General features: G+C 68.7%; 50 protein-coding genes (2 of these 50 running past the window's edge). 22 read left to right on the plus strand and 28 right to left on the minus strand.

Annotated elements, in window-relative coordinates:
* From xsc to FHX60_RS10500, 3 genes are all read left to right on the plus strand, one after another.
* A protein-coding gene (gene xsc / locus FHX60_RS10490) for a sulfoacetaldehyde acetyltransferase (protein WP_092311180.1) crosses the window boundary here: on the plus strand, positions 1 to 50 show its 3' portion. It extends 1,717 nt beyond the left edge of the window; only the last 50 of its 1,767 coding nucleotides appear in the window; its start codon lies off the left edge, out of view; the stop codon is at positions 48 to 50.
* A 224-nt stretch (positions 51 to 274) separates the two neighbouring features.
* Positions 275 to 1,309: a phosphate acetyltransferase gene (pta, locus tag FHX60_RS10495; protein WP_183283299.1), complete on the plus strand. Its 1,035-nt coding sequence runs from the start codon at positions 275 to 277 to the stop codon at positions 1,307 to 1,309.
* A complete protein-coding gene (locus FHX60_RS10500) occupies positions 1,306 to 2,076 on the plus strand; it encodes a sulfite exporter TauE/SafE family protein (protein WP_183283300.1) in 771 nt (256 codons plus the stop codon). The genes pta and FHX60_RS10500 overlap by 4 nt, the downstream gene beginning before the upstream one ends.
* A gap of 34 nt (positions 2,077 to 2,110) precedes the next feature.
* On the opposite strand, the gene FHX60_RS10505 is transcribed toward FHX60_RS10500, so the two are convergent.
* The 11 genes from FHX60_RS10505 to FHX60_RS10555 form a co-directional block, all read right to left on the minus strand.
* Positions 2,111 to 2,380 (minus strand): hypothetical protein, encoded by a 270-nt coding sequence (locus FHX60_RS10505; protein WP_183283301.1) that lies wholly within the window; start codon positions 2,378 to 2,380, stop codon positions 2,111 to 2,113.
* A gap of 473 nt (positions 2,381 to 2,853) precedes the next feature.
* The gene (locus FHX60_RS10510) at positions 2,854 to 4,158 is read right to left on the minus strand and encodes an MFS transporter (protein ID WP_092310127.1); all 1,305 of its coding nucleotides are present in this window, start codon (positions 4,156 to 4,158) and stop codon (positions 2,854 to 2,856) included.
* A gap of 44 nt (positions 4,159 to 4,202) precedes the next feature.
* The gene (locus FHX60_RS10515; RefSeq protein WP_183283302.1) at positions 4,203 to 5,693 is read right to left on the minus strand and encodes an amidase; all 1,491 of its coding nucleotides are present in this window, start codon (positions 5,691 to 5,693) and stop codon (positions 4,203 to 4,205) included.
* A 259-nt stretch (positions 5,694 to 5,952) separates the two neighbouring features.
* Positions 5,953 to 6,129, minus strand: coding sequence for a hypothetical protein (locus FHX60_RS10520; protein WP_165835205.1), 177 nt, complete (start codon positions 6,127 to 6,129; stop codon positions 5,953 to 5,955).
* A gap of 165 nt (positions 6,130 to 6,294) precedes the next feature.
* Positions 6,295 to 7,005, minus strand: a complete 711-nt coding sequence (locus FHX60_RS10525) for a GntR family transcriptional regulator (RefSeq protein ID WP_183283303.1) — start codon at positions 7,003 to 7,005, stop codon at positions 6,295 to 6,297.
* A gap of 70 nt (positions 7,006 to 7,075) precedes the next feature.
* A complete protein-coding gene (locus tag FHX60_RS10530) occupies positions 7,076 to 8,077 on the minus strand; it encodes a 2Fe-2S iron-sulfur cluster-binding protein (protein ID WP_183283304.1) in 1,002 nt (333 codons plus the stop codon).
* A 22-nt stretch (positions 8,078 to 8,099) separates the two neighbouring features.
* Positions 8,100 to 8,579 (minus strand): GlcG/HbpS family heme-binding protein, encoded by a 480-nt coding sequence (locus tag FHX60_RS10535; protein ID WP_092310140.1) that lies wholly within the window; start codon positions 8,577 to 8,579, stop codon positions 8,100 to 8,102.
* Positions 8,580 to 8,607: 28 nt separating this feature from the next.
* Positions 8,608 to 10,053, minus strand: a complete 1,446-nt coding sequence (locus FHX60_RS10540) for an aldehyde dehydrogenase family protein (protein WP_183283305.1) — start codon at positions 10,051 to 10,053, stop codon at positions 8,608 to 8,610.
* A gap of 25 nt (positions 10,054 to 10,078) precedes the next feature.
* Positions 10,079 to 10,810: an iron-containing redox enzyme family protein gene (locus tag FHX60_RS10545; protein WP_183283306.1), complete on the minus strand. Its 732-nt coding sequence runs from the start codon at positions 10,808 to 10,810 to the stop codon at positions 10,079 to 10,081.
* 172 nt (positions 10,811 to 10,982) lie between these two features.
* Positions 10,983 to 11,915 carry an ornithine cyclodeaminase family protein gene (locus FHX60_RS10550; protein ID WP_183283307.1) on the minus strand — a complete coding sequence of 311 codons (933 nt, stop codon included), beginning with the start codon at positions 11,913 to 11,915 and terminating at the stop codon, positions 10,983 to 10,985.
* A gap of 58 nt (positions 11,916 to 11,973) precedes the next feature.
* Entirely contained in the window at positions 11,974 to 12,729 is a 756-nt protein-coding gene (locus tag FHX60_RS10555; protein ID WP_244981248.1) for a sulfite exporter TauE/SafE family protein, read from the minus strand.
* A 328-nt stretch (positions 12,730 to 13,057) separates the two neighbouring features.
* Between FHX60_RS10555 and FHX60_RS10560 the strand changes: the two genes are divergently transcribed.
* From FHX60_RS10560 to FHX60_RS10575, 4 genes are all read left to right on the plus strand, one after another.
* Complete coding sequence (locus FHX60_RS10560; RefSeq protein WP_092310154.1) at positions 13,058 to 14,596, plus strand: hypothetical protein; 1,539 nt, start codon at positions 13,058 to 13,060, stop codon at positions 14,594 to 14,596.
* Positions 14,597 to 14,658: 62 nt separating this feature from the next.
* Complete coding sequence (locus FHX60_RS10565; RefSeq protein ID WP_112775570.1) at positions 14,659 to 14,994, plus strand: 2Fe-2S iron-sulfur cluster-binding protein; 336 nt, start codon at positions 14,659 to 14,661, stop codon at positions 14,992 to 14,994.
* A 1-nt stretch (position 14,995) separates the two neighbouring features.
* Positions 14,996 to 15,313 (plus strand): ferredoxin, encoded by a 318-nt coding sequence (locus FHX60_RS10570; RefSeq protein WP_112775571.1) that lies wholly within the window; start codon positions 14,996 to 14,998, stop codon positions 15,311 to 15,313.
* Between the two features lie 34 nt (positions 15,314 to 15,347).
* Positions 15,348 to 15,677 carry a 2Fe-2S iron-sulfur cluster-binding protein gene (locus FHX60_RS10575; RefSeq protein WP_116602645.1) on the plus strand — a complete coding sequence of 110 codons (330 nt, stop codon included), beginning with the start codon at positions 15,348 to 15,350 and terminating at the stop codon, positions 15,675 to 15,677.
* A gap of 13 nt (positions 15,678 to 15,690) precedes the next feature.
* Here FHX60_RS10575 and FHX60_RS10580 read toward each other — a convergent pair whose 3' ends face one another.
* The 3 genes from FHX60_RS10580 to FHX60_RS10590 all read right to left on the minus strand — a co-directional run bounded on the left by FHX60_RS10580 (position 15,691) and on the right by FHX60_RS10590 (position 19,343).
* Complete coding sequence (locus tag FHX60_RS10580; protein ID WP_183283308.1) at positions 15,691 to 17,412, minus strand: cobaltochelatase CobT-related protein; 1,722 nt, start codon at positions 17,410 to 17,412, stop codon at positions 15,691 to 15,693.
* On the minus strand, positions 17,409 to 18,428 hold the full coding sequence (locus tag FHX60_RS10585; RefSeq protein WP_183283448.1) for an AAA family ATPase: 1,020 nt from the start codon (positions 18,426 to 18,428) through the stop codon (positions 17,409 to 17,411). The genes FHX60_RS10580 and FHX60_RS10585 overlap by 4 nt, the downstream gene beginning before the upstream one ends.
* A 66-nt stretch (positions 18,429 to 18,494) precedes the next feature.
* Entirely contained in the window at positions 18,495 to 19,343 is an 849-nt protein-coding gene (locus FHX60_RS10590) for an IclR family transcriptional regulator (RefSeq protein ID WP_112775717.1), read from the minus strand.
* Between the two features lie 334 nt (positions 19,344 to 19,677).
* Here FHX60_RS10590 and FHX60_RS10595 point away from each other — a divergent pair, with 334 nt between their 5' ends.
* From FHX60_RS10595 to pdeM, 8 genes are all read left to right on the plus strand, one after another.
* Complete coding sequence (locus FHX60_RS10595; protein ID WP_183283309.1) at positions 19,678 to 21,114, plus strand: amino acid permease; 1,437 nt, start codon at positions 19,678 to 19,680, stop codon at positions 21,112 to 21,114.
* A 115-nt stretch (positions 21,115 to 21,229) separates the two neighbouring features.
* Complete coding sequence (pdxR, locus tag FHX60_RS10600; protein ID WP_112775575.1) at positions 21,230 to 22,792, plus strand: MocR-like pyridoxine biosynthesis transcription factor PdxR; 1,563 nt, start codon at positions 21,230 to 21,232, stop codon at positions 22,790 to 22,792.
* Between the two features lie 139 nt (positions 22,793 to 22,931).
* On the plus strand, positions 22,932 to 23,333 hold the full coding sequence (locus tag FHX60_RS10605) for a nuclear transport factor 2 family protein (protein ID WP_018008487.1): 402 nt from the start codon (positions 22,932 to 22,934) through the stop codon (positions 23,331 to 23,333).
* Between the two features lie 16 nt (positions 23,334 to 23,349).
* Entirely contained in the window at positions 23,350 to 24,795 is a 1,446-nt protein-coding gene (locus tag FHX60_RS10610) for an NAD(P)/FAD-dependent oxidoreductase (RefSeq protein ID WP_183283310.1), read from the plus strand.
* A gap of 322 nt (positions 24,796 to 25,117) precedes the next feature.
* The gene (locus FHX60_RS10615; RefSeq protein ID WP_183283311.1) at positions 25,118 to 26,224 is read left to right on the plus strand and encodes a ligase-associated DNA damage response exonuclease; all 1,107 of its coding nucleotides are present in this window, start codon (positions 25,118 to 25,120) and stop codon (positions 26,222 to 26,224) included.
* Complete coding sequence (locus tag FHX60_RS10620; RefSeq protein WP_183283312.1) at positions 26,221 to 27,894, plus strand: ATP-dependent DNA ligase; 1,674 nt, start codon at positions 26,221 to 26,223, stop codon at positions 27,892 to 27,894. Before FHX60_RS10615 ends, FHX60_RS10620 begins: the two co-directional genes overlap by 4 nt.
* Positions 27,891 to 30,596, plus strand: coding sequence for a ligase-associated DNA damage response DEXH box helicase (locus FHX60_RS10625; protein WP_221209953.1), 2,706 nt, complete (start codon positions 27,891 to 27,893; stop codon positions 30,594 to 30,596). Before FHX60_RS10620 ends, FHX60_RS10625 begins: the two co-directional genes overlap by 4 nt.
* Complete coding sequence (gene pdeM, locus FHX60_RS10630) at positions 30,593 to 31,300, plus strand: ligase-associated DNA damage response endonuclease PdeM (protein ID WP_183283313.1); 708 nt, start codon at positions 30,593 to 30,595, stop codon at positions 31,298 to 31,300. The genes FHX60_RS10625 and pdeM overlap by 4 nt, the downstream gene beginning before the upstream one ends.
* Here pdeM and FHX60_RS10635 read toward each other — a convergent pair.
* The gene (locus FHX60_RS10635) at positions 31,285 to 32,058 is read right to left on the minus strand and encodes an SDR family NAD(P)-dependent oxidoreductase (protein WP_183283314.1); all 774 of its coding nucleotides are present in this window, start codon (positions 32,056 to 32,058) and stop codon (positions 31,285 to 31,287) included. The genes pdeM and FHX60_RS10635 overlap by 16 nt on opposite strands.
* 730 nt (positions 32,059 to 32,788) lie before the next feature.
* Between FHX60_RS10635 and FHX60_RS10640 the strand changes: the two genes are divergently transcribed.
* The 3 genes from FHX60_RS10640 (at position 32,789) to fusA (ending at position 37,068) form a co-directional block, all read left to right on the plus strand.
* Positions 32,789 to 33,718 (plus strand): LysR family transcriptional regulator, encoded by a 930-nt coding sequence (locus tag FHX60_RS10640; protein ID WP_112775580.1) that lies wholly within the window; start codon positions 32,789 to 32,791, stop codon positions 33,716 to 33,718.
* A 198-nt stretch (positions 33,719 to 33,916) separates the two neighbouring features.
* Positions 33,917 to 34,807, plus strand: coding sequence for an oxidoreductase (locus FHX60_RS10645; RefSeq protein ID WP_183283315.1), 891 nt, complete (start codon positions 33,917 to 33,919; stop codon positions 34,805 to 34,807).
* Between the two features lie 197 nt (positions 34,808 to 35,004).
* Positions 35,005 to 37,068: an elongation factor G gene (fusA, locus tag FHX60_RS10650; RefSeq protein WP_112775582.1), complete on the plus strand. Its 2,064-nt coding sequence runs from the start codon at positions 35,005 to 35,007 to the stop codon at positions 37,066 to 37,068.
* 13 nt (positions 37,069 to 37,081) lie between these two features.
* Here fusA and FHX60_RS10655 read toward each other — a convergent pair whose 3' ends face one another.
* The 9 genes from FHX60_RS10655 to paaA form a co-directional block, all read right to left on the minus strand.
* Positions 37,082 to 38,746: a cation acetate symporter gene (locus FHX60_RS10655; protein WP_112775583.1), complete on the minus strand. Its 1,665-nt coding sequence runs from the start codon at positions 38,744 to 38,746 to the stop codon at positions 37,082 to 37,084.
* The gene (locus tag FHX60_RS10660) at positions 38,743 to 39,051 is read right to left on the minus strand and encodes a DUF485 domain-containing protein (protein WP_112775584.1); all 309 of its coding nucleotides are present in this window, start codon (positions 39,049 to 39,051) and stop codon (positions 38,743 to 38,745) included. Before FHX60_RS10660 ends, FHX60_RS10655 begins: the two co-directional genes overlap by 4 nt.
* 154 nt (positions 39,052 to 39,205) lie before the next feature.
* Entirely contained in the window at positions 39,206 to 40,555 is a 1,350-nt protein-coding gene (paaK, locus tag FHX60_RS10665) for a phenylacetate--CoA ligase PaaK (protein WP_183283316.1), read from the minus strand.
* Positions 40,556 to 40,624: 69 nt separating this feature from the next.
* The gene (gene paaN / locus FHX60_RS10670; RefSeq protein WP_112775586.1) at positions 40,625 to 42,289 is read right to left on the minus strand and encodes a phenylacetic acid degradation protein PaaN; all 1,665 of its coding nucleotides are present in this window, start codon (positions 42,287 to 42,289) and stop codon (positions 40,625 to 40,627) included.
* A 55-nt stretch (positions 42,290 to 42,344) separates the two neighbouring features.
* Positions 42,345 to 43,421 carry a 1,2-phenylacetyl-CoA epoxidase subunit PaaE gene (paaE, locus tag FHX60_RS10675; protein WP_112775587.1) on the minus strand — a complete coding sequence of 359 codons (1,077 nt, stop codon included), beginning with the start codon at positions 43,419 to 43,421 and terminating at the stop codon, positions 42,345 to 42,347.
* Positions 43,422 to 43,438: 17 nt separating this feature from the next.
* Positions 43,439 to 43,963, minus strand: coding sequence for a 1,2-phenylacetyl-CoA epoxidase subunit PaaD (gene paaD, locus FHX60_RS10680; RefSeq protein WP_112775719.1), 525 nt, complete (start codon positions 43,961 to 43,963; stop codon positions 43,439 to 43,441).
* A 5-nt stretch (positions 43,964 to 43,968) separates the two neighbouring features.
* A complete protein-coding gene (paaC, locus tag FHX60_RS10685; RefSeq protein ID WP_183283317.1) occupies positions 43,969 to 44,733 on the minus strand; it encodes a 1,2-phenylacetyl-CoA epoxidase subunit PaaC in 765 nt (254 codons plus the stop codon).
* 13 nt (positions 44,734 to 44,746) lie between these two features.
* Positions 44,747 to 45,028, minus strand: a complete 282-nt coding sequence (gene paaB / locus FHX60_RS10690) for a 1,2-phenylacetyl-CoA epoxidase subunit PaaB (protein WP_029044895.1) — start codon at positions 45,026 to 45,028, stop codon at positions 44,747 to 44,749.
* A 58-nt stretch (positions 45,029 to 45,086) separates the two neighbouring features.
* Complete coding sequence (paaA, locus tag FHX60_RS10695; RefSeq protein ID WP_183283318.1) at positions 45,087 to 46,085, minus strand: 1,2-phenylacetyl-CoA epoxidase subunit PaaA; 999 nt, start codon at positions 46,083 to 46,085, stop codon at positions 45,087 to 45,089.
* A gap of 129 nt (positions 46,086 to 46,214) precedes the next feature.
* Between paaA and paaX the strand changes: the two genes are divergently transcribed.
* Complete coding sequence (gene paaX, locus FHX60_RS10700; RefSeq protein WP_112775590.1) at positions 46,215 to 47,138, plus strand: phenylacetic acid degradation operon negative regulatory protein PaaX; 924 nt, start codon at positions 46,215 to 46,217, stop codon at positions 47,136 to 47,138.
* A 96-nt stretch (positions 47,139 to 47,234) separates the two neighbouring features.
* Here paaX and boxA read toward each other — a convergent pair whose 3' ends face one another.
* From boxA to FHX60_RS10720, 4 genes are all read right to left on the minus strand, one after another.
* Entirely contained in the window at positions 47,235 to 48,515 is a 1,281-nt protein-coding gene (boxA, locus tag FHX60_RS10705) for a benzoyl-CoA 2,3-epoxidase subunit BoxA (protein WP_183283319.1), read from the minus strand.
* A 128-nt stretch (positions 48,516 to 48,643) separates the two neighbouring features.
* Complete coding sequence (boxB, locus tag FHX60_RS10710) at positions 48,644 to 50,071, minus strand: benzoyl-CoA 2,3-epoxidase subunit BoxB (RefSeq protein WP_112775592.1); 1,428 nt, start codon at positions 50,069 to 50,071, stop codon at positions 48,644 to 48,646.
* A gap of 44 nt (positions 50,072 to 50,115) precedes the next feature.
* A complete protein-coding gene (gene boxC, locus FHX60_RS10715; RefSeq protein ID WP_183283320.1) occupies positions 50,116 to 51,774 on the minus strand; it encodes a 2,3-epoxybenzoyl-CoA dihydrolase in 1,659 nt (552 codons plus the stop codon).
* Positions 51,775 to 51,934: 160 nt separating this feature from the next.
* Positions 51,935 to 52,897, minus strand: coding sequence for a helix-turn-helix transcriptional regulator (locus FHX60_RS10720; RefSeq protein WP_183283321.1), 963 nt, complete (start codon positions 52,895 to 52,897; stop codon positions 51,935 to 51,937).
* An 89-nt stretch (positions 52,898 to 52,986) separates the two neighbouring features.
* Here FHX60_RS10720 and FHX60_RS10725 point away from each other — a divergent pair, with 89 nt between their 5' ends.
* The 3 genes from FHX60_RS10725 to FHX60_RS10735 form a co-directional block, all read left to right on the plus strand.
* On the plus strand, positions 52,987 to 53,451 hold the full coding sequence (locus FHX60_RS10725) for a DUF4863 family protein (RefSeq protein ID WP_183283322.1): 465 nt from the start codon (positions 52,987 to 52,989) through the stop codon (positions 53,449 to 53,451).
* A 9-nt stretch (positions 53,452 to 53,460) separates the two neighbouring features.
* Positions 53,461 to 55,008: a 3,4-dehydroadipyl-CoA semialdehyde dehydrogenase gene (locus FHX60_RS10730; RefSeq protein WP_183283323.1), complete on the plus strand. Its 1,548-nt coding sequence runs from the start codon at positions 53,461 to 53,463 to the stop codon at positions 55,006 to 55,008.
* A 97-nt stretch (positions 55,009 to 55,105) separates the two neighbouring features.
* Positions 55,106 to 56,450, plus strand: the 5' portion of a protein-coding gene (locus FHX60_RS10735) for a benzoate-CoA ligase family protein (RefSeq protein WP_183283324.1). It continues 260 nt past the right edge of the window; the window shows 1,345 of its 1,605 coding nt (coding positions 1–1,345); the start codon lies at positions 55,106 to 55,108; its stop codon lies beyond the right edge, outside the window.

Genomic DNA, 56,450 nt, shown 5'->3' on the forward strand with positions numbered 1-56,450 from the left:
CGCTGGCCAAGCCGGTGCGTTACCTGGACAAGTACAAGGATTACGTCTGATCCTGAGCTTGCACAGGCGCATCGCTTGCGATGGGCGTACTCCCTCTCCCGCTTGCGGGAGAGGGTTGGGGAGAGGGCCGCAGTCTCCACGAAGCCGTAGCGCTTCAGCATAGCCAGCGCCTGCCCTCTCCCCCGGCCCCTCTCCCGCAAGCGGGAGAGGGGAGAACACCAAGGGCATAGCGACGAACGCTGGCCCTTTTTTCAGTTTTACCGAGCCAACCACCATGAAACCCATCCTCCGCATCATCGACCGCGCCCGCGCCGCCCCCCGCCGCATCGTGCTGTGCGAGGCCGAAGACCCGCGCATCCTGCTGGCCTCGCAACGCGCCACACAGGAAGGCATCGCGCGCATCGTGCTGGTTGGCAACCCGCGCCAGATCAACGCCGCCGCGGCCATCCACGGCATCGCGCTCGATGGCATGACGCTGGTCGACCCCGCCACCTCCGCGCTGGCGCCCGCCTTCGCGCAGCAGCTCTTTGCCCTGCGCCAGAAAAAGGGCATGACGCTCGACGAAGCCAAACGCGCCGTACTGGATCCGCTGTGCTTCGCCAACCTGATGGTGCGCCTGGGCCATGCCGATGGTTCGGTCGCTGGCGCGGCCCACACCACCGCCGACGTGGTGCGCAACGCGATCCAGCTGATCGGACTGGCGCCGGGCTTCCGGCTGGTGTCGAGCTTCTTCCTGATGATGCTGTGCGAGCCGTTCCACACGCTCAAGGGCGGGCTGATCTTCTCCGACTGCGGACTGGTGGTCGACCCGGATGCCGAGGCCCTGGCCGATATCGCCATGGCCGCCGCCGACAGCGCGCGCGCCCTGCTGAACGACGAGCCGCGCGTGGCGATGCTGTCGTTCTCGACCAGCGGCAGCGCCCATCACGCCGCGGTGGACAAGGTCGTGGCCGCGACCGAGCGCGTGCGCGCGCAGCGCCCCGGCCTGGCCATCGACGGCGACGTGCAGCTCGATGCCGCCATCGTCGCCGAGATCGCGGCGCGCAAGGTCGCGCATTCGCAGGTCAACGGCCACGCCAACGTGCTGGTGTTCCCCAGCCTCGAAGCCGGCAATATCGGCTACAAGCTGGCCGAGCGCGTGGGCGGCGCCAAGGCCATCGGCCCGATGCTGCAGGGCCTGAACAAGCCGGCCAACGATCTCTCGCGCGGCTGCAGCGCCGACGACGTGTTCCATGTCATCGCCGTCACCGTGGTCCAGGCGCAAGCCACCGCGGCGCAGGCCCCCAAAGGCGAGCAGGCGGCGGCATGAAGGCAGAACTGTTGTTGCCGCTGCTGGGCATGCAGGCCTTGCTCGGTGCCGGCACCTATTTCCAGACGGTGACCGGCTTTGGCCTCGGCATGATCGTGATGGGCGCCACCAGCGGGCTAGGTCTGGCGCCGGTTGCCACCGTCGCCGCCGTGGTCAGCCTGGTGACGCTGGCCAACAGCGCCTGCGCACTGCCCGGCAAGTTCCAGCACATCGACTGGCGCGCCGTGGGCGCGGCGGCGATCGGCATCCTTCCTTCGGTACTGGTCGGCGTGCTGGTGCTGGAATACCTGAGCAGCACCGCCGCCACGCTACTACAACTGCTGCTTGGCGCGGTGATCCTGTACGGCGGCCTCAGCGCCGCCTTCAAACCCGAGCCGCTGCCGCAACGCTCCGGCGACGGCAGCTTCTTCATGAGCGGCGTCTTCGGCGGCTTGCTGAGCGGCATGTTCGGCGTTTCCGGCCCGCCGCTGATCTTCCAGTTCTACCGGCAGCCGATGAAGCCGGTGGAGATCCGCTGCGCGCTGATCCTGGTGTTCACCGTGACCTCGTCCGTGCGCACGCTGTTCTCGGCCTGGCAAGGGCAACTCGATGCCACGATCTGGCTGCAGGCCGCTCTCGGGGTGCCGGTGGTAGTGATTGCCACACTGCTGGGCCGGCGCTTTCCGCCGCCGTTCTCGCCCACCACGACGCGGCGTGTCGCGTTCGGGGTGCTGATCGGGATCGGGGTCAGTTTGATGCTGCCGGCGCTGACTTCGTGGGCGCGCTGAGGAAAGCCGCCCTCGCCTCCGCCCTCGCCTTCGGTCAGGACAGCTTGGACCCCAGCATTGACAAGAATTCCGCCCGGAACGCGTACATGCGCGGATAGACCCGCTTCGGGTCCAGGCTGTCGCCGTGCACTGGCTGGCGGTCGCCAAACGCCATATGCTCGAGCAGCCGGCTAAAGACGTTGTCGTCGCCAAGCACCACAACAAGTTGCCTCGTCACGGCGTAATCGGCCGGTAGCGACCAGCTGCCGTCGCAGCGCTTCGTGCTCGGCCCAGTCGGCAATGCAGATCCCAATGTCGATGTCATATGTGCGCCGCGCCGGCCGGTTGCCGAAGACATTCTCGAGGATCACTTGCCTGGCGGTCGCACCACCAACGAAGTAGGAGATGCCAAGCTGTCGCGCGACGGCGTCCAGGTCGCCCGGGAAGGCCTTGCTTTCGGCGTCGATCGGCCGCGCCGCCGGAAGTTCATGGATCCGGCGCCCAACGCGACACGCGTTCATGGGCGACCGGTTCGACGCTGCTGGAACGTCGCCTTTTGCAGGTCAGCTTGGTGCTGCTGCCGGCCATCTCGAAATGCGTGCGGTAAGCCATGCGGCCGCGCGCTTCAGCGCGCGGCCTCGGTCATGCCGCCATGAATGCGTGGCGCATCGGCATCTGCTCTGCATTGCGATGCCGCAGCACCCCGACCGTTCCCTCGCGACAGTAAGGCAGCGGGAACACCTCAGCGCGCGACCTGCAGCCGATCGGCCTTGCCGGCACCTTCAGCCAAGTGCTGGTTCAGGCCACCGTCCCCGCCGGCCGCGCCAGCGGCGCGGCGTCTTCCTTGCCGCCGCTGCCGCCCGCCTGCTCCAGGTCCATGCCGGTGGTTTCGGGCAGCAGCGCCGCGGCCACCACCACCATCGCATAGCCGATCCCCGCGACGATCGCGATCGCGGTCGGCAGCGAGGTGTGCCCCGAACTGAGCCATCCCACCGACAGCGGGAACAGCGAGCCGATCACGCGGCCCGCGTTGTACGAGACGCCATAACCGGTCGCGCGGATATCGTTGGGATAGGACTCGGCAATGGTTGCGCCGATGCCGGCAAACACGCCCTGCATCAGCACACCCAGCGGGAAGCCGAGGAACAGCATGGAGGTATTGGACACCGGGATCACCATGTAGACCAGCGCGGCGATGAACGCCCCCGCGGCGAAGACGATGTACGTCAGCCGGCGGCCCCAGCGGTCGGTGGCATAGGCGCCTGCCACGTAGCCGGCCAGCGAACCGATGATGGTGACGGTCAGGTAGGAACTGGTGCCGAACACCGACAGCCCGCGCTCGGTCTTGAGGAAGGTTGGCAGCCACGTGGCGATGGCGTAGTACGCCCCCAGCATGCCGCCGGACAGCAGGCTGCACAGCAGCGTCTTGGCCAGCAGCGGCCCGCGGAACAGCCGGCCCAGCCCCGCCAGCGCCGAGCCCTGGTTGCCGGCGGCGCGGCTCTTCAGGAAGATCTCGGGCTCTTCGAGGTTACGGCGCAGGTAGATCACGACCAGCGCCGGCAGGATGCCGAGGAAGAAGCAGACGCGCCATGCCGTCTCCGCCGGCAGCACGCTGAACGTGATCGCATACACGATCGCCGCCGCACCCCAGCCGAAGGAATAGCTGCTCGCGGTAAAGCCCGAGTATTTGCCGCGGTGCGCCGGGTTGCGGATCATCTCGGTCACCAGCACCATGCACAGCGACGACTCGCCGCCGAACCCCAGCCCCTGGATCATGCGGAATACCATCAGCTGCTCCGGCGACTGCGCCAGCCCGCACAGGAAGCAGGCGCCCGCGAACACGATGATGGTCCAGCGCAGCACGCGCACGCGGCCGTAGCGATCGGCCAGGATGCCGGCGCCGATAGCCCCGACCAGCGACGACACCAGCGTCCAGGTGACGATCGCCCCGGCCGTCGATTTGCTCATGCCCCACTGCCCCAGCAGCGTGGAGATGAGGAAGGAATAGATCATGAAGTCGAACACGTCGACGGCATGCCCCAGGAACGCGCCATAGAATCCCTTGCGCTCCATGCGCGACAAATCACGGAACCAATCGAACATGATCCCCTCCCCTGTGGTGTGTGATGTGTTGTGGTCGGTTGTGGTCAGTTGTAGTGCGCCGCGGACTGCGGCGGCGCTGGCGGCCGGTACGCATAGCCTGCTTCCTCCAGCAGGCAGGCAAAGCGCAAGGCGGTGAGATCCTGGTAGCGGCCGGCGACGATCTGCACCCCGACCGGCAGCCCGCCGGCACCGGGCCCGATCGGCGCCACGGCGGAGGGCAACCCGCACAGCCCGGAGTGGCCGGCCCAGAACAACTGGGTGGTCATCGGCTGCGGGCGGCCGTTGACGGTGAGCGTGCGTTGCCACGGCTCGCCGGCCTCGTCGAGCGCAAACGCCGTGGTGGCGGCGGCCGGGCACAGGAGTACGTCATAGCGCGTGAAGAAGCTGCGCCATGCGGCGGCAAAGCGTTCGCGCGCCACCTGCAGGCGCAGCCAGTCGCGGTGGCGCAGCGTCGCGCCGGTGTACTGCAGGGTCGCGTAGTCATGATCGCCGGCGGTGGCGGTGGCGCTGCGGGCCAGCGCATCGGCGAAGGCCGCGTCGTCCATGTGCACCGAGGTGGTGGCGCGCAGCAGCGTCACGTAGGCATGCCACAACTCGCCGGCGTCGAAGTCTGGCCGTTCATGCCAGCCGACATGGGCACCTTGCTCCGCCAGCCAGTGGCCCAGCTGCTCGATCTGCGCGGCGACCTCGCCATCCGCTTCGGCCTGGGCATGGGTGGGCAGCACGGCGATGCGGAAGTCGGCGAGCCGGCGGTGCGGGCATTCCGGCCACTGCAGGCGGTATGGCAGCGCGTCGTCACCGTCCGGGCCCGCGATCACGCGCAATACCGGTTCCAGGTCGCGCGCGCTGCGCGCCAGCGGGCCGGCGACATTGATGTCCTGCTCGCCGAAGCGCGCGTCACCGGTGCCGTGGCCGGCCAGCGGCACCAGCCCGTGGCTGGGCTTGAGCGAAAAAATGCCGCAGTAGTGCGCCGGATTGCGCAGCGAGGAGCCAATGTCGGAACCCACGTCGAAGAACGACAGGCCGGCGCAGACCGCCGCGGCGCTGCCGCCCGACGAGCCGCCCGGCGTGCGGGTCGGATCGTGCGGGTTGCGGGTGGTGCCGTAGATCGCGTTGTAGCTCTGCCAGTCGCGCAGGCCGAGCGGGACGTTGGTCTTGCCGAGCAAGATCGCGCCGGCGTCGCGCAGCCGCTGCACTACCACCGCGTCGCGCCCGGCAACTTGATTGCGCAGGGCCGGATTGCCGCAGGTGGTGGGCCAGCCCGCGACGTCGAACGACTCCTTGACCGAGAACGGCACGCCGTCGAGCATGCCGCGCGCGTGCCCGGCACGGCGGCGCTGGTCGCTGGCCCGCGCGGCCGCGCGGGCCGCATCGAAATCCGATAGCACCAGCGCATTGATGGTGCCGTGCCATTGCCGCTGCGCCGCCTCGCAGGCATTCACCAGATGCTCCGACGACACCGTGCCAGCGGCAAGCCGCTGTGCCACCTCCCATAGCGGCGGAAAGCCGCCAGTCGTCCAGTCCGGCAGGTTCACATCGGCTCCTTGTCGTGATCCGCGCTCGTGCGGCGCGGTGGGGGGCATGTCAGGGGCTCAGGCGTGCTTCGTCTTCGTTGGTATACTATATTCCGTATCGCGCGCAGTGCAAGGACAATGCGCGAGCGGACACCGCGCGGGCGGCGTGCGAAGGTTTTGGGATGACCGGAATAAATGGCCCGCAGGACGCGTGCCAGGGAGGAAGGCGGGAACAACCAAGGCGCGCGGCGGGGCTCCGCCGCGCGTCATTCAGCAAGGGTCAGCAGTGGCCGCGGCGAGGCGCACGGCCGCCCAGCGCAAGGAAGAAGCGGCCGATATCGCGCAGCCGCAGCGGCACCAGCGGGGTGGCATGGCGCACCGCATCGCGCGCGGCAAAGTGGCCGAGCAACTGCTGGCCGACGGGTTGCGAAAGGTAGCGTTGTTCGGACGACTGCATGGCAAATCTCGTGACCTTGAATGACTACAGTATACACTTAATTGGTGCAGTGCGTCATACCAGGACACGTCATGCCCTGCTCAAGGGCATCCATGCATGCAGGTCCGGGATACGGCCGCGCTGCCGGGCAACGACGGAGCGGCCGAGAGAAGGCAGCCGGAGCGCTCAGGCCGCCTGCGCCGCGCTGCCCTGCCCTTCCACCGGCAGCTCAGCCGCCTTGGCGGCACTGTAGACGTGGCGCGCGGCCAGCAGTGCCGCGAGGTCGGCGTCGCCGGCGATCACCGCCTGCAGGATCTGCGCGTGCTCGTCCCAGTTCTGGCGCGCGCGCACCACGTTGGCCGGGCCGAACAGCACCGCGGTGCGCTCGCGCAGCGAACGCATCATTTCCTGCAGCACGCTGTTGGCCGCGATGGTGCCGAGCACCTCGTGGAAGCGCGTATTGAGCGCCAGCAGCTCATCCGCGCGGCCCTGCGCCGCGGCCTCCATGCCCTGCCGCAACACGGTTTCCAGCTCCGCCACCAGCGCCGGGTCGCGCCGCTGCGCGGCGAGCTTGGCGTTAAGCCCCTCCAGCGTGGCGCGTACTTCGACCATCTCGCGCGCAATCACCGGCGACAGGCTGGCCACGGTCGCGCCGCGGCGCGGCTCGATCACCACCAGCCCTTCGCTGGCGAGCGCGCGCAGCGCCTCGCGCACCGGGATGCGCGATACGCCCAGCTCCGCCGAAAGCTTGTTCTCCACCAGCCGTTCGCCCGGGGCGTATTTGCCGTTCAGGATGCCTTCGCGCAGCTTGTCGGTGACAAGGGCGAACAGCGGCGAGTGGCTGGCACCGAGGCTCAGCGGCTCGGCGGGCGCGGCAGGAGGCGGAGTGAGGGACATGGGTCGGCAGAGGCGTAAGCGGAGAAGCTGGCGTCATTGTATACCAGCCGTTTATGCCTACCGCCATGTCTTAACAAGGGTGCTGGAACGTGAAGCTGTCGGCGTACAGGTGGCCGGGACTGGCCCCATGCGCGAGAAAGGCGGCACGCGCGTCACGGATCATGTCGGGCGAGCCGCACAGGTAGATCGCGTATTCGCTCAGGTCGCCCAGGTCGGCCAGCGCCGCGTCGTGAACGTAGCCGCGCCGGCCCTGCCAGTCCGCGCCGGCGCGCGACAGCACCGGCGCGTAGCGGAACTCGTAGAGCCGTTCGCCCCAGGCCGCGATCTCGCGGTCCAGGTACAGGTCCTGCGCCTGCCGCATGCCCCAGTACAACGACACCGGCGGGCAGTCGGGATCGTCCATCAGCGATTCCAGGATCGCCTTGATCGGTGCCAGGCCGGTGCCGGTGGCCACCATCAGCAGCGGCCGGTAGTCGCTCGCGCGGTAGAAGAAGGCGCCCAGCGGCAACTCCACCTCGATCGCATCGCCGGCGCGCATGCGCGGCAGGATGCCATCGGTAAAGGCGCCGCCGGGAATGCGCCGCACGTGCAGGTCGATGCGCCCGTCGCGCGGCACCGAAGCCATCGAGAAGCTGCGCGCGAGTCCTTCGCCGCTGAGCAGCTTCAGATACTGGCCGGGCCGGTAGTCCAGCGCACCCGCGCCAGGCACCTCCAGCTCGACGTGCATGACATCGGCCGACAGCTGGCGCACCGCCCGCACCACCGCGCGATGGCGCGCCGGTTCGGCGCAGGCCTCGTCGTCGCGCGCCGTGCTGATGACCAGGTCGGCCTGCGGCTTCGCCTGGCATGCCAGCGCGAAGCCGGCAGCGGCCTCGTCGGGGGCCAGGCCGAACGGTTCCTCGTCGTAGCGCACCTGCCCGTCGAGCAGGCGTATGCGGCAGGTGCCGCAGCCGCCCAGCTGGCAGTCGTGGCGCAAGGCAACGCCGGCGCGCTGCGCGGCCTGCAGCAGCGTCTCGCCGCGCTCGACAAAGAAGACCTGCTCCGTTTCGGCGACCTGGATGCGGTACGACATGGAACCTCCCCGGCAAGCGTGCTTATTTCTTGATGTCGGCCTGCACCAGCACGCGCAGGTCCTGCGCTGCCAGCAGTTCGGCCAGCGCCTGCAGCGCGGCCAGGCCGGCCTGCGTGTCCTGCTCGCCGTTGCCGCCGGACAGGCCGATGCCGCCGATCACTTCGTCGTTAACCACGATCGGGAAGCCGCCGACAAAGGCGGCGAACTTGCCCTCGAAGCTCCACTGGATGCCGAAGGCCTCGTTGCCGGGCAGCGCCGGCCCGTTCGGCGGCGTGGTGAACAGGTGCGTCGAGCGCTTGTGGCCCGCGGCGGTGAACGCCTTGTTCCACGCGATCTGCGGACCGGTGATGCGGGCGCCGTCCATGCGCTCGAGCGCGAGCGGATAGCCGCCCTCGTCGACCACGCAGATCGACTCCAGCACGCCGATCTCTTCCGAGCGCCGGATCGCGGCGGCAACCATATGGCGCGCTTCGCGCAGTTCCAGCTTGATGGCTTTCTTCATGACGATGACTCCTTGCTGCGGGACGGGCTCATGCGCCCCGGTAGACGGTCTTGACCTGCGTATAGAACTCCAGCCCGGTGCGGCCCGATTCGCGGAAGGTCGACGTGCTCGACCGCTTCAGCCCGCCGAACGGCGCGTTGACCAGGTTGCCGGTAGTGGTGCGGTTGATCTTGACCGTGCCCGCCTCGATGTCGTTGGCGAAGTGGTGGATGTAGCGCGGGTTGCTGGTGACGATGGCGGCGGCCAGGCCGTATTCGGTATCGTTGGCCCTGGCGATGGCGTCGGCATAGTCGGTGAACCCGAGGATGGCGATCACCGGGCCGAAGATCTCCTCGCGCGCGATCCGCATCCGCGGGGTCACGTCGGCGAACACGGTCGGCGCGACGTAGTAGCCCTTGTCGTAGTCGCCGCCGCTCAGCCGCGCACCGCCGCACAGCAGCGTCGCCTCGGCCTTGCCGATGTCGAGATAGCGCAGCACCGTCTCCAGCTGCCGGGCCGAGGCCAGCGGCCCCAGGTCCATGCCCGGCGTCATGCCGCTGCCGACCTTGAGCGTGGCGACCCTGGCCAGCAGCCGCTCCGTGTAGGCAGCCTTGACGGCCTCCGCCACCAGCACGCGGCTGGTGCCGGTGCACGCCTGCCCCGACAGCGAGAAGCCGCCCTTGATGGTCAGGTCGACCGCGCGGTCGAGGTCGGCATCCTCCATCACGATGAGCGGGTTCTTGCCGCCCAGTTCCATCTGCGTGCGCGTGGTCAGCGGCACCGCCCGGTGGATCTGCTCGCCCGCGCGCGACGAGCCGGTGAACGAGATCGCGCGCACCGCAGGCGCCTCGGTGATGGCGGCGCCGATCTCGCCGGCGCTGCCGGTGATGAAGTTGAGCACGCCCTTGGGCAGCCCGGCCTGCACCAGCGCCTCGGCCAGGCGATAGCCCGACAGCGGCGCCTCGGACGACGGCTTGAACACCACCGTGTTGCCGGTAATCAGCGCCGGCGCGATCTTGCGCGCGGGAATCGACACCGGGAAGTTCCACGGCGCGATCACCGTCACCACCCCGAGCGGCTCGCGCTGGCTGTAGACCAGTTGGTCGGGATCGTCGTTGGGATACACCTCGCCGGTGAAGGTCTGCCCTTCCACGGCATAAAAGCGCAGCGTCTGGGCCGAGCGCAGCACCTCGTCGCGCGCCAGCGCCAGCGCCTTGCCTTCCTCGCGCGTCAGTTCGGCCGCGATGCTGTCGGCATTGGCTTCGAGGTGGTCCGCGGCGCGGTTGAGCATGGCCGCGCGCTTGCCGACCGGCGTCTTCTTCCAGCCGGCAAAGGCCGCCGCCGCGGCCGCCACGGCCGCCTGCGCGTCCACGGCGGACGAGGCCTGGAAGCGGCCCACGATGTCGGCGGTGTCGGCCGGGTTGACGTTGTCGAAAGTCCGGCCCGACTGGCAGGCCGTCCATTCGCCGTCGATATGGTTGAGGAACACAGTCATCGTCGATCCCGTTGCGTGGCGCCGCTCAGGCCGCCAGGTCCAGTTCGGGCAGCGGCAGCTCCTGCTCGACGTAGTCGTGGTAGAGCGCGGTCGTGTACAGCAGGCGCATCTGCGCGCCGATCTCGCAGATCTTCAGGCAGCGCTGCTGCAGTTCCGGCGTATTGGCGCGCTCCAGCACGATCTGGTAGCCGCGCTCGCCGTGGATCTCGTCCGAGACGATATGCAGGTCGAAGAACTCGACCTCTTCGTCGGTGAACTGGTACTTGTCGCGCAGCGTCGGCGTCTGCTTGCGGTAGATCGACGGCACCTGCGATTCCAGCCCCACCACCAGGCCGGCCACGGCCACGATCGGGTCCTCGCGCATCGCCACCGCGTAGCACCAGCTCTGCAGGCCGCGCGTGGTAGGCGACATATTGTCCGGGTCGACCACGCGCTCGCGCGTGGTGCCGCAGGCTTCGGCAAAACGGATCAGCAGGTCGGTGTGGCGGTCGCCGCCGATCTCTTCCTCGTACATATTGGCCAGCAGGAAGTCCTTGGCTTCGGTATAGCGGTCCGGCGTGCGCGCATAGATGTAGCCAAGGTAATCCGCGAACGGTCCGACGTAGTGGTAGTGGTTCTCGGCCCAGCGCGCGAGATGGGCGCGGGTCAGCTTGCCGCTGGCCCAGGCCACGCTGAACGGCGCCTGGTTGGCGCTCTTGCCTTTGATCGCTTGTTCGAGGGCGGCACGGAATGCTTCGCGGTTCATCAGTTCGGCCATGACGGGCTCCTGGTTGTCGGTGTGGGGCGATGCGAGTGGGTGTGATGCCGGAAAAGCTTGCTTCGGTGCCGTCCCGACATGGTTGTATACTATATACAGTCAATCAACGACGACAAGGGCTCTGTTGACTCGTCACGTCGGTGTTTACCCGAGAGTGTGGGCGCCGCGAGCGTCAGTCGGCGCGGCGAACGGCCCCGCCCGCGATGCGCGACCATGCGTATCCCGCCAGGGCGACGTCTTCCAGCCCCACGCCGACCGACTTGTAGATCACGATGTCGTCATCGCGCCGCCGCGGCGACACCTTGCCGAGCACCACGTCGGCCAGTTCGACGATTTTTTCCGGCGGCAGCGCGCCGGGACCGGCCAGCACGATATCGCCGGCCTCGCGGGTCGATTGCGGTCGCCACTCCACCACCACGGCGGCGGCGCGGCGCAGCGCGGTGTCGTCGAGCTCGCGCGTGTGGGGCAGGCTCGAGCCGATCGCGGCGACGAACGCGCCTGGCCGGATCGCCGCACCGGAGAACAGCGGCGTGGTGGCGCGCGAGGCCGTGACGATGATGTCGGCCTCGGCCACCGCGGCATCGGGCTCGGCCAGCGCAACGGGGATGCCGCACTGCGCCGACAGCCGTTCCGGCATGCCGGCGTCGGCATGCGGATCGGACACCAGGATGCGCCCGAGCCCGAGCGCGGCGCTGAGCTGGCGCGCGTGCTGCGCGCCCTGCGTGCCGGCACCGAACAAGGCCAGCGTGCGTGCGCCGGCGCGGGCCAGCCGCTGCGCCGCCAGCGTGGTGCAGGCCGCGGTGCGCAGCCGCGTGATGGCGCCGGCGTCGAGCGAAGCGAGTGGGCGACCGTCTGCGGACGAGAAGATCAGGATGACGAAGGAAAACTGGCCGTTGATGGTGGTGTAGACCTTGGCGCCGGCCACGCCCTGCTGCGGGATCACCGCGCCCAGCGTCGACAGCTTGACGCCCCCCGCCTCGGTGCGGATCCGCGCCTGCATCGCGGCATCGCCGCGCCCGAAGCTGGAAAACGCGGACGCCATGACCTCGAGGGCAGCTTCCGGGGTGACATGGGCGTCGATCATGGCGTCTGTGATGTGCTGCATGGAAACTCCGCTGGTGGGTTGGTTGGAAAAGCCAGGAAATCCGCGTGGGCACGCCGCCTCAGGCAAACGCCGCGCGGCCGAGCACGCCCAGCGCGCCGGCCGCGCACAGGCCGAGCAGCAAGCGGCGCACGGTGTGGGCGGAAACGCGCCCGCGCAGCCGGTTCGACAGCGCGAAACCGGCCAGCAGGAACGGCGCGAGCGCCAGCGCCAGTAAAAGCTGCGGCGTGCCGAAGCGCCCGGCCAGCGTCAGCATGGCCAGCGACAGCACCGCGCCGCCCGACAGGATGCAGCCCATGGTCGCGCGCATCGGCGCGGGCGGCATGTGCTGCATGACCAGCGCGAACGGCGGCGCGCCGGCCGAAGTAATGGTCCCCATGAAGCCGGACAGCGTGCCGGCGATCACCACATTGCGGGCACCCGGCAGCAGCCGCCAGCCGAGCAGGCTCAGCGCCACCGCGGCCAGGATCGACAGCGAGAACAGCACCGCCAGCGGCCCCGGCGCCAGCCAGGCCATGGTCAGCACCGCCGCCGCACCGCCGATTGCCCGCCCCACCAGGGCAAAGCCCGCCACCGGCCAGACGATGGCTTCGCGCTCGCGCAGCGCCCCCATCAGCGACAGGCAGCAACCCATCGCCAGCAGCGGCCCCGGCACCAGTTCCGGAAAAAAGATCGCCCCCAGCGGCGCGCACAGCATCGCAAAGCCGATCCCGCCCACGCCCTGCAGGCACGCGCCGGCCAGGATGAGCGCGCCCATCCACAGGTAGTCCGGAGCAGAAAGACCTGGAGGCAGCAACGTCAGCAGGGCGGCGGGCATGGCGTCGGTCATGGGCAGGGGAACAACATGGCGGCGGGGCGGCGGGAGTGCATCACCGGTTTTCAGTGGACTCAATATGTATACAGTCTACTTATCGACATGACCGTAGGCAACTTCCGGGGCAACCGATGCACCATCGAAAAGCCCTCGACGACCGGTAAATCCCAATAAATGTGCGGCCTCCAGCCACATTGCACCGAACCGGAGTCCGCGTAAGTCCCGATGAAAAATCGCTTGGCGCGGAACTACGCTGGAATATAGTATACCGTCACGGACCAACGCAGTCCGGTGGAATCGCCCCCAACCCCTCCGCCCCCAGGGAGTCTTCATGTCACAACACGTCGTGATCGGTGCCGCGCACTGGATCTATCTGTCAGGGGTAGCAGTCATCGTGCTGACGATGATCCTGCGCGCCAATGTCGTCGTCCCGTCGATCGTCGGCACCGCGCTGGTCGTGTTTGCGCTGACCGGCAGCCCGGTGTCGGCGCTGGCCGGGGTGTTTTCGGCCAGCCTGGTCGCCGCGCGCGAGCTGTTCAACATCTTCCTGGTGATCGCCTTCATGACGGCGCTGCTCAATGCGCTCAAGACGCTGCGCTCCGACATCCGCATGGTCGAGCCCTTCCGCGTGGTGATGAAGAACGGGCATTCCGCGTTCTTTATCCTGGCCGGCATCACCTACCTGATCTCGCTGTTCTTCTGGCCGACGCCGGCGGTGCCGCTGGTGTCGGCCATCCTGCTGCCGGCCGCGATCGCTGCCGGGCTGCCGCCGCTGGCGGGCGCGATGGCGATTGCCATCGCCGGGCAGGGCATGGCGCTGTCGTCGGACTATGTGATCGGCGTCGCGCCAGGCATCAGCGCCAAGGCCGCCGGTGCGGCGGTCAGCGCGGCGGTGGTGGCCGACCGCGCGCTGGCGTTGTCGCTGATCACCGGCGGCATTGCGCTGTGCCTGGCCTACCTGTCGATGCGCAAGCACATCGTGCCGGCCTGCGGCACCCTGCTCGACCGCTGGCAGGCGCGCGCCGGCGGCAGCGCCGAAGCCATCGATGGCGGCATCACCTTCGACAAGGCCGAGATCGCGAAGGGCACCGCCCACGCCGAACCGCTCGCCACCGACAGCAATATCGAAGCCAGCCTGTCGATGGTCGCGCGGCGGCGGGTGAAGTGGTCCAAGTGCTTTGCCATCGTGACGCCGCTGGCCTTTCTTGCGGTGGTCGCCGTGATGGTGCTGCCCAAGCTCGGCGCCGGGGTGCAGGACCTGAAGGGCGGCGAGGCCGCCGCGCTGGTGGGCGGGGTTGCCGCGGTGCTGATGATGCTGGCGACGCTGGCCGCGGAAGGCCCGCGCCGCATGCTGGATGTCTGCCCCGAGCACATCACCGACGGCTTTGTCTTTGCCTTCAAGGCCATGGGGTCGGTGCTGCCGATCGCGGGCTTCTTCTTCGTCGGCGCCGGCGAGACCGCGGCGCACATCCTCGGCCTGCCGCCGGGCAAGGCGCCCAGCCTGCTGTTCGAGCTGATCCAGGCCTACCAGCACCTGATCCCCGACAACCACATGCTGGTCGCCTTCGGCGTGCTGCTGGTCGGCATGATCACCGGCATCGACGGCTCCGGCTTCGCCGGCCTGCCGCTGACCGGCACGCTGGCCGGCGCACTGGGCCCGGTGGTCGGCTTCGACCCCGCAACGCTGGCGGCGGTCGGCCAGATGGGCGCGGTCTGGACCGGCGGCGGCACGCTGGTGGCGTGGTCGTCGCTGATCGCGGTGGCCGGCTTTGCCCGCGTGCCGGTGCTCGAAGCGGTGCGCGCGCTGCTGATCCCGGTGCTGATCGGGCTGGCCTGCTCCACCGTGGCGGCGATGGTGCTGTGGTCGTAGGCGGACGCAGCACCGCGACGATGTTCCCTGCCCTGATTTCGTGATCCTTGCCCAGACCAACGATGCCAAAAGTCATCCTGCACAAGTCCGGCCAGACCTTTACCGGCGAGGTCGGCCCCAGCACCAACCTGGTGGTCCGCGCCGGCATCCGGCAGTTCCCCTACCCCAACCTGCGCTACGAATGCGGCATGGGCAAATGCTCGAAGTGCGCGTGCCGCGTGATGGCCGGCGCGGAGCACCTGCCGCCGCCCAACTGGAAGGAAAAGAAGCAGCTTGGCGAACGGCTCGAACAAGGCTACCGGCTGGCCTGCCAGCTGTGGATCGAGCATGACATCGAACTGGCCCAGGACGATGTGCCGGCCGCGGCCGCGCTGGCCGGGGCAAGCGCGGGGGCCTGACATGTTCGTGCTGCTGACCAGCCGCCCCGGCCAGTTCCGTACCGAGCCCACCGACGGCCTGACCGCCGTCGAGGCCTACGACTACGTCTTCTACGGCAAGGCCACCGCCCGCTTCGTCATTGCCGAGCTGGCCGCGGAGACCAGGGTCCGCATACGGGAGGAAACGCCGCCCGGCATCGTCAACCTGGTCTCGACGCGTTTCCTCGACAAGTACGCCACGCTCGAAGCCGCCCGCGACGCGCTGCACCAGCTGGCCAGCTTCGGCAGCATGGATATCGCCCTGGTGCCCGCGCCGGTCGCCGTGGACGGCCGCTACTGAAGCCTCACGCCTGCAACGCCAGGCATCTATCGCCATGATCCAGATCACCTTCCTCACCAACCACGGCAAGACCGTCACTGCACCGGTCAACAGCAACCTGCTGCGCGTGTCGCTGCGCGAACAGGGTGGCATCCCGTTCAAGTGCGGCGGCGGCCTGTGCGGCACCTGCAAGTGCCGCATCGAGCAAGGCCGCGAGCATACCGACGCGGTCAAGCCGAAGGAACGGAAACTGCTGACGGAAGCGGAACTGGCCGATGGCTTCCGGCTGGCATGCCAGACCTTCATGGCCGGCGATGTCGCGGTCTCGTGGCAGCCGAAGGCGATGGCCGGGCGGCCGCAGCCGGCCGCCGCCAGCGGCGACTAGGCGGGCGGTGCCGCTAGCGCCGCCTCGCCCCCACCAGCCCCGCCAACTCGTCCAGCATCGCCATATCCACCGGCTGCGACAGGTCCAGCGCGAGCGTGTGCCGGTAATACGGGCTCAGGTCCAGGCCGACTCCCAGCCCTAGTATTTCGACATCCCGCAGCGCCTCGTGCCGAGCCACCACGGCCTTCAGGTGGTTGTCGAGGTAGCAGGCGTCGTTGGCCTGCCCGGTCGCGGTATCCATCGGGCTGCCGTCGGACACCACCACCAGGATGCGGCGCGCCTTGCCGCTGGCATGCAGGCGCGCGCAGGCCCACTCGACCGCCTCGCCGTCGACGCCTTCGCGGAACAGGTCGGCCTTCAGCAACGCCGTGATCTCGGTGCGGGCGCGACGCCAGCTGCGCTGCGCGTCCTTGAACACCATGTGGCAGGTTTCGTTGAGCCGGCCAGGGTGCTGCGGGCGGCCGCGCGCGAGCCAGTCGCTGCGCGCGCGGCCGCCGTTCCACGCGTTGGTGGTGAAGCCCAGCACCTCGGTGGCGACGCCGGCCTGGTCCAGCGCGCGGGTAAGCAGGTCGACCAGCAGGGTCAGCGGCTCGGCCTGCGCCTTCATCGAGCCGGAGCAGTCGATCAGGAAGCCGACCACGCAATCGGCATGGGCCTTGTGCGCTTCCTGGCGGAACAGCCGGCGCTCGGCCGGCGAGCTGACCAGCTGCGCCAGGCGGCGGCCGTCGATACGGCCGCTTTCCTCGCCGAACGACCAGCCGTCCACGCGCGGCTGCGACAGCGCGGCGCGCAGCCGGCGCGCCAGCCGGGCAACGTTCACGCCCGCGCGCGCGATGCGCGCGTCCAGCCGCGTGCGGTACTCGTCCAGCAAGGCGCGGCGCACCAGCGTGGCGGCGCGCACTTCGCGGTCGTAGCGGGTGGTGTAGATGCGGTAGCCGTCGGTGGCGTCGGCAAGCACGCGGCTATGGCCGCTGTCGGCCAGGGCGAAATCCTCCGCGGGCGGTTCGTCGAAGTCGAGCCACAGCGCAAACCCGGCGCGCGCGGCCGAGGCGGCATTGTCGTCGTCTTCGCCGGCCCCGGGCGCTTCGGTGCGGATCATCTGCGCCACTGCATGCGCCAGTGCCAGCGCGTGCACGGCGTACGCAGCCTGGTCGTGGCGTTGCGCGCGCAGCCCCGCCAGCCGGGTGCCCAGCATCGGCACGATGGCAGCGCGCGTGGCCTCGATCAGGTCTTCGGTTTCTTCCAGCACCGGCTCGCCGCTCAGGCGAGACCACGCCACCTGCGCCACGGTATAGAGCAGGATGCCCAGATGCCCGTCGGTCAGCCCGGATCGATGGAAGGCTTGCGACCACGCCAGGAAGCGATGGCGCAGGTTGGCCTCGACGCCAGCCATGCCGCGCGGCAGGCGCGTTTCGCAACGCAACTGTTCGAGCAGCTCGAACACCAGGCGCTCGACCGCACCGGCCGGGCACAGCCGCCGATGCAGCGCGGCGTCGGAATGCGCCTGGCGCAGCGCGGCGCCATCGGCGGCGCCGCGCAGGCAGGTGGCGCTGTCGGTGTCGAGGTCGGTGCGCAGGTGCGGCGCATGCTGCGGCACCGGGCGCAGCGCGCGCCAGAGCTGGCCATCGCGGAAATGCAGCGCCGCATCGCCGGTGAGCGCGCGCACGGCCGCGCCGGACAGCTCATCCTGCCGCTGGCGCCGGCGCAAGCGGCGGGCGAGCGCCGCCGCATTCATTGCGCCGGCTCCGATGCCGCGCTGACGCCGGCCGCCTCGCCCGGCAGGTGGCCGAAGCAACGCTGGTAGTACTCCGCCACCACCGGGCGCTCGGCCTCGTCGCACTTGTTCAGGAAGGTCAGCCGGAACGCGAGCGCGGGGTCGCGGAAGATCTGGCAGTTCTCGGCCCAGCTGATCACGGTGCGCGGCGACATCAGCGCCGACACATCGCCGGCGGCAAAGCCGCGCCGGGTCAGGCCGGCCAGCGCCACCATGGCATCGACCAGCGCGCGCCCGTCGGCGTGATCCAGCTCGGGCACGCGTGCCAGCACGATGCCGGCCTCTTCGTCGTGCGGCAGGTAGTCCAGCGTCGCCACCACGTTCCAGCGGTCGATCTGCGCGTGGTTGAGCAGCTGCGTGCCGTGATAGAGCCCGTTGACGTTGCCCAGCCCCACGGTGTTGGAGGTGGCAAAGAGACGGAACGAAGGATGGGGACGGATCACGCGGTTCTGGTCCAGCAGCGTGAACTTGCCATCGCGCTCCAGGATGCGCTGGATCACGAACATCACGTCGGGCCGGCCCGCGTCGTATTCGTCGAAGATCAGCGCCACCGGGCGCTGCAGCGCCCACGGCACGATGCCTTCCTGGAACTCGGTGACCTGGCGGCCGTCGCGCACCACGATGGCGTCCTTGCCGACCAGGTCGAGCCGGCTGATGTGGCCGTCCAGGTTGACGCGCACGCACGGCCAGTTCAGCCGCGCGGCCACCTGTTCGATATGGGTCGACTTGCCACTGCCGTGCAGGCCCTGCACCATCACGCGCCGGTCGCGCATGAAGCCCGACAGGATCGCCAGCGTCACCTCGGGCTGGAAGCGGTAGGCCGGATCGATCTCCGGCACATGGTCGTCGCGCTGGCTGAAGGCCGGCACCATCAGGCCGGAATCGATGCCAAACACGCTGCGCACCGGAATCATCCGGTCCGGCTTGCCAAACTGCTCTTGCGTCACCTTGTGCTCCTCGTTGCCTCGCTGCCTCATTGCTTCGGCCATGCCATGCCATCGGCACGGCGGCAAGCGGAGCGGTTCCGCGTAACGCCGTGCCTGCTATTCGTCCTCTTCCGCCGCGTCCGGGGTCTCGGCGCCGCCCTGCCAGCTGCCCGCGCTGTCGGCCTCGATCGCCGCCAGCGCCGCCGCCGCGCGCTGCAGCGCGGGCAGCAGCTGCACCGCCTTGTCGCGCGACACCCGCATCACCGGGGCCTGCAGCGCCAGCCCCAGGTTGGACTTGCCGCCGTCGGCGGCCGGCACCAGCACGCCGATGCAGACCAGCCCCGGCAGGAATTCCTCGTCGTCCATGGCGTAGCCGTCGCGCTTCACGCGCTCCAGTTCCGACTCCAGCTGCGCATGGTCGGTCAGCGTGTTCTGCGTGTAGCGTTCCAGCTCCACGTTGGCCAGCAGCCGCTGCCGCTGCGCCGGCGCCAGCTGCGCCAGGAACAGCTTGCCGGTGGCCGAGCAGTGCGCCGGCACGCGCGAACCCGGATGCAGGTAGAAGCGCAGCGGCGCCGCAGTCTCGACCCGATCCAGGTACAGCACCTCGCCGCCGGAGAACGCGGTCAGGTTGCAGCTCTCGCCCACCTCTTCCACCAGCCGGCGCAGCACCATGTGGCGCGCGCCGTGCGAGGTGCTGTTGAGCAACAGGTTCTCCGCCAGCCGGCGCAGCCGCAGGCCAGTGCCGTATTGCCGCCCGTCACCGTTGCGCTGGATCAGTCCGGCCGCCTCGAGCTGCTGCAGCATGCGGTGCAGCGTGGGCTTGGGCAGGCCGGTCTCTTCCACCAGCGCCTGCAGGTTGAAGGACTGGTCCTTCTCCGCGATGACCTCGAGCAGGCCGAACAAGCGCAGCGCCGGCGTGTCTCCGTCCGGCCTGGCTTCACTTTTGGCGAGGCGCATATCGTTCATGCCTGGCTCCATCATAGGTAAGTTTCATTTTCAGAGTCAAATCATATCAATTATCGAAACTTCTGGTTGACCTTCCGGCTCCAACGGCCTACATTCCGGTTAAACCATAATTTTTTGGAACTTCTGGTTCCATTTTTTAAGCGAACACCGGAGACAAGTCGACATGTACGGATAAGCCATCCTCTCCCGGGGATTGCAATTACTGAACGACCACGGCCCAGGCTGGCATTTACTGCCCTGCCGCCTATACCGAAGAGAAGCCGTGGCGCCTGCCTTAAACGCTGGACTGCTTGCAACGCAGTGCCGACAGCAAGCGCAGCACAGGAGACACAACATGATCCAACAATCACCGTCCGGCAACGGACTATCCCACGGCCTCAAGCAACGCCACATGACCATGATCGCCCTCGGCGGCGTGATCGGCGCGGGGCTCTTTGTCGGCAGCGGCGTCGTCATCAAGTCGGCCGGCCCGGCCGCGGTCCTTTCCTTCCTGATCACCGGCCTTCTTGTGGTGCTGGTGATGCGCATGCTGGGCGAGATGGCCTGCGCCATGCCCGGCGGCGGCGGCTTCTACGAGTATGCACGCGAAGCCTGGCGCGATCGCCCCGCGGTCGGCAACCTGGCCGGCTTCCTGACCGGCTGGATGTACTGGTACTTCTGGGTCATCGTGGTGGCGCTGGAAGCGGTGGCGGGCGCGGACCTGGTGCGCTACTGGCTGCCGGACGTGCCCAACTGGATCATCAGCCTGGTGCTGCTGGTGATGCTGACCCTGACCAACCTGGTATCGGTCAAGTCCTTCGGCGAGTTCGAATTCTGGTTCGCCTCGATCAAGGTGGCCGCGATCATGGTGTTCCTGTTCGTCGCCGGCGTCTACGTGCTGGGCCTGGCCCCCGGGTCGCACGGCATGGAAGTGGCCAACCTGACCGCCAACGGCGGCTTCATGCCCAACGGCATCGTGCCGGTGCTGACCGGCGCGGTGGCGGCCACCGGCTTCTACTTCGGCGCCGAGATCGTCACCATCGCCGCCGCCGAGACCGCCGAGCCGCAGAAGGCCGTGGCCAAGGCCACCAGCTCGGTGATCACGCGCGTGCTGGTGTTCTATGTCGGCTCGATCCTGCTGGTGGTGTGCCTGGTGCCGTGGAACTCCACCAGCATCGCCACGCCGTACGTCAGCGCGCTGAACGTGATGGGCGTGCCAGCGGCCGCGCAGATCATGAACGCGATCGTGCTGACCGCGGTGCTGTCGGCGCTCAACTCGGGCCTGTACGCCTCGTCGCGCATGCTGTTTGCGCTGACCCGCCGTGGCGACGCCCCGCAATCGCTGGCCCGCGTCAGCCGCAATGGCGTGCCGGTGCGCGCGATCCTGGTGGCGACGCTGTTCGGCTACGGCGCGGTGGTGATGTCCTATGTCTCGCCCGATACGGTGTTCGCCTTCCTGGTGAACTCGTACGGCACGGTGGCGATCTTCGTCTACATCCTGATCGCGATCTCGCAGCTGCGCCTGCGTTCGCGGCTGGAGCGCGAGGCACCGGGCCAGCTGCGCGTGCGCATGTGGTGCTATCCGTACCTCACCTATGTGGCGATCCTCGGCATGCTCGGCATCGTGGTGGCGATGGCCTTCATTCCCGACCAGCGCACGCCCCTGGCGCTGGGCGTGGCGAGCCTGGCGATCCTGCTGCTGGCCTACGCGGCGCGCCAGTTGTTTCGGCGTGGCGTGGATCCCGTAGTGCCGCTGGCGGAACTGCCGCGCCGCGACCTGCGCAAGTACTGAAGCGCGCAAGCGATGACTGGCGTCGAGATGCCAGAAGCAACTGAACCATGACTGACGGGGCGCGCCGGTGCGGTATGCTGGCGCGCTTCGCCGTTCGGCAAACGCCCCCGGTCCCATGAGCCTGAAGTCTCCCACTACCCTCTGGTCGCAGCTGTTCCAGCAGCATGTGCATTCGGGCCTGAGCCTGCAGGGCAAGATCCGCCAGATGCTGGTCTCGGCCATCCTCGACGAGCAGCTGCCCCAGGGCGAGCCGCTGCCCAGCAGCCGCGAGCTGTCGGCGCAGCTGCGGGTGGCGCGCAACACGGTGGTGCTGGCGTACCAGCAGCTGGTCGACGAAGGCTACCTGGTCGCGCGCGAGCGCAGCGGCTACTTCGTCAACCCCGAGATCCTCGGCACCCGCGTCAGCGGCGTGGCCTCGCTGCGCGGCGAGCCGGTGCCGGCGCGCGCGGGCGAGCCCGACTGGGAACGGCGCTTCGTGTTCCGTCCCACGCAGCAGCGCAATATCGTCAAGCGCGCCAACTGGCGCGACTATCCCTACCCCTTTATCTACGGCCAGTACGACCCGGCGCTGTTCCCCACCGCGGACTGGCGCGAATGCTGCCTGAAGGCGCTGAGCGTGCTCGACATCCACGACTGGGCCCAGGACATGATCCTGCGCGACGACGAGTCGCTGGTGCAGCAGATCCGCACCCGCGTGCTGCCGCGCCGCGGCGTCTGGGCCGGCACCGACGAGATCGTGATCACGGTGGGCGCGCAGCAGGCGCTGTACCTGCTGGCCGACCTGCTGGTCAGCCCCGACACGCCGGTGGGCATCGAGGACCCCGGCTATCCGGATGCGCGCAATATCTTCGGCTCGCACACGTCGAACCTGGTGCCGCTGCCGGTCGATGAGCAGGGCCTGACGCTGTCCGACGCGCAGCGCGCGTGCGACTACGTCTACGTGACTCCCGGCCACCAGTGCCCGACCACCGTCACCATGCCGCTGGCGCGCCGCCAGGCGCTGCTGCGGCAGGCCGAGGAAGCCGACTTCGTGCTGATCGAGGACGACTACGAGGCCGAGAGCCGCTTCGAGGGCGATCCCACGCCCACGCTCAAGAGCCTGGACCGCAGCAACCGCGTGATCTACGTCGGCAGCCTGTCCAAGAGCCTGGCGCCGGGGCTGCGCATCGGCTACATCGTCGGCCCCGCGGCGCTGATCGCCGAACTGCGCGGCGCGCGCCGGCTGATGCTGCGGCACCCGTCGGCGTATATCCAGCGCGCGTTCTCGCTGTTCCTGTCGCTCGGCCACTATGACGCGCACCTGCGCCGGCTCGCCGCCGCGCACCGCGAGCGCGCCGAAGCGGTGCTGGCGGCGCTGGCCACGCATATGCCGGATTTCCGCGCGGTGCCGATCGCCGGCGGCGCCTCCTGCTGGATCGAAGGGCCGTCCTGGCTCGACGCCGATGCGCTGGCGCGGCTGGCGGAACTGCAGGGCGTGCTGATCGAGCCCGGCAGCGTCTTCTTCATGGCCGAGCCCGCGCCGCGCAACGGCTTCCGGCTGGGCTACTCGTCGATCTCGCTGGACCGCATCGAGCCCGGCATCCGCGTGCTGGCCGGCGTCGCGCGTGAACTGCAGGCCACCGCCGGCAGCGCAAAGGCCCCCGCCGCCGTCACTTCCCGGGCCCGCCCCGCTGCCTGAGCGACGCCGCGGCCGGGCTGCGCCGCTGGCCCAAGCGATAGTCCCGAACTGGCGCTACAGCGCCGCGGCCGGTTTCCCTATCCTCGAGTCATGGCCGGTTCCGCACGGACCGGCACACAACACTCACGGAGACCAAGCCATGTCCAAGGACAACACCGCCGCCGGCATTGAACTGCTGCAAGCCTTCAACGACGCCTGGAACCGCCACGACATCGACGCGCTGATGGCCTGCATGGCCGATGACTGCGTCTTCCACGGCGTGGCCGGCCCCGACCTGCTGGGCCGCAGCTTCGTCGGCCGCGAGGCGGTGCGCGAAGGCTTCCAGCTGGCCTGGCAGACCTTCCCCGATGCGCAATGGGTCGATGGCGACCACTTCGTCGTCGGCGACCGCGGCGTCAGCGAATCCACCTTCCGCGGCACCCGCGCCGACGGCGCCCGCATCGAGGCGCGCATGGTCGACGTGTTCACCTTCCGCGGCGGCAAGATCGCGGTGAAGAACGCCTACCGCAAGGACCGCCCGCCGGTGGTGGCCGCAGCCTGAAGCGAGGAGACGCGCCATGCAAGCCGTAGCTCCCCGCAGCAGCCTCCTGGCCGGCGAGCAGTCGACCGCGCCGACCCGGCCGTACGACCCCGCCTACGACCCCCTGCACACGCCCACGCCCGGCCACGGCCGGGAGTACGCCCCGACCTACTGGATCGGCACCGCGGGCGAGCCGCCCGCCGACGACGGCCCGATCACGCACGATATCGACGTCGACGTGGTCATCATCGGCTCGGGCTTTACCGGCCTGACCTGCGCCATCTTCCTGGCGCAGGAATACGGCATCAAGGCCACCGTGCTGGAAGCCAACCGCGTCAGCTGGGGCTGCAGCACGCGCAATGGCGGCCAGGCGCAATGCGCGTCGGGCCGGCTCAAGCGCTCGCAGTGGATCCAGCGCTACGGGCTCGATACCGCGCTGCGCCTGCACCAGGAGGTCTGCGACGGCATGGAGACCTTCAAGGGGCTGATCAAGGACATCGACTGCGATCCGCAGCCCGGCGGCCACCTCTATATCGCGCACCGCGACAAGGTGATGCCCGCCCTGGAGAAGGAGGCGAAGATCCTGCGCGAGGTGTTCAACTACGACGCGCGCATCCTCGACGCCGACACCGTGCGGCGCGAATACGTCGACGACAAGGAGGCCGCGGGCGCCATGCACGAGCCCGAAGGCATCGGCATCCATGCCGGCAAGCTCGCCTTCGGCTACCTGCGCCGCGCGCGCGCACTGGGTGCGAAGGTGCATCCGTCCAGCCCCGTGACGGGCTGGGAAACGCGCAACGGCGTGCATTACCTGCGCACCCCCGGCGGCATCGTGCGCGCCCGCGCCGTGGGCGTGGCCACCGGCGGCTACACCTCGCAATCCCTGCACCGCGAGCTGAAGAACCGGCTGTTCCCGATCCTGTCGAACTCCATCGTCACGCGTCCGCTCACCGCCGACGAACTGGCAGCGTGCAACTTCCGCACCACCCAGGTCATCACCGACACCCGCATCCTGCGCCACTACTACCGGCTGATGCCCGACGGCCGCCTGCAGATCGGCAGCCGCAGCGCCATCACCGGCAACGACGCGCCGCAGGACCAGTACAAGCAGAAGCTGATTGCCGACATGCACCGCAAATTCCCCGCGCTGCAGGGCATCCAGATCGACTATTCGTGGTGGGGCTGGGTCGACGTCAGCCACGACATGATGCCGCGCATCACCCAGCCCGACCCGGCGCAGTCGATCTACTACGCCATGGGCTACGGCGGCAACGGCGTGATGTACTCCGCCCAGGCCGGCAAGCGCCTGGCCGCGCTGATCGCCGGCAAGTCGTCGGGGCTGCCGGAACTGCCGATCTTCCGCTCGCCGCTGCCGTTCCCGAATGTGCGCGAGATGGTGGAATCGCAGATGTTCGCGCCGTTCCGGCGGATGGGGCAGCGGGTGCTGTACCACTGGTACCACTGGAAGGATGATGTGTTTTGAGACTGCAGCCGCGGCCTCGATGACGCGTGTTTGCTCCCCTCTCCCGCGCGCGGGAGCGGGGCCGGGGGAGAGGGCCGGCGTGTGGCAAGCATGACGACCTCTCACCTCGTGGAGACGCCGGCCCTCTCCCCCGCCCCTCTCCCATGAATGGGAGAGGGGAGCGAACCCGAGCTTCTGGCAAGCTTCTTGTCGGACCCTCACCGACACCCGAACCAGCCCTCACCGCCTCCACACCCTGCGCAACGCCGCAGTATGATGCCCAGGTCTCCCTCCGCGGGAGCATCGCGGCCACGCCCCGGCCGCAGTGCATCAGGAGGCACGATTGGACCCGATCCGGCCGCTCCCGTCCGAACCCGCCCGCCCCGGCGACCTCATCGTCGCCCGGCCGGAAGGCCTCTATTGCCCGCCCGGCGACTTCTACATCGACCCGTGGCGCCCGGTCGAACGCGCCGTCATCACCCACGCCCATTCCGATCACGCGCGCTTCGGGCACGCGCACTACCTGTGCGCGGCGCCCGGCCGCGGCGTGCTGCTGGCGCGGCTGCCGGGGATCCACCTGAACACGCTGCGCTACGGCGAGCGCATCACGCACCACGGCGTCACGCTGAGCCTGCATCCGGCCGGGCACGTGCTCGGTTCCGCGCAGGTGCGGCTGGAGCACGGCGGGCAGGTCTGGGTGGCCTCCGGCGACTACAAGCTGGAAGCCGACGGCACCTGCGACCCGTTCGAGCCGGTGCCCTGCGACACCTTCATCACCGAAAGCACGTTCGGCCTGCCGATCTACCGGTGGCCGCCGCAGGCGACGCTGATGGCCGAGATCTTCGACTGGTGGCAGGCCAATGCCCGTGCCGGGCGCGCCAGCGTCGTCTACGCCTATACCTTCGGCAAGGCGCAGCGCATCCTGCACGGCCTGCTGCGGCATGCCGGCGCCGATGGCATGCCCGGCCCGGTGATCGTGCATGGCGCGCTGACGCAGCTCAACGCCGCCTATGCCGAGGCCGGCGTCGCGCTGCCGCCCACGGCACTGGTCTCGGATCTGCCGGCGCGCAGCCCGCTGCTGCGCCAGGCGCTGGTGGTGGCGCCGCCGTCGGCACAGCGCTCGCCGTGGTTGCGGCGCTTCGGCGATGCGTCCGACGCCTTCGCCAGCGGCTGGATGCAGCTGCGCGGCACGCGCCGCCGGCGCGGCGTCGACCGCGGCTTTGCGCTGTCCGACCATGCCGACTGGCCGGGACTGCTGCAGGCGATCAGCGCCACCGGCGCCGCACGCATCATCGTGACCCACGGCAACGTGCCGGTGATGGTGCGCTATCTGAGCGAGCGCGGCTGGCAGGCGCAGGCCTTCGACACCGAATACGGCGACGACGACGAAGCCGCGCGCCCGGACCCGGCGGTGCCCGCCGAAGCGGGCCAGGAAGAGGCCGCGCCATGAAGGCCTTCGCCGATCTCTACGCCGCGCTGGACGGCACCACCTCGACCAAGGCCCGGCTGGCCGCGCTGGTGGATTACCTGCGCATCGCGCCGCCCGGGGATGCCGCCTGGGCCGTCTATTTCCTGGCGGGCGGCAAGCCGCGCCAGATCGTGCCGGTATCGCTGCTGCGCGACCTCGCACGGCAGGCCGCCGACCTGCCCGACTGGCTCTTCGAAGAGAGCTACCAGGCCGTCGGCGATCTCGCCGAAACCATCGCGCTGCTGCTGCCGGACCCGCAGGATGCCGACCACGCCGGCCTGGCCGAATGGGTCGAGCAGCGCCTGCTGCCGCTGCGCGGGCTGGCGCCGGAAACGCTGCTGCCGCGCCTCGACGCCCTATGGCGCCCGCTCGACGCGCACGGCCGGCTGGTGTTGTTCAAGCTGATCACGGGTGCTTTCCGCGTGGGCGTGTCGCGCCTGCTGGTCACGCGCGCGCTGGGCGAGGTGGCCGGCATCGACCCCAAGCGCGTGGCCGAGCGCATGGTCGGCTACACCGACCTGTCGGCGCGGCCCGACGCGGCGCGCTTCCTGGCCCTGCTGGCGCCCGAGGACGAAGACGACCGCGCGCTGCGCGCCGGCGGCCAGCCGTATCCGTTCTTCCTGGCCCATCCGCTGCAGGCTCCGGTGGAACAGTTCGACACCGTGCTGGGCGCGCCCGGCGCGTGGCTGGTCGAGTGGAAGTGGGACGGCATCCGCGCGCAACTGGTGCGGCGCGGCGGCCAGACCTGGCTGTGGTCGCGTGGCGAGGAACTGATCACCGAGCGCTTCCCGGAACTGCTGCAGGCTGCCGCGCCGCTGCCGGACGGCACCGTGCTCGACGGCGAGATCGTGATCTGGCAGCAGGGCCGCGTGCAGCCGTTCGCGTTGCTGCAGCAGCGCATCGGCCGCAAGACGCTCAGCGCAAAGCTGCTGCGCGAGGCGCCGGCGATCCTGATGGCCTATGACCTGCTCGAGTGGCAGGGCGAGGACTGGCGTACCCGCCCGCAGGCCGAACGGCGCGCGCGGCTGGAACAGGTGGTGGCGGCGCACGTCCACCCCGCGCTGGAACTGAGCCCGCTGGTGGAAGCCGGCGACTGGGAGCACTATGCCCGCCTGCGCGACGCGTCGCGCGAGCTGGGGGTCGAGGGCTTCATGCTGAAGGCCGCCGGCGCGGCCTATGGCGCGGGCCGCACCAAGGATGTCGGGGTCTGGTGGAAGTGGAAGATCGACCCGTACTCGGTCGATGCCGTGCTGGTCTACGCGCAGCGCGGCCACGGCCGCCGCGCCAGCCTCTATACCGATTTCACCTTCGCGGTCTGGAACGGCCCGCCCGGTACGCCGGGCCGCGCGCTGGTGCCCTTCGCCAAGGCCTATTCCGGCCTGACCGACGCCGAGATGCGCGCGGTCGACGCCATCGTCCGCCGCACCACGGTCGAGAAGTTCGGGCCGGTACGCAGCGTCGAACCGACCCAGGTGTTCGAGCTCGGCTTCGAAGGCATTGCCCGCAGCGGCCGCCACAAGAGCGGCATCGCGGTGCGCTTTCCGCGCATGCTGCGCTGGCGCACCGACAAGCCGATCGACGAGGCCGACACGCTGGCCACGCTCGAAGCGATGCTGCCGGCCACCGGCGCGCCGCGGGAGGATGCGGCATGAGCCCGCCGCGCGGCGCGCGCCGGCCCGCGATCGATCCGGCGCCCACCCCGGCTCCATTGACCGTTGCCCAGGGCATGCAGGCGCTGTTCGACGCGCGCGGCTGGCAGCCCTTCGCCTTCCAGCGCGAAGTCTGGACCGCGATCGCGCGCGGCCAGAGCGGACTGCTGCATGCCACCACCGGCACCGGCAAGACCTATGCGGCCTGGCTCGGCGCGCTGATGGCATTCGCCACGCCGCGCGCGGCGCCGTCGCACGACAAGCCCGCGCCGCCGCTGACCGTGCTGTGGCTCACGCCGATGCGCGCACTGGCGGCCGACACCACGCGCGCGCTGCAGGCGCCGCTGGCCGAGCTCGACCTCGACTGGACCGTCGCGCTGCGCACCGGCGACACCGGCAGCGCCGAGCGCGCGGCGCAGCAGCGGCGCTTGCCGACCGCACTGGTGACCACGCCCGAAAGCCTGACGCTGATGCTGACCCGCGCCGACGCGCACGACACCCTGCGGCGCGTGCGCATGGTGGTGGTCGACGAATGGCATGAACTGCTCGGCAACAAGCGCGGCGTGCAGGTGCAGCTGGCACTGGCACGGCTGCGGCAATGGCAGCCCGCGCTGATGGTGTGGGGGTTGTCGGCCACGCTCGGCAACCTGCCGCACGCGGCCGAGGTGCTGCTGAGCGGCGTGCCCGGCGAGCGGCGCGCACTGGTGCACGGCCATACGCCGAAGACCCTGCTGATCGATACGCTGCTGCCCGACAATGCCAGCCGCTTCCCGTTTGCCGGCCACCTGGGCCTGTCGATGCTGCCCCACGTGGTGGAAGAACTGGCGCACGGCGGCACCACGCTGGTGTTCCTCAATACCCGCTCGCAGGCCGAGCTGTGGTACCAGGCGCTGCTCGACGCGCGCCCGGAGTGGGCGGGCGAGATCGCCCTGCACCACGGCTCGCTCGACCGCGCGGTGCGCGAATGGGTCGAGCTGAACCTGAAGAACGGCGCGCTGCGCGCGGTAGTGTGCACCTCCAGCCTGGACCTTGGCGTCGATTTCCTGCCAGTGGAGCGCGTGCTGCAGGTCGGATCGCCCAAGGGGGTGGCGCGCCTGCTGCAGCGCGCCGGGCGCTCCGGCCATGCGCCGGGCCGCGCCTCGCGCGTGACGGTGGTGCCCACGCACAGCCTGGAACTGGTCGAGGCCGTGGCCGCGCGGCATGCGGTGCAGGCAGGACGGATCGAGGCGCGCGAGTCGCCCGACAAACCGCTCGACGTGCTGGTGCAGCACCTGGTGACGGTGGCGCTGGGCGGCGGCTTCCGGCCCGAAGCGTTGCTGGCCGAGGTGCGCTCCGCCTGGGCCTACCGCGGCCTGAGCGACGAGGAATGGCAGTGGTGCCTGGACTTCGTGCGCCAGGGCGGGGCCACGCTGTCGGCATACCCGGACTTCCGCCGCGCGGTGCCCGACGACGAAGGCGTCTGGCGCGTGCCGGACGCGGGGCTGGCACGGCGCCACCGCATGAGCGTGGGCACCATCGTCAGCGATGCCACCATGCAGGTGCGCTACTGGAGCCGCGCGGGCACCGGCGGCGCCTCGCTGGGCTCGGTGGAAGAAGGCTTTATCGCGCGGCTGGCGCCCGGCGACTGCTTCCTGTTCGGCGGCCGGCTGCTGGAGCTGGTACGCGTGCAGGAGATGACCGCGTTCGTGCGCCGCGCCACCGGCAGGCGTCCGGTGGTGCCGCGCTGGAACGGCGGCAAGATGCCGATGTCGACCGAGCTGGCCGAGGCCGTGATCGACACGCTCGCCGCCGCCGCGGCGGGTCGGCTGGATCCGCGCGATACCCCCGAGCTGCCGCTGATCCAGCCGCTGGTGGACCTGCAGGCGCAGTGGTCCGCGCTGCCCTCGCGCCATACCCTGCTGGCCGAATCGCTGCATTCGCGCGAGGGCTGGCACCTGTTCCTCTATCCGTTCGCCGGACGCTCGGTCCATCTTGGCCTGGGCAGCCTGCTGGCATGGCGGCTGGGACAACAGGTGCCGGCCACGTTCTCGGTGGCGGTCAACGACTACGGGCTGGAATTGCTGGCGTCGGCGCCAGTGGACTGGGGCCGCTGGCTGCCGCAGGTATTGGCCGACGAGCGCCGGCGCGACCTGGCCGCCGACGTGCTGGGCAGCCTGAATGCGGGCGAACTGTCGTTGCGGCGTTTTCGCGAGATTGCCCGCATCGCGGGGCTGATCTTCCAGGGCTACCCTGGCGCGCCCAAGAGCGCGCGCCAGCTGCAGGCGTCGTCCAGCCTGTTCTACGAGGTCTTCCGCAAGCACGACCCCGGCAACCTGCTGCTGGGCCAGGCCGAACGCGAAGTGCTGATGCAGGAGCTGGACGCGCACCGGCTCGCCGCGACGCTGGAGCGGCTGTCCGCGCTGAAGCTGGACCTGCACGCGCTGAAGCGGCCCACGCCGCTGTCGTTCCCGCTGGTGGTCGAATTCCTGCGCGAGAAGCTCAGCACCGAAAAGCTCGCCGACCGCATCGCGCGGATGCTGGCCGACCTGGAACTGGCGGCCGGGCCCGAGCCCGGCGAAGCCGCCGGCATGCCGGCCGAGATCATGGCCGATGCCGTGGCCGAAGCCGCGCGCTTCGGCATGGCCGACCATGCCGGCCCGTCGGCCCGCACCGCGCGCCGGCCGCGGCGCCCGCGCAAGCCGTCGAAGCCGTTGCCGCTGCTATGAATCCCGACGCCCGCACTTTGGAGCAGGGTGGCGCAATGGCGGTGTCGGCCGCCGGCGAGACCCTGTGGCTGCTGCCCGAACACGCGCTGTGGTGGCCGGCGGCCGGCATGCTGATGGTGGCCGACGTCCACTTCGGCAAGGCCGCGGCGTTCCGCGCGCTGGGGCAGCCGGTGCCGCACGGCACCACCGGCGACAACCTGTCAGTCCTGACCCGGCTGGTGCGGCAACTGCCGGTCGATGAACTGGTATTCCTCGGCGACTTCCTGCACGCGCGCGCCTCGCGCACGCCAGCCGTGCTGCAGGCCTTGTACGACTGGCGCCAGCACCTGCCCGCGCCGTTGCGCTGCACGCTGGTGCGCGGCAACCACGACGCGCGCGCGGGTGATCCGCCCGCGTCGCTTGGCATTGCCGTGGTGTCCGAGCCCGCGCTGGCGGGCCCGTTCGCGCTCTGCCATATGCCCGGCACCTCGCCGCTGGGCTATGTGCTGGCTGGCCACCTGCACCCGGCCTGCCGCCTGCGCGGCAGCGGCGCCGACAGCCTGCGCCTGCCCTGCTTCCTGTTCGGGCCGCGCCGCGCCATCCTGCCTGCGTTCGGCGCCTTCACCGGCCATGCCACGGTGCGGCCGCAGGCCGACGAGCGCGCCTATGTGGTCGGCGGCGGCAGGGTCTGGCCGGTGGGCCCGGCGCGTCAGAACAGCGTATAGCCGCCGTCGATGACGAAGGTATCGCCGGTGTGGTAGGCCGAGGCCGGGCTCATCAGGTAGACCGCGATGCCGGCGAAGTCGCTGCCCTCGCCCCAGCGGCGCATCGGCACGCGCTTGTGCACCATCTCCTGGAAGGCATCGTTGCCCTGCGCCGCGCTGGTCATCTCGGTCTTGATCCAGCCCGGCAGGATCGAATGGGCGCGGATGCCCTTGCGCGCATACTCGACCGCAAGCCCGCGCATCATCGAGATCACGCCGCCCTTGGTGGCGGCGTAGTGCTCGGCGCGCGGCGCACCTTCGATGGCAGCGACCGAGGCCGTGCTGCACAGCACGCCGCCGTCGCCCTGCGCCAGCATCTGCCGCACCGCCGCGCGCAGCGTAAAGAAGGCGCCGTCCAGGTTGACGCGCAGGGTCCGGCGCCAGGCTTCGGTCTCGAGCTGGTCAAACGGTGCCTTGCTGCCGCTGCCGACGCCGGCGTTGGCAAAGCAGCCGTCGATGCGGCCGAGCGCCGCCACCGTGCGCGCCATCGCGGCGTCGACCGCCTGCTCGTCGCCCACATCGCAAAGCTCCGTATGCACCTTGCGCCCGTGCCGGCCCAGCCGGTCCGCCGCGGCGGCGTTCTTGTCCGCGCTGGTGCCCCAGATCGCGATATCGGCACCGGCCGCGGCCAGCCCTCCGGCAATGCCCAGGCCGATGCCGCCATTACCGCCGGTCACCAGTGCCACCTTGCCGGTCAGGTCGAACGGATGCGTGCTCATGTCTGTCTCCTCGGATGGTTTGTCGCTGTCTTGGCCGGACATTGTTGGCAGGACACGCGCAAAAGCTCGTCGTCGGAACAGATGAAATTGCTCTGAGGAAAGAAACAAGAAAGCGGGCGTGGCGTTGCCACGCCGCACTGCAGCAAGGGCATCATGCGATGCCCGCGGTACGCGCATGCCCCGACGGCCGTGCCGGTGGCGCTGCGCGGTACGCTACGCGATGTGGCCTAGCGCAAGCCGAAGAAGCTGAGTACCGCGAGAATGATGACTACGGCTCCAACAAGCCAGACGATATTCATGACAGCTCTCCTTGTCCCAAAGGTCCCGACGCGGCCTCTACCGACGCCTTGTGGCGGGTGGATGGTCGACCCGGTCACATGACTCTCGGGCCAGCGATATACCCATCGCTGTCAGGACTTGCCGCAACATTCGTGCCTTGGTTTGCCGGTGCCTCGGGCGGCGCATCGGTGGCCGCTCCCCGCCTGCGCACCTGCCGCTGGCGCCACCAGTCCATGGATTACAAAGACAGCCAGCGCCTTAATTACAAACGCATGACAGGCGCGGCAATGCGTTGGCCAGCGGAGTGGTCCGTTGTGCTGCGCTCCATCCTGCGCACCGCAATGCGGGCGCGTCCTTCGGATCGGGCACCCGATGGCGCACCGGGGCCTTGCCCTTGATCGGTCACGAGTGGCGCTATGATGGCCGCCTCCCCAACCTCTGGTTGCCAGTCATGGACAAGGCCCGGGTCCTCACCCTCTTCCTCGGCGTGGTGCGCGCCGGCAGCTTCCGGCGCGCCGCGGTCGAGGCCGGTGTCACGCCGCAGGCGGCGAGCAAGGCGGTGCGAACGCTCGAGGCCCATCTGGGCGTGCGCCTGCTGCACCGGACCACGCGCAAGCTCAGCCTGACCGAGGAAGGCGCGCGCCTGTTCGAACTGACCGCGCCCGGCATGCGCCAGCTCGACGAAGCGCTCGAGCAAGTCCGCGCCAGCCGCGGCGACGACGACGGGCTGATCCGCCTGACCGCGCCGCCGTCGCTCGGCAGCCGCGTGCTGGTGCCGCTGGTCAAGGGCTTCCGCGAGCAGCATCCCGGCATCGGCTTCGACGTGGTGCTGAGCGACCTCTTCACCGACCTGGTCGAAGCCAGGATCGACGTGGGCTTCCGCGTCGGCACCAGTCCCGGCCAGAACCTGGTGGCGCGGCGCCTGTGCGACCTGCCGCTGGTGATCTGCGCCGCGCCGGAGTACCTGGCGCGGCACGGCGAGCCGGCCACGCTCGACGACCTGCTGCGGCACCAGTGCACCGGCTTCCGCCGCCCCGCCACCGGCCGCATGGTGCCGTGGGAACTGCAGGTGGACGGCAACCTCGTGTACCAGGAGCTGCCGGCCGTGGCCAGCTTCAACGATGTGGAAACCGAGGTCGAGGCGGTACGCGCCGGCATCGGCATCGGCCAGCTGCCCGCCTACATGGTCCATGCCGACCTGGTCAGTGGACGGCTCAGGGCAATCCTGACCGGATACAGCAGCAGCCAGGTCGGGCTGTACATGTACTACCCGCACCGCAGCCAGATGCCGGTGCGGGTCCGGCGCTTCATCGATTTCGTGGTCGCGGCCTCGCGCGGCGCGGAGCAGTCGTTGTCGCGGCTGGTGGGGGTGGTGGACTAGGCGGTCCTTCACCGGCCGGCGCCGCGGCGCGGCGCGGCCCACTCGATGCCGAAGCAGGACTTATTGGCAACCGCTGGTTGCTATTGAAACGCCATTGTGGCGGCTAGTGTTGCTGGCTCCGCCAGCCTAAATTTGTCTCCGTGGCCCCGCCATCCGACATTGCAGTCCAACACCACGCAACCGCAAAGGAGCTCCACCATGTCCGCCATCCAAACCCAAGCCATCCCCACCCAGCCCGCCAGCACCGGCGCCAAGGTCTGGTTCATCACCGGCGCCTCGCGCGGCTTCGGCCTCGAGCTGACCCGCGCCGCGCTGGCCCGCGGCGACCGCGTCGTCGCCACGGCGCGCAACCCCCAGGCCGTGATCGGCGCCGTGGGCGGGCATGATCACCTGCTCGCCGTGGCGCTGGACGTGACCAGCGAAGCCCAGGCCATCGCCGCCGCCGAGGCCGCGGTGGCGTGCTTCGGCCGCATCGACGTGCTGGTCAACAACGCTGGCTACGGCCTGCTGGGCGCGGTGGAAGAAGCGTCGGCCAGGGAGGTCGAACAACAGTTCGCCACCAACGTGTTCGGCGTGCTGGCGGTGACGCGCGCGGTGCTGCCGCAGATGCGCCGCCAGCGCAGCGGCCATATCGTCAATATCTCGTCGATCGGCGGCTATGCGGCGTATCCGGGCTGGGGCGTCTACGGCGCCACCAAGTTCGCGGTCGAAGGACTGACCGAAGCGCTGTCGGCCGAGCTGGCGCCGCTGGGCATCCACGCCACGGTGGTCGAGCCCGGCTTCTTCCGCACCGATTTCCTCGATGCCAGTTCGCTGGTGCGCGTCGGCACTGAGATCGGCGAATACGCGCAGACGGTCGGCGCCATGCGCACGCACATGGCCTCGGCCAACCACCAGCAGCCCGGCGACCCGGCCCGGCTGGCCGCGGCCCTGCTCGCGCTTGCCGACAGCGACACGCCGCCGGTGCGGCTGCCGCTGGGCTCCGACACGGTCGCCCGCATCGCCGACAAGCACCGCAAGGTGGAAAGCGAACTGGCCGCGTGGCATGCGCTGGCGGTGTCGACCGACCACGCCGACGCGCGCGCGTGAGCCTGCGCCGCGCACGGTTTGCTGCACCGCAGCCAAGCCGGGCGCCTCTCCACAGGAGGCCGGCGGAGCGCCGGCCTCACCACTTGAAGGGGCACTTGCGTCGGGCATTGCACAGTATCGGCACGCATATATGTCGCTTCCGCCGAATTTCGCCAATAATGCCCTGAGAGTCATTGCCGGACGAACCGAGAGCCACCATGCACGAGAGTCCCGATGCCATCCGCACTGTCGCCCTGCTCGGGCACGCAGGAAGCGGCAAGACCTCGCTGGTCGAGGCGCTGCTGCACAAGGGCGGTGCGGTGCACACGCCTGGCAGCGTCGAGCGCGGATCCACCGTGTGCGACAACGATCCGCTCGAGCGCAAGTACAAGCGCTCCCTCAGCGCCGCGGTCGCGCACCTGGAGTACCGCGACACCCGCATCTACCTGATCGACACCCCCGGCTACCCGGATTTCTCCGGGCACGCCATCAGTGCGCTGGCCGCGGTGGAAACCGCGGCCATCGTCATCAATGCGCAGACCGGCATCGAGATGACCACGCGCCGCGCCATGGCCTGGGCGCAGTCGCGCCAGTTGTGTCGGATGATCATCATCAACGGCATCGACGGCGAGAAGGTCGACCTGCCCGCGCTGCTGGCGGAGATCCAGGAGGCCTTCGGCAAGGAATGCCTGCCCATCAACCTGCCGGCCGACCACGGCGGCAAGGTGGTCGACTGCTTCTTCAATCCGGCCGGCGAGTCGGATTTTTTATCGGTGGCGTCCGCGCACGACGCGCTGATCGACCAGGTGATCGAGATCGACCCCGAGCTGATGGAGCTGTACCTGGAGCAAGGCGAAGCCATCACCCCGGAGCAACTGCACGCGCCGTTCGAGCGCGCGCTGCGCGAAGGCCACCTGGTGCCGATCTGCTTTACCTCGGCCGTCACCGGCGCCGGCATCGAAGCGTTGCTGGATGTGTTCGTGCGGCTGCTGCCCAACCCCACCGAAGGCAACCCGCCACTGTTCTACCGCTCCACCGGCGCGGATGCCGAGGGCACGGAACAGCGCCAGGCGGTGCGCGCCGAGCCGGTCCCGGACAAGCACGTGCTGGCGCACGTGTTCAAGGTGGTGATCGATCCCTATGTCGGCAAGCTGGCGATATTCCGCATCCACCAGGGCACGGTCACGCGCGACAGCCAGCTCTATATCGGCGAAGGACGCCAGCCGTTCAAGGTGGCGCACCTGCTGCGGCTGCAGGGCAAGGAGACGCAGGAAGTGCCGCGTGCCGGCCCGGGCGATATCTGCGCGGTGGCCAAGGTCGATGAACTGGGCTTCGACGCGGTGCTGCACGATGCCACCGAGGACGGCAACATCCACCTGACCCCGCTGGAATTCCCCACGCCGATCTATGGCCTGGCGATCGAGCCGGCGCGGCGCGGCAACGAGCAGCGCCTGGCCGAGGTGCTGCACAAGCTCAGCGCGGAAGACCCGTGCCTGCGCGTCGAGCACCCCGCCGGCACCAACGAGACCGTGGTGTTCGGCCTGGGCGAGTTCCACCTGCGCTGCGCGCTGGAGCGGCTGACCGAGCAGTACAAGCTGGACGTGGCGACGCGCCCGCCCAAGATCGCCTATCGCGAAACCATCGGCGCCAGGGCCGAAGGCCATCACCGGCACAAGAAGCAGACCGGCGGCGCCGGCCAGTTCGGCGAGGTGATGCTGCGCATCGAGCCGCTGGCGCGCGGCGCGGGCTTCGATTTCGTCGATGCGGTCAAGGGCGGCGCGATTCCCGGGCAGTTCATTCCGGCGGTCGAGAAAGGCATCCGCCAGGCGCTGGACAGTGGCCCGCTGGCGGGGTTTCCGATGCAGGACGTGCGCGTGACCGTGTACGACGGCAAGAGCCATCCGGTCGATTCCAAGGAAGTCGCGTTCGCCACCGCGGGACGCAAGGCCTTTGTCGACGCGGTGCTCAAGGCCAGGCCGAGCGTGCTCGAACCGATCGTCGATATCGAGGTCACGGCACCGGGCAACGCCATGGGCGATATCATCGGCGACCTCTCGACCAAGCGCGGCCAGGTCCATGGCACGCGCACCGCGGCCGGCAACACGGTGATCGTCGCCGGGCAGGTGCCGCTGTCGGAGCTGAACGACTACCAGTCACGGCTGAACAGCATCACCGGCGGGCATGGCAGCTACACCATCCAGTTCAGCCATTACGACAACGTGCCGCCGGCGCAGCAGGAGAAGATGGCGTCCCGCCACAAGGCGCAGCAGGACACCGAGTGAGCTGGCGGCTGGCTCAGTGCTGGCTGGCACCGGCCGCGCCGATGCCGGTCATGGCGCGCACGAACTGCGCGCCGTAGCGCTGCCGCTCGGCGCTCGCCTGCGCCGAGCGGTCCAGCACCGATGCCAGCCAGGCGGCGGCGAAGGCCAGCGTCATCGAGAACAGCGCGGGGTTGGCGTACGGGAAGATCGCCTGCTGGTGCTTGAGAATTCCCACCCACACCGTCGGGCCCAGCACCAGCAGCACCACCGCTGACACCAGCCCCGCCAGGCTGCCCGCCACGGCCCCGCGCGTGGTCAGCCCCTTCCAGAACATCGACAGGAACAGCACCGGGAAGTTGACCGACGCGGCAATCGCCAGCACCAGCCCGGACAGGAAGGCGATGTTCTGCTTCTCGAACATCACACCCAGCACCATCGCCAGCAGGCCGATCACCAGCGTGGCGATCTTCGACACGCGGATCTCGTCTTTCTCGCTGGCCTGCCCGCGGCGGAACACGTTGGCGTAGAGGTCATGCGACACCGCCGACGCCCCCGACAGCGCCAGCCCCGCCACCACCGCCAGGATGGTCGCGAACGCCACCGCCGAGATAAAGCCGAGGAACAGGTCGCCGCCGATCACATGCGACAGGTGCACGGCCACCATGTTGCTGCCGCCGATCAGCTTGCCCGCGGCATCGCGATAGGCCGGATCGGCGCCCACCATCACGATCGCCCCGAAGCCCACCACCAGGATCAGCACGTAGAAGTAGCCGATGAAACCAGTAGCGTAGAGCACCGATTTGCGCGCCTCTTTGGCATCCGCCACGGTGAAGAAGCGCATCAGGATGTGCGGCAGGCCGGCGGTGCCGAACATCATGCCGACACCCAGCGAAATCGCATCGATCGGGTTCGACACCAGCCCGCCCGGCGAAAGGATGGCAGCGCCCTTGTCATGCACCTTGGCCGCGCTGGCGAACATGGCTTCGGGGCTGAAGCCGAAATAGGCCAGCACCATCACCGCCATGAAGGTCACGCCGCCGAGCAGCAGCACCGCCTTGATGATCTGCACCCAGGTCGTCGCCAGCATGCCGCCGAACATCACGTACAGCACCATCAGCGCGCCGACGATGACCACCGCCGATTCATAGCTGGTGCCGAACAGCAGCTCGATCAGCTTGCCGGCGCCGACCATCTGCGCGACCAGGTACATGATGACCACGGTCAGCGTGCCGCACGCGGCGGTGATGCGCACCGGCTTCTGCGAGAGGCGGTACGAGACCACGTCGGCAAAGGTGTAGCGGCCGAGGTTGCGCAGGCGTTCGGCGACGATGAACAGGATGATCGGCCACCCGGCCACCACGCCGAGCGCGTAGATCAGGCCATCGTAGCCCTTGTCGAACATCATGGCCGAGATGCCGAGGAAGGACGCGGCCGACACCATGTCGCCGGCGATCGCCAGGCCATTCTGGAAGCCGGTGAGGCCACCGCCGGCCGCATAGAAGTCCGACGCCGAGCGCGTGCGCCGCGCGGCCCAGCGGGTGATGCCGAGCGTGAACAGCACGAACAGCAGGAACATCACGATGGCGCTCCAGTTCAGCGGCCGCTGCGCGGCTTCGCCCTGGATCGCGGGGGCCGCGGTGGCCGCGGTGGCTGCCAGCCCGCACAGGGCGGCGCCGAGGAAACGGTGTACCGGCTTCATGCTTCGCACTCCTTGCGCACGCGTTCGTTGAGCGGGTCCAGGTCGCGGTTGGCGCGGTGGACGTAGATGGCGGTCAGCAGCACGGCGGCCACGATTACCGCCACGCCAACGGGGATCCCGACCGTCATCACGCCTCCGGCGACCGGCGTGCCGAGCGTGGCGGGCGAGAAAGCCAGCAGCAGGATGAAGCCGAAGTAGACCGCCAGCATGATCAGCGTCAGCGACCAGCCCAGGCGCGTGCGTCCGTGGGTCAGGCGGATAAAGTCGGGGTGGCTCTGGATGGCTTCCAGTTGTTGTGCGTCCATGGTTGTCTCCTTTGGCGCAGGGGGATGTGGCGGCTTCGGGTGGCTGCCATGCTTGAATTCGTTCGTCGCGTCCTGAATGCCGCCGGTTCGCTCCCCTCTCCCGCAGGCGGGAGAGGGGAGCCTATGCTGGCGGTGGTAGTGAAAAACAGCGCTATCAGATCGCACCCAACGGCTGTTCGTGTGTCACCTTCGGCCGCATGTCCAGCACGCGCCGTGCCTTGCCGACCGTGGTGCGCTCGATCCCCTCGGCCGCCACCACCTGCACCCGCGTGGTCACGCCGACATAGGTCTTGATCTGGTCCTTCAGATCGCGCTCCAGCGCCGCCCGGTCGTCCGCCGACAGCGACGAAGACCGCTCCGGCCTCGCCTCGACACGCACCTCCAGCTTGTCGAGGTGCCCGTCGCGCGTCACCACCAGCTGGTACTGCGGCGCCAGCGCCGGCGCCTTCAGGATCAGTTCCTCGATCTGCGATGGGAACACGTTGACGCCACGGATAATCAGCATGTCGTCCGAGCGTCCGGTGATCTTGCCGATGCGGCGCATCGAACGGGAAGTGGGCGGCAGCAGACGCGTCAGGTCGCGCGTGCGGTAGCGGATCACCGGCAGCGCTTCCTTGGTCAGCGAGGTGAACACCAGCTCGCCCTCTGAGCCATCGGGCAGCACCTCGCCGGTCATCGGGTCGATGATCTCGGCATAGAAATGGTCTTCCCAGATCACCGGCCCGTCCTTGCTCTCGATGCATTCGCACGCCACGCCCGGCCCCATCACCTCGGACAGCCCATAGATGTCCACCGCGTCGATGCCGGCGCGCGCCTCGATCTCCGCGCGCATCGCGTCGGTCCAGGGCTCGGCGCCGAAGATGCCGACCTTCAGCGAGCTTTCCGACGGGTCCATGCCCTGGCGCTCCAATTCTTCGATCAGGTTCAGCATGTACGACGGCGTCACCATGATGATGTTGGGCTGGAACTCGCGGATCAGCTGTACCTGTTTCTCGGTCTGTCCGCCCGACATCGGGATCACCGTGCAGCCCGCCTTCTCCGCGCCGTAGTGCGCGCCCAGCCCGCCGGTGAACAGCCCGTAGCCATAGCTGACATGGACCAGGTCGCCGGCGCGCCCGCCCGCGGCGCGGATCGAGCGCGCCACCACGCTGGCCCAGGTATCGATATCCTTCGCGGTATAGCCGACCACGGTCGGCTTGCCGGTGGTGCCGCTCGACGCATGCACGCGTGCCACCTGCTCGCGCGGCACCGCGAACATGCCGAAGGGATAGTTGTCGCGCAGGTCCTGCTTGGTCAGGAACGGGAACTTCGACAGGTCCGACAGCGACTTCAGGTCGTCCGGATGCACCCCCGCCGCCGCAAACGCCTTGCGGTAGTGCGGGACGTTGTCATAGGCATGGCGCACGCTCCATTTGAGCCGTTGCAGCTGCAGCGCCTGCAGTTGGTCGCGGCTGGCGCGCTCGATCGGCTCCAGCTCGTCAGGGTTGGGGTTGCGTTGCACCATTGTCTACTCCATCTCGTTATGATGGCGCCGCGTGCGAAGGGGGGCAGGCGCCGGGGTACTGCAGGCAGATCAGATATGCGAGCGGCTCTGGACCACGCGGAAGCGGTTGGCGACGAAGGCCGCATCGGACAGCGAAGCATTGGCTGCCGGGTTGGCGCCGGTGGCGTGGAAATCGCTGAACGCGGCCGACTGGTTGACGAACACGCCGCCGGTCAGGTTGAGCGACAGCGCCACGCCGGCGTCCTCCGCGGCATCGCGGATGCTTTCGGTCACGCCCGCATCGGTGGTGTAGGCCGACAGCGTCAGCGCGCCGTGCGTCTTCGCGCCGCGGTGCGCCAGTTCGATGCTGTGCGCGGTGCTGTCGGTCGCCACGACGAAGGAAATCGGGCCAAACAGTTCCTGCATGATCTTCGCTTCGTCCGTGGCATCGACCTTCAGCACCAGCGGCGTGCGGATGCGCGCATCCGGAAACTCCGGATGCACCAGCGCGCGGCTGTCGGTAACGACCTCGCCCAGCGCACGCGACGCTTCGATCCGTTCGACTACGCCGTCGTTCTGGATCGCACCGATCAGTTCCACCGCCTTGGCCGGATCGCTCGTCAGCTTGCTGACGGCTTCGCCGATCGCCGCGGCGACCTGGTCGAAGCCGATGCGCCCTTCCGGCGTATCGATGCCGTCCTTCGGCACGTAGATGTTCTGCGGCGCCGTGCACATCTGGCCCGAGTACAGCGACAGCGAGAAGGCGATATTGCGCACCATCCCCTTGAAATCGGCGGTGGAGTCGATGACGATCTGGTTGACGCCAGCCTTCTCCGTGTACACCTGCGCCTGGTGCGCGTTGCGCTCAAGCCAGTCGCCGTTGGCAGTGCTGCCGGTGAAGTCGATCAGGCGCACTTCGGGGCGCAGCGCCAGCTTCGACGCCATGCGCTCGCTCGGGTCGTTGGCGACCAGCGTGACGATATTCGGGTCGAAGCCGGCTTCCTGCAGCACTTCGCGCGCCACCTCGACGGTGATCGCCAGCGGCAGGATCGCGCCGGGATGCGGCTTCACCACCACCGCATTGCCGGTCGCCAGGCTGGCGAACAGGCCGGGATAGCCGTTCCACGTCGGGAACGTGCAGCAGCCGATCACCAGGCCCACGCCGCGCGGCACCACGCTGTAGCGCTTTTCCATGCGCAGCGGCTCGTTCTTGCCCTGCGGCTTCTCCCACGTGGCCTGCTTCGGGATGCGGCGCAGTTCGTCCCAGGCGTAGGCCACGGCTTCCAGGCCGCGGTCCTGCGCGTGCGTGCCTCCGGCCTGGAACGCCATCATGAAGGCCTGGCCGGTGGTGTGCATGACCGCGTAGGCGATCTCGAAGCTGCGGCGGTTCAGGCGCTGCAGGATTTCCAGCGATACACCCACCCATGCCTCCGGTCCGGCCTTGCGCCAGGCCGGCATGCCCTTGGCGACGCCGGCGAAGAGCTGGTCGAGGTCTGGCTTGGGATAGGTGACGGCCAGTTCCGGGCCGTACGGCGAGACTTCCTTGCCGGCCTGGCCGACGGTGCCCGGCTGCGACAGCGCGAACGGCTGGTTCAGGCGTGCCTCGAAGGCAGCCTTGCCGTCGGCGTTGGCGGTCTCGCCATAGACCTTGGGGCTCGGCATTTCGGCGAACGGGCTCCAGTAGCCGCGCGTGGCGATGGCTTGGGTGGCTTGTTCCAGCAGCGCCTGGTGGCGTTCGAAAAACGGATGGGACACGGCTTGCTCCGGGGGCGAAATTGAATCTGGGTATTTGGGATGGCAGGAGAACGCTTCAGGTTTCCTGGTCGAAATCGATCACCAGCCTGTCGCTGACGGCGTAGCTCTGGCAGCTCAGGATGAAGCCGCGCGCGACCTCGTAGTCTTCCAGCGCGAAGTTGACGTCCATGTCGACTTCGCCTTCGATGCGCTTGCAGCGGCAGGTCGAGCAGACCCCGCCCTTGCATGAGTACGGCAGTTCGATGCCCTGCGCCAGCGCGGCGTCGAGCACCGTTTCCTTGTTCTTCTCCAGCGTGAAGGAACGGGTTCGGCCATCCTGGATCACGGTCACTTCGCACTGCTGCTGGCCGACCTGCTTGTGTGCATGCGCGGCGGGCCGCGCCGAAGGAATGCTGGTGGCAAACAGTTCGCGCTTGATGCGGGTCTTGTCGACGCCGTTGTCGAGCAGCGCCTGCGAGACCTCTTCCATCATCGAATGCGGGCCGCAGATAAAGGCGACGTCGATGTCCTGCGGCCTGACCCAGTGCTGCAGCAGCGCATTGACCTTGGCGCCGTCGATGCGGCCGTTGAACAGGTCGATGTCGAGCTGCTCGCGGCTGAGCACGAACACCAGGTTGAAGCGCTGCAGGTAGCTGTCCTTCAGGTCTTCCAGCTCTTCCTTGAACAGCACCGACGACGAGGCGCGGTTGCCGTAGAACAGCGTGAAACGGCTGTCCGGCTCCGCCTGCAAGGTGGTCTTGATGATCGACAGCATCGGCGTGATGCCGCTGCCGGCGGCGAAAGCGACATAGTGCTTCGCGTGCGTGGCGGACAGCGGCACGTGGAAATGGCCGGACGGCGGCATCACTTCCAGCTTCATGCCGGCCTGCAGCTGCTCGTTGGCCCAGTTGGAGAACAGCCCGCCGTCGACGCGCTTGATCGCCACGCGCAGCTGCGCGTCCTGCACCGCCGAGCAGATCGAGTACGAGCGGCGCACGTCCTCGCCATCGATGCCGGTGCGCAGCGTCAGGTGCTGGCCCTGCATGTAGCGGTAGGTGTCGGCCAGTTCGTCCGGCACGGCGAAGGTCACGGCTACCGCATCGCGGGTCTCGCGCGTGACCGAGGCCACCGTCAGTTCATGGAATTTGCTCATCTCCCCACCTTTCCTTCTCAGTGAGCCTTGAAATAGTCGAACGGCTCCTTGCAGTCGCCGCAGCGGTACAGCGCCTTGCACGCGGTCGAGCCGAACTGGCTGACCAGCCGCGTATGGCGCGAGCCGCAGTGCGGGCAGGCCACCACCGGCGCGGCTGGTCCCCGGCCTGCCTTGCGGCTGATGCCGCTGATATCGATCACCTGCTGCGCCGGCGGCGCGATGCCGTAGCCGGCGAGGCTGGCCTTGCCGCGCGGGGTCATCCAGTCGGTGGTCCACGCCGGCGCCAGCCGGGTCTGCACGCGCACCTTGTCCACGCCCTGCGCGGCGAGCGCGCTTTCAATACCCTCGCGGATCACGGTCATGGCCGGGCAGCCGGAATACGTTGGCGTGATAGTGATGACGCAGGCATCGCCTTCCCATGCCACGTCGCGCACGATGCCGAGATCCACCACGGAGATCACGGGGATTTCGGGGTCCGGCACCGTGTCGAGCCAGGTCCAGACCTGTGCCACGGCGGCACGGTCCGGCGCTTGCGCGGTCATGATGCTCACCACTGCGCGCCGGGATAGGCGCGCTGCAGGAACTGCATCTCGGCCAGCAGGTAACCGAGGTGTTCGGTATGACGGCCGTGGCGGCCGCCGCTCTGCGCCCACTGGGCGGCGGGCACGCGCAGGGTGGCTTCTTCCAGCACCTCGCTGACGTGGCGCTGCCAGGGCTCGGCCAGCGTCGCAGGATCGGGAACCACGCCGTCGCGCGCCAGCGCGGCTTCGGCCGCATCGGCTTCAAACAGTTCGCCGGTGAACATCCACAGGTCGTCGAACGCCTCTTGCATGCGGCGGTGGCTTTCCTCGCTGCCATCGCCCAGCCGCACCACCAGGTCGGCGCTGCGGCGCACGTGGTAGGTCACTTCCTTGAGCGACTTGGCGGCAATCTCCGCGATGCGCGCGTCGGTGGAGCGCTGCAGCGCCTCGAGCTGGAAGTAGTGCCACGTATCGAACAGGAACTGGCGCGCCAGCGTATCGGCATAGCTGCCGTTGGGCTGTTCCGCCAGCAGCAGGTTGCGGAACTGGTGCGCATCGCGCAGGAATGCCAGCTGGTCGGCGGTGCGCCCGGCGCCCTCCACTTCGGCGGCATAGCCGAGCCACAGGCGGGTCTGGCCGATCAGGTCGAGCGCGACGTTGGTCAGCGCAATGTCCTCTTCCAGCGCCGGGCCGCGGCCGCACCATTCCGACAGGCGCTGGCCGAGCACCAGCGTGGAATCGCCGAGGCGCAGCAGATACTCGTGGAGATGAGCGAGCTTGTGGTTGTCCATGGTCCGGGCCGTCTCAGATGTGCTTGACCGCTTCCGGCATCGGGAAGAACGTCGGGTGGCGGTAGACCTTGCTGTTGGCGGGCTCGAACAGCGGGCCCTTGTCGCCGGGGCTACTCGCCATCACGTCGCTGGCCTTCACCACCCAGACGCTGACGCCTTCGTTGCGGCGCGTGTAGACATCGCGGGCGTTGTTGATCGCCATTTCGCCGTCCGGCGCATGCAGGCTGCCCACGTGCTTGTGGGCCAGGCCGTGCTGGCTGCGGATAAAGATCTCCCAAAGCGGCCACTCTTTCATGGCAACCTCCTGTGTAAAGCGATTCGATGTTGGGGGGCGGCGCGCTGCGCCGCATGGCTCAGGCGGCGGCTTGCTGTGCCTGCTGGCCGGCCTGCTTTTCCGCATGCGCCACCAGCGCGTCGCGGAACCATGCGCCGTCGTCCCAGGCCTTGACGCGGGTGCGCAGGCGGTCCCGGTTGCACGGGCCGTTGCCCTGGATCACGTTGTAGAACTCGGACCAGTCGATTTCGCCGAAGTCATAGTGGCCGCGTTCGTCGTTCCACTTGAGTTCCGGATCGGGAATGGTCAGGCCCAGGTACTCGGCCTGCGGCACGGTCTGGTCGACCATCTTCTGGCGCAGCTCGTCGTTGGAGAACAGCTTGATGCGCCATTGCATCGACTGCGCGCTGTTGGGCGAATCGCCGTCGGACGGGCCGAACATCATCAGCGCGGGCCACCACCAGCGGTTGAGCGCGTCCTGCGCCATCTGCTTCTGCGCGGGCGTGCCGTTGCACAGCTTCAGCAGGATGTCGTAGCCCTGGCGCTGGTGGAACGACTCTTCCTTGCACACGCGCACCATGGCGCGCGCATACGGGCCGTACGAGCAGCGGCACAGCGGCACCTGGTTGATGATGGCAGAGCCATCGACCAGCCAGCCGATCATGCCGATGTCGGCCCAGGACAGCGTGGGGTAGTTGAAGATGCTGGAATACTTGGCCTTGCCCGAATGCAGGTCGCCCAGCATCTGGTCGCGCGACACGCCCAGCGTTTCGGCGGCGCTGTACAGGTACAGGCCGTGGCCTGCCTCATCCTGGATCTTGGCCAGCAGCACCGCCTTGCGCTCCAGCGTAGGGGCACGGGTCACCCAGTTGCCTTCCGGCAGCTGGCCGACGATTTCCGAATGCGCATGCTGCGAGATCTGGCGGACCAGGGTCTTGCGGTAAGCCTCGGGCATCCAGTCCTTGGCCTCGATCTTGATGCCGTCATCCACACGGGACTGGAACGCGCGCTCTTGCGGGTCCATCTCTTCCATCGCGCGGAGCCTTGTTGCTCCTGTCTCCACCAGCTGTGCGTACATGCCTGCTCCGGCTTTTGTTGAGGCCCGCTCGGGGTCTTGATTTTCGTCAATTGCGTCAGTTGCAATGCATGGTAGTGATACAATTTGATTCAAGCAATCGACGAATGTGTATCACTTCAAGGGCCTGCGATGGCGACTTCACCTGACCCGGAACAACCCTCCGCGCGCCTTGGCCGGCTGGCGCGCGGGCTCAAGCTGGGGGCCAATTCCCTGCTGGTGACGCTGTTCGGCGACGTGGTGGCGCCGCGGCCGCAGGCGGTGTGGCTGGGGAGCCTGATTCGCCTCGCGGCACCGTTCGGCATCAACGACCGGCTGGTGCGCACGGCCACCTTCCGGCTCACCGCGGACGACTGGCTGAGCGCCACCAGGATCGGACGGCGCAGCTACTACGGGCTGTCGGAAGCCGGACTGCAGCGCGTGCTGCACGCCGGCAAGCGCATCTATGCGGGCGAAGCGCAGGAATGGGATGGCCGCTGGACCATGGTGATGGTGCGCGGTGACGTACGCGCAACGGTGCGGCAAAAGCTGAAGCGGGAATTGCTGTGGGAGGGCTTTGGCGCGATCGCGCCGGGGGTGATGGCGCATCCCAATGCGGATCTCGGGTCGCTGCGCGAGATTATCGGCGCGGCGCGCGCGCAGGAGTACGTCGCGGTGATGGAGGCAAGCAGCCTGGAAGCGTTCCCGATCCAGCCGCTGCAGGCGCTGATGCACCAGACCTTCAAGCTGGGCGACGTGGCGGACGCGTGGCAGGCGCTGTTGAAACGGTTTTCACCGCTGGCGCAAGAAGCGGCGCAACTACCGCCGGCCGATGCCTATTACGTCCGGACACTGCTGGTACATGAATACCGGCGCGTGCTGCTGCGCGATCCCAACCTGCCGGAGGCGCTGCTGCCACAGGACTGGCCTGGGCGCACGGCGCGGGAGATGTGCAGCGCGATGTATGGTTCGCTGCTGGCGGCGAGCGAGGATTACCTGCAGCGCACGGTGGAGGTGGCGGAGGGGAAACTGGCGGATGCGGGGAAGGTGTTGCGCAGGCGGTTCGCGCATGGCTGAGCGTTTCGCCTCACGCCTGTTTGCCCCCTCTCCCGCCTGCGGGAGAGGAAGCACCCCAAGGGGAATAGATAATGCTTCGCGTCGATGGATAGGCCCTCAATACGTCTCCAGGTGCAACCTCCCGTCCCGCTTCAACCCTTCCGCCAGTGTCTCCCAATGCAGCCCCGCCTGCTGGGCCACCTCGCGCAGCGCCAGCACCACGCCCTCCTCCATGCTCTTCAGCCCGCAGACGTAGAAGTACGTATCCGGTGACGCCAGCAATGCCGCCAGGTCCGCCGCGCGCTCGCGCATCAGGTCCTGCACGTACCGCTTCGGCTGCCCCGGCGTGCGCGAGAACGCCAGGTTGATGTCGATGAAATCCTTCGGCAGGTTCTGCAGCGGCCCGAAGTACGGCAGCTCTTCCTTGCTGCGCGCGCCGAAGAACAGCATCAGCTTGCCGCCATCGAACTTGCCGGCCTTGCGCAGCCGCCGGCGCCATTCCGTCATCGCTCGCATCGGCGCGCTGCCGGTGCCCGTGCAGATCATCACGATGTTCGAGCGCGGGTGATTCGGCATCAAAAAGCTGGCGCCGAACGGGCCGATCACTTCTACCTTGTCCCCCACCTTCAGGTCGCACATGTAGTTCGAGCCCACGCCGCGCACGGGGTTGCCGTCGTGGTCCTGCAGCACGCGCTTGATGGTCAGCGACAGGTTGTTGTAGCCCGGCCGCTCGCCGTTGCGTGCGCTGGCGATGGAGTACTGGCGCGCGTGGTGCGGGCGGCCGCCGGCGTCGGTGCCGGGCGGCACGATGCCGATAGACTGGCCTTCGAGCACCGGGAACGGCGTCGTGCCGAAGTCCAGCACGATGTGGTGCGTGTCGTATTCGCGGCCGACCTCGGTCACGCGCACGTTGCCCGTCACCGTGGCAGTGATGGTCTTCTGCGCGGACTTGGCGCCATAGACGTTAGTGTAGGCATGCGCGGCGGACCACGGTGGCACGGTAGCGCCGTAGCGGGCGCTGTTGAAGGCTTCCTCGGCGGTGCCGGACAGCGGCGACGCGGCGGGAAGTTCCGCCGCGGCGGTCTGCAGGTCGGCGCCTGGCGCCAGGTCGGCCAGCTGTTCGCGCGACAGTGCTTCCGGCAGCGTGTCCCAGGTGAGCTGTTCTTCGATGCTGTAGGCGCGCAGTTTCGGCATGTCGCGCCAGTTGTCGATCGATCCGGTCGGACACGGGGCAATGCAGGCCATGCACAGGTTGCACTTGTCGGCATCGACCACGTAGTTGCGCGAGTCGTGCGTGATCGCACCCACCGGGCAGGTGGCTTCGCAGGTATTGCAGCGGATGCAGATCTCGGGATCGATCAGGTGCTGCTTAATGACTTGAATTTCTGCCATGTCCATGGCGGTCTCCAGAATCAGAGTGCTTCGCGGGCACTGCGCTTGAGCTTGCCGAGGCCCGTCGCGGACGTTCCCCTCACCTGCGCAGCGGGAGAGGGGAGCAAACAGGGAGGGATGATCAAGACCGTGGCTTAGTTGAACCGTACGTATTCGAAATCCACCGGCTGGCGGTTGATGCCCATCACCGGCGGCGCGATCCAGTTGGCGAACTTGCCGGGCTCGACCACGCGGCCCATCAGGCTGGCGACGAAGGCGCGGTCGCCTTCGGTGGGCAGCCACTGGTCGCGGAAGTCGCGCCATTCGGCGTCGGAGATCACGCGGCCGTCCGGCGATACCTTCACGCCGGCGAGCGCGCCGATATTGCGGTGGAACGCCTTGTGCGGCACCTTCAGGCGGAACGGGATCCCGGCCTTCTCGATCACCTTGTTCCAGCGCTCGACGCCGGCCATGCTGTCCTTGATGTAGTCATCGCGCAGCACTTCGTTGAGCGCGTTGAGCATCGGCACTTCCTTCTCGGTCAGCTGGCCGTTCTGCGCCTGCAGGATGCGGTAGGTCTGGCCCTTGAGCACGTGGTCGTCCATGCGCTTGCCTTCTTCGTAGCGGCCCTTCAGGCCGGTGCTGTAGAAGGTGGCGGCGTTGCTCGACTCATCCGCGCCGAACAGGTCGATGGTGACGCTGTAGTGGAAGTTCAGGTAGCGCTGGATGGTCGGCAGGTCGATCACGCCGGCCGCGCGCAGCTTCGCCGGATCGTCTGTCTTCAGCTCGTTCATCACCTGGCAGGTGCGCTGGATCACCCGCGACACGCCGCTCTCGCCCACGAACATGTGGTGCGCTTCCTCGGTCAGCATGAATTTGGTGGTCCGTGCCAGCGGATCGAAGGCGCTTTCGGCCAGCGCGCACAGCTGGAACTTGCCGTCGCGGTCGGTGAAGTAGGTGAACATGAAGAACGACAGCCAGTCGGGCGTCTGTTCGTTGAACGCCTGCAGGATGCGCGGGTTGTCCTGCTGGCCGCTGCGGCGCTCCAGCAGTGCTTCGCCCTCTTCCCGGCCGTCGCGGCCGAAGTACTTGTGCAGCAGGTAGACCATGGCCCACAGGTGGCGGCCCTCTTCCACGTTCACCTGGAACAGGTTGCGCAGGTCGTACATGCTGGGCGCGGTCAGGCCCAGGTGGCGCTGCTGCTCGACCGACGCAGGCTCGGTATCGCCCTGCGTCACGATGATGCGGCGCAGGTTGGCGCGATATTCCCCGGGAATGTCCTGCCAAGCGTCCTCGCCCTTGTGGTCGCCGAAGTGGATCTTGCGGTTGGCCTCGGCCGGGTTCAGGAAGATGCCCCAGCGGTAGTCCGGCATCTTGACGTGGCCAAAGTGGGCCCAGCCCTGCGGATCGACGCTGATCGCGGTGCGCAGGTAGATGTCATGCTGGTGCGAGCCCTCCGGGCCCATGTCGTTCCACCAGCTCAGGTAGTTGGGCTGCCATTGCTCGAGCGCGCGCTGCAGGGTACGGTCTTCGCTGAGGTTGACGTTGTTGGGGATCTTGTCGCTGTAGTTGATGCCGGACATGGTGGTCTCCTGGGAGGACGATTCGGTTGTCGTTAGGCGCTGGATCAGACGCGGTTCCAGTCGAAGGCGGCCTTGTCGCCCTTGCCGTAGACCTTGAGCGCCCCCTTGTCGCCGACGGCGTTGGGACGCTGGAAGATCCAGTTCTGCCACGCGGTCAGGCGGCCGAAGATGCGGGTGAACATGTTTTCCTGGCCGTTGAAGCGCAGGTTGGCTTCCATGCCGGTCAGCGCATCGGGCGACATCGCCACGCGCTCTTCCAGCGCGATGCGGACTTCGTCGGTCCAGTCGATGTCGTCCGGATTGGCGGTCACCAGGCCCAGCGCCCAGGCGGCGTCGGCGTCGAGCGGCTGCCCTGCCTTGGCGCGCACGGCATCGAGCGCGGGCTGTTCGTCGTAGAAGCGGCGGCCCAGGCGGCTCTGGCCGGTGGCCATCGGGTACAGGCCGAAGTTGACGTCGGCCACGGTGATCTTCGGCGCGCGCGCCTCGTCGTCGGGCAGCGCCAGGTGGTAGCTGCGGTCGCACGCCAGGGCCAGTTCCAGGAAGGTGCCGGCAAAGCACGAATCCGGCTCGATCAGCGCGAACAGGCTGCGCGACGACACGTCCAGCCGGCTCAGCGTGCGGCGCAGCAGGCCGATGGTCTCGCGCACCAGCCAGTGGTCCTGGTGCGCCAGCAGCGTGGCATCGTTGCCCAGCACCGCGGCGGCGTCGCCGCTGGTCTTGATCAGCCAGGTGCCGATGTCCAGCTCGTTGGTGCGCATCGACAGGATCGCGTCTTCCAGCTCGCGCGCCAGCTGCAGCGGATACCAGCCGGCGCCGGCCTGCACGATCGCGTCGATGTCCTGCGGCTGCGCGCCGGTCGGTGCCTTCACCGTAAAGGTAGCGGTGCGGCCGGCCCGGTCGATCTCGACCGTGACGTGCGTATAGCGCAGCGCATCCGCTTCGATCACGCGCTCGATCGGCGCGAGCGCGACACCCTGCGCATCGGCCGGGCGGTCGCTCTGCGCGGCCAGCGCCAGCGCGCGTTCCCGCACCTTTTGCGCAAACACCGCGGGCTTGGCGATATCGTCGACCAGGCGCCAGTCCTTGGCGCGCTGGCCGCGCACACCTTCGGTGGTGGTGCAGAAGATATCCGCAAGGTCATGGCGCACATGGCGCTTGTCGGTGACGCGGGTCAGGCCACCGGTGCCCGGCAGCACGCCCAGCAGCGGCACTTCCGGCAGGCTCACCGCCGACGAGCGGTCGTCGACCAGCAGGATCTCGTCGCACGCCAGCGCCAGTTCATAGCCACCGCCGGCGCAGGCGCCGTTGACCGCGGCCAGGAACTTCAGGCCGCTGTGCGCCGAGGAATCCTCGATGCCGTTGCGGGTCTCGTTGGTGAACTTGCAGAAGTTGACCTTCCACGCATGGCTGCTGACGCCGAGCATAAAGATATTGGCCCCGGAGCAGAACACCTTGTCCTTGCCGCTGGTGATGACCACGGTGCGCACTTCCGGATGCTCGAAGCGGACCCGGTTGAGCGCGTCGTTCAGTTCGATGTCGACGCCCAGGTCGTAGCTGTTGAGCTTGAGCTTGTAGCCGGGGCGCAGTCCGGCGTTCTCGTCGATGTCCACCGCCAGCGTGGCGACGGGACCGTCGAATGCCAGCTTCAGGTGCTTGTAGTGGGAAGGATCGGTCTGGTAGTCGACGCGGGGGGCGGTGGTCACGGCGGGGTCTCCTCTGCGAAACTGCACTATCGTGCATCAACGGGTATCTGGTTTGAACGAACTATAATTCATCAACCAGATTTTCCGCAAGCAATATTGTGCAGCTTTCAGGAGACGTGATTGGGAGTGCCCTCCAGTTCCGCTTGCAGGGGCAGCGCCGTCACACCGGCATGCGCAAGGCCTCCCGCACCAGCGCCCGCAGGCCGGCAAAGGTGGCGTCGAGCGGCTGCGCGCTGGTGTCCAGCGAGAACTCCGCCTTGGAGTAGAAGGCGGCGCGGCCGGCCAGGATCTGGCGCAGGTCTTCCATGGCCTCCTTGCTGGCGGCCATCGGGCGGAAGTCGCCCTGCGCCCGCACCCGCTCCATATGGTCTTCCGGCTCGGCCTGCAGCCACACCGTGGTGCAGTGGGCCAGCAGCAGGTTGAAGGTGGCCGGGTCAGACACCAGGCCGCCCGGCGTGGCGATCACGGCCTCGGGATAGATCTGGATGGCCTCCTCCAGCGCGCGCCGCTCGTAGCGGCGATAGGCGTTCATGCCGTACAGGCCCTGGATCTCGGAAATGCTGCAGCCGGCGAATTTCTCGATCTCGCGGCTCAGCTCGACGAAGGGGAAATCCAGGTCCTCGGCCAGCATCCCGCCCAGCGTGGTCTTGCCCGCGCCGCGCAGCCCGATCAGCGCCACGCGCGGACTGCGCGCGGCCTGGGCCGCGTTCTCGCCGCCGGTGCCCAGCATCTCGCCCACGGCAATGCGCACGCGCCGCAGCGTGGCTTCGTCACGGCGCTCCAGCAGCTCGCGCAACAGGATCCATTCCGACGACGAAGTGGTGACGTCGCCCAGCAGCCCGGCCAGCGAGCACTGCAGCGCCTCGGCCACGTGCTGCAGCACCAGGATGGAGGCGTTGCCGCTGCCGTATTCCAGGTTGGCGAGGTGACGCTCGGAGACGCCGGCTGCCTGCGCGGCGGCCTTGCGGGTCAGGCCGCGGCACGCCCGCTGCGCTCGTACGCGCTCGCCCAGCGCCACCAGGAAGGGGTTCTTCTCCGGCCCGTTGGCGGCCGCGCCGCTTGAACCATGCTGCAGTTCCGCCTCGGGGGTTAACCCAGATTCATGCAATATAGTGCTTGACATGATTTCCCTGCGGCCCTATTTTTCATACATGCACAATAATGCATGACGCCGGTGAAGGCAACCGGCGCATCAGACGGAGCCCCCTTCCTATGACCCCCACTGAATTCCGCAGCCAGATTGCCCGGCTCACCGCGCAACTGGCCGGCCGCCCGCTCGATGCCGCGCTCGATCACTGGCTCAATGCCGAGCACGGCGCGGGCAGCCCCACCTACCAGCAACTGATGGCGTCATGCCAGGCTGGTGTCGCCGATGGCTGGCTGTGCGACCGCGAAGGCGGCGGCATCCGCTATGGCCGCATCTTCAGGCCCGCGGATGACCTGCACGGATTTTCGGTCGACGTGGTCGACATGCAGGACCTTGCCGGCCCGCACCACACCCATCCCGAGGGCGAGATCGACCTGATCATGCCGCTCGGCGGCGACGCGCGCTTCGACGGCCGCCCCGCCGGCTGGCTGGTGTGCCCGCCGGGCAGCGCCCATCGCCCCACCGTCAGCAACGGCCGCGCGCTGGTGCTGTACCTGCTGCCGCAAGGCCGCATCGACTTTACGCGCTGAGGCCTCCCCATGACTGAACTGCTCTCCAATTACCTCGGCGGCGCCTGGCAACGCGGCAGCGGCGCCGGGTACCCGCTGTTCGATCCGGTGCTCGGCAACGAACTGGTGCGCGTCGACGCCGCCGGCCTGGACCTTGCAGCCGGCTTCGCGTTCGCCCGCGAGCAAGGCGGCGCCGCGTTGCGGGCGCTGACCTACCGGCAGCGCGCCGCGCTGCTGGGCGAGGTGGTGAAGGTGCTGCAGGCCAATCGCGATGCCTATTACGACATCGCCACCGCCAACAGCGGCACCGTGCGCAACGATTCCGCGGTCGACATCGACGGCGGCATCTTCACCCTGGGCACTTACGCCAGGCTGGGCGACGCGCTTGGCGACCGCCATTACCTGCCCGACGGCGAAGCGGCGCGGCTGGGCAAGGATCCGTTGTTCCAGTCGCAGCATGTGCTGGTGCCCACGCGCGGGGTGGCGCTGTTTATCAATGCCTTCAATTTCCCGGCCTGGGGCCTGTGGGAGAAGGCCGCGCCGGCGCTGCTGGCGGGCGTGCCGGTGATCGTCAAACCCGCCACCGCGACCGCCTGGCTGACCCAGCGCATGGTGCGCGACGTGGTCGAGGCCGGCATCCTGCCAGCCGGCGCGCTGTCGGTGGTGTGCGGCAGCGCCGCGGGCCTGCTGGACGCGCTGCGGCCGTTCGACGTGGTGTCGTTCACCGGTTCGGCCGACACCGCGGCGGTGATCCGCTCGCATGCGGCGATCGCCCGGCGTTCGGTGCGCGTGAACATCGAAGCGGACAGCATCAATTCCGCCGTGCTGCTGCCACAGGACGGCCCCGGCAGTGCCGCCTTCGACCTGCTGGCGAAGGAAGTCGTGCGCGAGATGACGGTCAAGTCCGGCCAGAAATGCACCGCGATCCGGCGCGTATTCGTGCCCGAGGCGCTGTACGCCGAGGCCGCCGAGGCCATCGGCGCGCGGCTGTCCAAGGTGACCGTGGGCAACCCGCGCCACGACTCGGTACGCATGGGCGCATTGGTGAGCCGCGCGCAGTTCGACGCCGTGCAAGCGGGGCTGGCCGGGTTGCGCGCGCACGCGCAAGTGCTGCATGACGGCGCGCGCCAGCCGCTGGTCGATGCCGACCCGGCGGTGGCCTGCTGCCTTGGCCCGACGCTGCTGGGCGTGACCGATGCCGACGCGGCCGCCGCGGTGCATGACACCGAAGTGTTCGGCCCGGTCGCCACGCTGCTGCCCTATCGGGATACGGCCCATGCCCTCGACCTGGTACGCCGTGGCCAGGGCTCGCTGGTGGCCTCGCTCTATGGCAGCGACGCGGCCGCGCTCGGCGCCGCCGCGCTGGAGCTGGCAGACAGCCATGGCCGCGTGCATGTGATTTCGCCCGACGTGGCGCAGCTGCACACCGGCCACGGCAACGTGATGCCGCAATCGCTGCACGGCGGCCCGGGCCGCGCCGGCGGCGGCGAAGAGCTGGGCGGCGTGCGCGCCCTGCACTTCTATCACCGCCGCAGCGCCATCCAGGCCAGCACCGCGGTGCTCGGCACCTTGGCCTGACCTGGGCCTGAGCCATCCGGCCCACCGCTTTTCCGCGCCGCCACATCCGCATGGCGGCGCGCGGCACACCGTACACCAGCAACAGGGGAGACAACCCATGAACGCCACGCCCGCAGCGCCACCGGTCCGGCCACCCGGCACCCTCTTCAACTTTGCCGCGCACCTGCTCGACCGCAATCTCGCGCGCGCCGGCAAGGTGGCCTATGTCGACGACGACGGCCAGCTCACTTATGGCGAACTCGACCAGCGAGTGCGGCGCCTGGCCGCGGCGCTGCTCGGCGCCGGCATCCGCCGCGAAGAGCGCGTGCTGCTGCTGATGCACGACTGCACCGACTGGCCAGTGTGCTTTCTCGGCGCGATGTACGCCGGCATCGTCCCGGTTGCCGTCAACACCTTGCTGACCGCCGACGACTACGCCTACATGCTGCAGCACAGCCGCGCCCAGGCGGTGCTGGTATCGGCCGCGTTGCTGCCGGTATTGCAGGAAGCGCTGGCGCGACCCGGGCAGGAGGTGCGGCAGGTGCTGGTGTCGCGTGCGCAAGAAGCATTGCCCGATGGCGTGGCGGCGCTGGAAACGGCGCTGCCCGCGCAGGCTCCGCTGCCGGCGCCCGCCGCCACCGGTTGCGACGATCCCGGCTTCTGGCTCTACTCGTCGGGCTCGACCGGCCAGCCCAAGGGCGTGGTGCACAGCCACGGCAACCCGTACTGGACTGCGGCCCTCTACGCCGGGCCGGTGCTGGGCCTGAACGAGCAGGATGTGTGCTTCTCCGCGGCCAAGCTGTATTTCGCCTACGGGCTCGGCAACGGCCTGAGCTTTCCGCTCAGCGTCGGCGCCACGGTGGTGCTGATGGCCGAGCGGCCCACGCCCGATGCCACCTTTCGCCGCTGGCTGCAGCACCAGCCGACGGTGTTCTTCGGCGCGCCGACCGGCTATGCCGGCCTGCTCGCGTCGCCGGCGCTGCCGGCCCGCGCCGAGGTGGCGCTGCGGCTGTGCTCGTCGGCCGGCGAAGCGCTGCCGGCGGAGATCGGCGAGCGTTTCACCGCGCATTTCGGCTGCGAGATCATCGACGGCATCGGCTCCACCGAGATGCTGCACATCTTCCTGTCCAACCGTCCCGGCCAGGTGCGCTACGGCACCACCGGCTGGCCGGTGCCGGGCTACACCATCGAGTTGCGCGATGAAGACGGCCATGCCGTGCCCGACGGCGAGATCGGCGACCTGTATATCCAGGGCCCCAGCGCCGCGATGATGTACTGGGCCAACCGCGAGAAGTCGCGCGAGACCTTCCGCGGCGGCTGGACCAAGAGCGGCGACAAGTACGTGCGCAACGCCGACGGCACCTACAGCTACGCCGGGCGCAGCGACGACATGCTCAAGGTCAGCGGCATCTATGTGTCGCCGTTCGAGGTCGAGGCCACGCTGGTGCAGCACCCCGCGGTGC

The organism is Cupriavidus alkaliphilus, assembly GCF_014191175.1.
Lineage (GTDB): Bacteria > Pseudomonadota > Gammaproteobacteria > Burkholderiales > Burkholderiaceae > Cupriavidus > Cupriavidus alkaliphilus.

Excerpts from the sequence above, each read along its gene's own strand:
- pta (WP_183283299.1), top strand. The coding sequence starts at position 275 with ATGAAACCCATCCTCCGCATCATCGACCGCGCCCGCGCCGCCCCCCGC.
- FHX60_RS10500 (WP_183283300.1), top strand. The coding sequence starts at position 1,306 with ATGAAGGCAGAACTGTTGTTGCCGCTGCTGGGCATGCAGGCCTTGCTC.
- FHX60_RS10505 (WP_183283301.1), bottom strand. The coding sequence starts at position 2,380 with ATGACATCGACATTGGGATCTGCATTGCCGACTGGGCCGAGCACGAAG.
- FHX60_RS10510 (WP_092310127.1), bottom strand. The coding sequence starts at position 4,158 with ATGTTCGATTGGTTCCGTGATTTGTCGCGCATGGAGCGCAAGGGATTC.
- FHX60_RS10520 (WP_165835205.1), bottom strand. The coding sequence starts at position 6,129 with ATGCAGTCGTCCGAACAACGCTACCTTTCGCAACCCGTCGGCCAGCAG.
- FHX60_RS10525 (WP_183283303.1), bottom strand. The coding sequence starts at position 7,005 with ATGTCCCTCACTCCGCCTCCTGCCGCGCCCGCCGAGCCGCTGAGCCTC.
- FHX60_RS10530 (WP_183283304.1), bottom strand. The coding sequence starts at position 8,077 with ATGTCGTACCGCATCCAGGTCGCCGAAACGGAGCAGGTCTTCTTTGTC.
- FHX60_RS10535 (WP_092310140.1), bottom strand. The coding sequence starts at position 8,579 with ATGAAGAAAGCCATCAAGCTGGAACTGCGCGAAGCGCGCCATATGGTT.
- FHX60_RS10540 (WP_183283305.1), bottom strand. The coding sequence starts at position 10,053 with ATGACTGTGTTCCTCAACCATATCGACGGCGAATGGACGGCCTGCCAG.
- FHX60_RS10545 (WP_183283306.1), bottom strand. The coding sequence starts at position 10,810 with ATGGCCGAACTGATGAACCGCGAAGCATTCCGTGCCGCCCTCGAACAA.
- FHX60_RS10550 (WP_183283307.1), bottom strand. The coding sequence starts at position 11,915 with ATGCAGCACATCACAGACGCCATGATCGACGCCCATGTCACCCCGGAA.
- FHX60_RS10555 (WP_244981248.1), bottom strand. The coding sequence starts at position 12,729 with ATGCCCGCCGCCCTGCTGACGTTGCTGCCTCCAGGTCTTTCTGCTCCG.
- FHX60_RS10560 (WP_092310154.1), top strand. The coding sequence starts at position 13,058 with ATGTCACAACACGTCGTGATCGGTGCCGCGCACTGGATCTATCTGTCA.
- FHX60_RS10565 (WP_112775570.1), top strand. The coding sequence starts at position 14,659 with ATGCCAAAAGTCATCCTGCACAAGTCCGGCCAGACCTTTACCGGCGAG.
- FHX60_RS10570 (WP_112775571.1), top strand. The coding sequence starts at position 14,996 with ATGTTCGTGCTGCTGACCAGCCGCCCCGGCCAGTTCCGTACCGAGCCC.
- FHX60_RS10575 (WP_116602645.1), top strand. The coding sequence starts at position 15,348 with ATGATCCAGATCACCTTCCTCACCAACCACGGCAAGACCGTCACTGCA.
- FHX60_RS10580 (WP_183283308.1), bottom strand. The coding sequence starts at position 17,412 with ATGAATGCGGCGGCGCTCGCCCGCCGCTTGCGCCGGCGCCAGCGGCAG.
- FHX60_RS10585 (WP_183283448.1), bottom strand. The coding sequence starts at position 18,428 with ATGAGGCAGCGAGGCAACGAGGAGCACAAGGTGACGCAAGAGCAGTTT.
- FHX60_RS10590 (WP_112775717.1), bottom strand. The coding sequence starts at position 19,343 with ATGAACGATATGCGCCTCGCCAAAAGTGAAGCCAGGCCGGACGGAGAC.
- FHX60_RS10595 (WP_183283309.1), top strand. The coding sequence starts at position 19,678 with ATGATCCAACAATCACCGTCCGGCAACGGACTATCCCACGGCCTCAAG.
- pdxR (WP_112775575.1), top strand. The coding sequence starts at position 21,230 with ATGAGCCTGAAGTCTCCCACTACCCTCTGGTCGCAGCTGTTCCAGCAG.
- FHX60_RS10605 (WP_018008487.1), top strand. The coding sequence starts at position 22,932 with ATGTCCAAGGACAACACCGCCGCCGGCATTGAACTGCTGCAAGCCTTC.
- FHX60_RS10610 (WP_183283310.1), top strand. The coding sequence starts at position 23,350 with ATGCAAGCCGTAGCTCCCCGCAGCAGCCTCCTGGCCGGCGAGCAGTCG.
- FHX60_RS10620 (WP_183283312.1), top strand. The coding sequence starts at position 26,221 with ATGAAGGCCTTCGCCGATCTCTACGCCGCGCTGGACGGCACCACCTCG.
- FHX60_RS10625 (WP_221209953.1), top strand. The coding sequence starts at position 27,891 with ATGAGCCCGCCGCGCGGCGCGCGCCGGCCCGCGATCGATCCGGCGCCC.
- pdeM (WP_183283313.1), top strand. The coding sequence starts at position 30,593 with ATGAATCCCGACGCCCGCACTTTGGAGCAGGGTGGCGCAATGGCGGTG.
- FHX60_RS10635 (WP_183283314.1), bottom strand. The coding sequence starts at position 32,058 with ATGAGCACGCATCCGTTCGACCTGACCGGCAAGGTGGCACTGGTGACC.
- FHX60_RS10640 (WP_112775580.1), top strand. The coding sequence starts at position 32,789 with ATGGACAAGGCCCGGGTCCTCACCCTCTTCCTCGGCGTGGTGCGCGCC.
- FHX60_RS10645 (WP_183283315.1), top strand. The coding sequence starts at position 33,917 with ATGTCCGCCATCCAAACCCAAGCCATCCCCACCCAGCCCGCCAGCACC.
- fusA (WP_112775582.1), top strand. The coding sequence starts at position 35,005 with ATGCACGAGAGTCCCGATGCCATCCGCACTGTCGCCCTGCTCGGGCAC.
- FHX60_RS10655 (WP_112775583.1), bottom strand. The coding sequence starts at position 38,746 with ATGAAGCCGGTACACCGTTTCCTCGGCGCCGCCCTGTGCGGGCTGGCA.
- FHX60_RS10660 (WP_112775584.1), bottom strand. The coding sequence starts at position 39,051 with ATGGACGCACAACAACTGGAAGCCATCCAGAGCCACCCCGACTTTATC.
- paaK (WP_183283316.1), bottom strand. The coding sequence starts at position 40,555 with ATGGTGCAACGCAACCCCAACCCTGACGAGCTGGAGCCGATCGAGCGC.
- paaE (WP_112775587.1), bottom strand. The coding sequence starts at position 43,421 with ATGAGCAAATTCCATGAACTGACGGTGGCCTCGGTCACGCGCGAGACC.
- paaD (WP_112775719.1), bottom strand. The coding sequence starts at position 43,963 with ATGACCGCGCAAGCGCCGGACCGTGCCGCCGTGGCACAGGTCTGGACC.
- paaC (WP_183283317.1), bottom strand. The coding sequence starts at position 44,733 with ATGGACAACCACAAGCTCGCTCATCTCCACGAGTATCTGCTGCGCCTC.
- paaB (WP_029044895.1), bottom strand. The coding sequence starts at position 45,028 with ATGAAAGAGTGGCCGCTTTGGGAGATCTTTATCCGCAGCCAGCACGGC.
- paaA (WP_183283318.1), bottom strand. The coding sequence starts at position 46,085 with ATGTACGCACAGCTGGTGGAGACAGGAGCAACAAGGCTCCGCGCGATG.
- paaX (WP_112775590.1), top strand. The coding sequence starts at position 46,215 with ATGGCGACTTCACCTGACCCGGAACAACCCTCCGCGCGCCTTGGCCGG.
- boxA (WP_183283319.1), bottom strand. The coding sequence starts at position 48,515 with ATGGACATGGCAGAAATTCAAGTCATTAAGCAGCACCTGATCGATCCC.
- boxB (WP_112775592.1), bottom strand. The coding sequence starts at position 50,071 with ATGTCCGGCATCAACTACAGCGACAAGATCCCCAACAACGTCAACCTC.
- FHX60_RS10720 (WP_183283321.1), bottom strand. The coding sequence starts at position 52,897 with ATGTCAAGCACTATATTGCATGAATCTGGGTTAACCCCCGAGGCGGAA.
- FHX60_RS10725 (WP_183283322.1), top strand. The coding sequence starts at position 52,987 with ATGACCCCCACTGAATTCCGCAGCCAGATTGCCCGGCTCACCGCGCAA.
- FHX60_RS10730 (WP_183283323.1), top strand. The coding sequence starts at position 53,461 with ATGACTGAACTGCTCTCCAATTACCTCGGCGGCGCCTGGCAACGCGGC.